Origin of the sequence: Rhodanobacter thiooxydans (assembly GCF_021545845.1) — a bacterium.
In the GTDB taxonomy this organism is placed as follows: Bacteria; Pseudomonadota; Gammaproteobacteria; order Xanthomonadales; family Rhodanobacteraceae; genus Rhodanobacter.
In genome coordinates this window covers 3,912,055-3,969,725 of sequence record NZ_CP088923.1, presented here as the reverse complement: position 1 = coordinate 3,969,725, position 57,671 = coordinate 3,912,055, and the positions used below count along the sequence as shown (strand labels likewise).

Here is a 57,671-nt window from a genome sequence, read left to right as displayed (position 1 = left end):
CTATTGACAAAAGCTGCGATGAGCGTTGCCACTGCACCTAGTATGGCCGCTGCAATTGCAGCAACGAACGCGAACTTTGAGACACGCAAGGCCGACTTGGCGATGGAATTAGCCTCTTTAGAAATGGACAGCGCCATTTCATCTCGCATCTCTTGCCGGGCACCTTCGCTCTTTGAGAGCCAGTCCTCTGCCCATTGTTTGCGCCTTGACGCCCAGACACCCTGAGAAAGTTTTGACTTTACCTCGGACTCTCCAAGCGCCTTTAGAGAGGCGATGAAATCCTCATACTCGGACATTTCAAATCCTATCTTCCGTGGAGTTTTTGCGAGGCGAGGATCTTGGCTTCATCAACATCTCGGTCACCGAGAAATATTTTGTCGAGTTGGTCGTCTTTGTATTGTGCTTGCCGTGCAAGAAAACGCTCGAACATTTCCCTAGCGTCGTTGCGCATGTCTTTCAGTTCAAAGTAGCACGCCAAGTCGTAAAGGTAGATGGGCAGTTGATAAATGCTGTAAGCCTTGCCAATTGCGGCTATAGCCTTGTTGATATTTCTTTCCCGCTCGGTATGCTGGCTGGGAAATTCTGCCCACATAATTCGATCTGCGGCGTAATTGGCCAAGCCTCTTGCCGTCAAGCCCTGTTTAAGCTTGTCCGCAACGCTAGGATGTACGGCATAACCCTTGAGCAAGTCGAAAGTCTTATTGACTTCGAGTATCTCCTCGTCTGTCAAGTCGAACGTTGTCGTGGCCGACCTGTTTTTCGATCCGAACAATCCTGAAAAAAGCCCCATAACTTCCTCCGAATGCAATGCGAAAGCGCAGCGAGCGCGGTGTGACGATGAGCCCTAACGCTGGAGTTAAGCGGCGGCGTAACCGTCCGCCTTGAACGAAATGTTAGGGCTGTAGCCCCATTACTTTAGACGCGAATCGCTGCTGCAACACCCCGATTGGCACACCGGGGACTAGAAACGAAAGAACCAATGTTACGAGAGGCCAGCCAGCGGCAAAGCCCGAAGAAACATAGTTGCCATGAATGGCTAGGTAGATGCCACAGCCTAGAGCAACGGGCCATTTGAGGTGGACGAACATCGACGATGAGTTTGCAAGCCAAAGGCTGACAAAGGACATGCGGACAAATATCCACACCCATGAAATGGCAACAATAACGATAGACACATAAACAGGGTCGCAAGCTAGCAACGCGATAGGCGCGATAGGCTGAGCAACGAAGAGCGGCAGGCGAGCCCACTCAATTGCACGCAGCAGGCACCACTTGCTCTTAACCTCGTCTGGTTCATCGCCTACCCATGCAACGTTGAATACGCTCTTGGACATTGCGCGCTATCCGCTCCTGAGCCCTAACGAGCAAGGTCAGCGGCAGTCGGACAGCGCAGCTGGCCGACTGTCCGCTGGACCGGATTGTTATGCGTCATTGGCAGCAAGCGTGACATTTGAGAACCAAAGCTCCATCCAACGGCCAACTTTCTCATTTGCAGTTAACTGCTTTGGAGAAACTGACTTCTTCTCTCCGAAACTTTCAGCGCTTACAAGTACCGCACTATTAACGGTGGCATACAGATGGCTGCTCTCTTGATAAAGAACTCCGATCAAGACCCCGCACCTTGAGCAGAATAGACATTCAGCGATTTCGCTACCTTGACGATACCTTACAAGAAACTGCGAATTCCCGACCTCAATGCGCAGAGAGCCATGCGGATCTGAAACATACGATGCGCCATGCTTGCGACAAAACTCGCAATCACACGCTCTGGGGAAATAGTCACTCGGCGCATTCGGAAGATCGACGACTATACGAATGTTTCCGCAATGACATCCACCCTCAAGCCGATGCATAGGACTCCCACTCATAACGCATAACGCTAAGTAGACCCCAAAAGTGGGGTGTTGCGTCGAGTATGCGGCGCCGCCCCTGACCGCACAAGCGGCGGATTCCTACATCGGATCATGGTCTTGCAGGGATGCCCTGCGCATGGCGGACGGGCATGCTGCCGTCGTTATCAGCGACTTTTGAGGGTGTATGAGTTACCCGGGCGAAAGTGAGGGTGTAACGGGGGTGAAAACGCCGCGGTTGTTGGATCAGGTGCGTGCGCGATTGCGCTTGAAGCATTACAGCCTGCGGACAGAACGGGCGTATGTTGGTTGGATTCGACGGTTTATCCTGGCCCATGGCAAGCGGCATCCGCGCGACATGGGGGTGGCGGAGGTCGAAGGCTTCCTGAGTACGCTGGCGGTCGAGGGTCGGGTGGCGGCAGGCACGCAGAACCAGGCGTTGTCGGCGCTGCTGTTTCTGTACAGGGAGGTGCTGTCGGTCGAGCTGCCGTGGATGGAGACGGTGGTGCGGGCGAAGCGGCCGCAGCGGGTGCCGGTGGTGCTCTCGCGTGACGAGGTGAACCGGCTGTTGGCGATGATGGATGGCCGCTTCGGTTTGATGGCCTCGCTGTTGTACGGCTCGGGCATGCGGCTGATGGAGTGCGTGCGCCTGCGCGTGAAGGACGTGGATTTCGAGCTCAACCAGATCTGCGTGCGCGATGGCAAGGGCGGCAAGGACCGGCACGTGCCGTTGCCGCGACGCCTGCGCGAGGCGCTGCAGGCGCAGCTGGAGCGGGTGCGTTTGATCCACCAGCAGGATCTGGCGACGGGCCTGGGCGCGGTGTGGCTGCCGCATGCGCTGGCGCGCAAGTATCCGTCGGCGCCGCGCGAGCCTGGATGGCAGTACGTGTTTCCGTCGGACCAGCTGTCGCGCGATCCGCGCGACGGCAAGCAGCGGCGCCATCACCTGGACGAGGCCGGACTGCAGCGCGCGGTGCGCAACGCGCGGCTCAAAGCCGGCATCGTCAAGCCGGCCACCTGTCACACCTTGCGCCACTCGTTCGCCACCCACCTGTTGGAGGCGGGTCAGGACATCCGTACGATCCAGGAGCTGCTCGGCCACAAGGACGTGGCGACCACGGCCGCTCTTGCGCATCCATGCGCCCGCGGCATTGGCACATCCGTGTGCTGCACAGATCTATACCCACGTGCTGAACCGCGGCGGTCACGGCGTGCTGAGTCCGCTGGATCGCTGATGGCGGCGCCGCGCCATGCAAGCGGCTTCATGCCTGGCGCGGCCAGTTGAGCTCCACGTCGTGCTCCGCGCCGTCGTCGGCGAGCGGGATGCGGCCGTCGGGCTGCATCTCGCCGTCCAGCCACAGCGTGCTCGGCGTGCCGGCGTCGCTCTGGTGCAGGCGGATGCGGTAGAGCGTGCCGCGGTGGCGGTAGTCCAGCTCGAAGCCTTCCCACTCGGCCGGCAGCACCGGCGCGAAGCGCAGCTGGCCGGCTTCCAGGCGCAGGCCGAGCAGCGATTCCACGATCAGCCGGTACATCCAGCCGGCGGAGCCGGTGTACCAGCTCCAGCCGCCGCGGCCGATGTGCGGGGCGACCGCATAAACGTCGGCGCTGACCACGTAGGGCTCGACCTTGTACACGTCCATTTGCGCGGCGTCGATGCCGTGGTTGACCGGGTTGATCATGTGCAGCAGTTCCCACGCGCGGGCGCTGTCGCCGAGTTCGGCGAAGGCCATCGTGGCCCAGATGGCGGCGTGCGTGTACTGGCCGCCGTTCTCGCGTACGCCGGGCAGGTAGCCCTTGATGTAGCCCGGGTCCATCGCGGATTTGTCGAACGGTGGCCGCAGCAGCTGCACCAGGCCGGCGTCGCGGCGCACCAGGTGGGCGTCCAGCGAGTCCATCGCCTGCCGCTGGCGCTCCGGCGCGCCGATGCCGGACAGCACCGACCAGCTCTGCGCGATCGAGTCGATACGGCATTCGTCGTTGCTGCTGGAGCCGAGCGGCGTACCGTCGTCGAAGTAGGCGCGGCGATACCAGGCGCCGTCCCAGCCGTGCTGCTCCAGTGCGCTGCGCAACTTGACCACTTCGCCTTCGCAGCGTTGCGCGAACGGCTCGTCGCCATGCAGCCGGGCCACCTCGGCGAAGCGCTGCAGCACGTCGCAGCAGAAGAAGCCCAGCCACACGCTCTCGCCGCGGCCCTGTTCGCCGACCCGGTTCATGCCGTCGTTCCAGTCGCCGCCGCCGATCAGCGGCAGGCCGTGCGCGCCGCGTCGGGCGAAGCTGCGCTCGATGGCGCGTACGCCATGCTGGTACAGCGTTTCGCGTAGGGCCGATGGCTGCGGCAGGTCGTAGTACGACTCCTCGCCCTCGTGCAGCAGGCGGCCCTCGATGTAGCCGACGTACTCTTCCAGCACGCCGCGGTCGGCGCTGGCCAGCACGTAGCGCGCGATGGCCAGCGGCAGCCACAGGTAGTCGTCGGAACAGGTGGTGCGCACACCGCGATCCAGCGGCGGGTGCCACCAGTGCTGCACGTCGCCTTCGGCGAACTGGTGCGCGGCGCACAGCAGCAGCTGCGCGCGCGACAGTTCCGGTGCGGCGTGCAGGGTGGCCATCGAATCCTGCAGCTGGTCGCGGAAGCCGAATGCGCCGCCGCTCTGGTAGTAGCCGCTGCGCGCCCACAGCCGGCAGCCGATGGTCTGGTACAGCAGCCAGCCGTTGGCGAGCACGTCGAGCGAGGGCTCCGGCGTGCGCACCTGCACCGCACCGAGCACGCGCGCCCAGTGCGCGCGCACCTTGTCCAGCGCGTCGGCGGCGCTGCCGCTGCCGCGGAAGCGCTGCACCAGCGCGCTGGCCTCGGCGGCGTCGCGCCCCAGACCGAGGCGGAAGATCAGCCGGCGCTGCTCGCCCTCGCCCAGGCTCACCATCGACTGCAGCGCGGCGCAAGGGTCCAGCCCGGCGCCGAGCCGGCCGGACAGGTGCGCGCGGGCCAGCCCGGCCGGTGCGCGCATGCTGCCGTTGCGGCCGAGGAATTCGCTGCGGTCGCCGCCGATGCCGCGCTCGGGGTCGTCCACGTCGAAGAACGCCACGCGGTTCGGGAACTCGCTGTTGTACGCGTTGCGCGCGAACAGCGCGCCGCTGGCCGGGTCCGATTCGGTGACCACGTGCATCGAGGTCTTGCCGCGCAGGTCGCCGAGCAGCCACTCCACGTAGCCGGTGACGCTGAGTCGGCGTGGCGCGCCGGAGTCGTTGCGCAGGTGCAATACGGAGAACTTCACCGAAGCGTCCAGTGCCACGTAGACCCACAGCTCGGAGTGGATGCCGTCCTCGTGGTGATCGAACACGCTGTAGCCGAAGCCGTGGCGAGTGGTGTAGCTGCCGCTGCCGCGACACGGCAGCGGCGTGGGCGACCAGATCTGGCCGGTGTCCTCGTCGCGCAGGTACAGCGCCTCGCCGCCGCCGTCGCCGACCGGGTCGTTGTGCCAGGGGGTGAGGCGGAACTCGTGCGCGTTCTCGCCCCAGCTGTAGGCGCTGCCACTCTCGGAGATCACCGTGCCGAACTGCGGGTTGGCCAGCACGTTCGCCCACGGCGCCGGCGTGCTGTCGCCGGCGGCCAGGATGATCACGTACTCGCGGCCGTCGTGGCTGAAACCGCCGTGCGGATTGGCCAGCTGCAGTGCCGGTGCGCCGGCGCCGCCGACGGGCGTGGCGCTGGCGATGCGCCGCGGCCGGCTCGGCTCGAAGCGCGGCGCATGGGTTTCCACCTGGCGCCGACCGATCTGCTCGGCCAGACTGCCGCGGCTGTCGTTGAGCACGATCCGCGCGCTGGCCAGCATCACCAGCCGGTCCTCGCCGGACAGCTGCTGCCCCGAGCGCACGAAGATGCCGCCGGGGCGGTCGAGCAGGCTGGCCTCGCTGCCCGAGGCGATCAGGCCCATGATCAGGTCGTGCAGTTCCTGCCGGTAGCCGGCGCGGTCCTCGTTCCAGATCATCAGGTCCACCGCCAGGCCCTTCTGGCGCCAGTACGCGTGCGCCTGCACCAGCTGGCGCACCAGCTCGATCCGCGACGGGCTGGCGATCTGCAGCAACACGATCGGCAGGTCGCCGGAGACTGACTGCCCCCACAGCCCGCTCTGCCCGCGCCGGTTGCCGCGCAGCACGGCCGGCTCGGCGCGCAGGCCGGCGTTCGGGTAGAGGATGCCGGTGGCCATGTGCTCGTACAGCTGCGCATCGGCGAGGCTGGCGTTGAGCTGGCGCAGCAGCACCTGGCTGTGCGTCCAGGCCAGGTCGAACACACGGTCGGCGAGGTGGCGGTCGCGGTACTTGCCGATCAGCTGCAGGCAGTCGTCGCGCTGCTCGGCGTAGCCGGTGACGAAGTCGATGGTGGCGGTCTGCTCCGGCTCCAGCGTGATGCGGCAGCGGATCGCCACGATCGGGTCGAGCACCGAACCGGCGCTGTCGGACAGCCGCGCCTGCTCGCGGTCGAGCGCCTGCGGTTCGGCCGTGCTGCGGCCGCGGCCGATGAAGCGGGCGCGGTCGGTCTCGTAGGAGATCGTGTCGATGTCGGCGTCGTGCACCGCCAGCAGGTGGAACATCCACGGCACCAGCTCGTCGGCGCTGCGCGGCCGGCGCGTGCACACGATCGCCTGCAGCGCCGGCACCAGCTCGGTCTGCACGAACAGCTTGCTGAAGGCCGGGTGCGCCGCGTCGGCGAGCGGCGGCGCCAGTACCACCTCGGCGTAGCTGGTCAGCTCGATCGTGCGCCGCGTGCGGCTGCGGTTGCCGATGCGCGTGCGGCGCAGCTCGATGTCGTCTTCCGGCGACACTACGATCTCGGTGTGCGCGTCGAACTCGCGCTCGCGCACGCGGAACTCGGCGCGCGCGTCGGAGAAGATCGCCTCGAACTGCTCGGTCTTCTTCAAGGTGGGCTGGTAGGCGGTGGACCAGCACTCGCCGCTAGCCACGTCACGCAGGTAGCAGAACATGCCCCAGGCGTCGCGCGTGATGTCTTCGTGCCAGCGCGTCAGCGCCAGCTCGCCGCGCCGGCTATAGCCGCCACCGGCGCTGGACAGCATCACGTGGTAGCGGCCATTCGACAGCAGCTGCACCGCCGGGCGCGCGCGGTCCGGGTCGGCGAACACGCGCAGCCGCGCCTCGGCCGGGCGCGGGCTGCCGTCCGACTCGGGGAAGCCGGAGGCGTGCAGGTATTCCGCCGCGGTCTTCGGCACGCGCTCCTGCAGCAGCAGGCTGGTGGCCTGGAACTGCGGGTCGGATTCGAAGCGCCGCTGCATCGGCCGGTCCAGCAGCGCATGGCCCAGCGCCAGCAGGCTCATGCCCTGGTGGTGCGCCATGAACTGCCGCACCAGCGCCGAATCCTGGCCCGGCGGCAGCCGCGCCGGGGTGTAGTCGATCGCCTCGTACAGGCCGTAGCGACCGCGCGCGCCGATCTCGGCCAGCCGCTGCAGGTTCCGCGTGGCCGCCGCCGGCGCCACCATCAGCGCCAGCGCGCTGGCGTACGGCGCCACTACCACGTCGTCGCCCAGCCCGCGCTTCAGGCCCAGCCCGGGCACGCCGAACGCGCGGTACTGGTAGGTGAAGTGCGCGTCGAGCGTGTTGTAGCCCGATTCGGAAACGCCCCACGGCACGCCGAGCTGATTGCCGTACTCGATCTGCCGCGTCACCGCGGCGTGGCAGGTCTGCTCGAGCAGGGTGCCTTCGTAGCTCGGCATTACCAGCAGTGGCATCAGGTACTCGAACATCGAGCCGGTCCACGACAGCAGCACCGGCTCGCCGCCCACGGTGGTGAGCAGGCGACCCAGCGCGAACCAGTTCTCCTGCGGCAACTGGCCCTGCGCGATGCCGACGAAACTGGCCAGCCGCGCCTCCGACGCCAGCAGGTCGTAGTAGCCGGCGTCGAGCCGGCGCTGGTCCACGTTGTAGCCGATCGCCAGCAGGTCGCGCGCGCTGTCGTAGAGGAAGCGATAGTCCATCAGCGCCAGTTCGCCGGCCTGCTGGGCCAGCTGCACGATCACGGCGAGGCGTTCGCGCGCGCGTTCGCGCACGCCCTCGGCGTCGGCCCCGGCGGGCCACACCAGCGGTTCGATCCGCGCCAGCTGGCGCAGCGTGGGGATGCCCTCGAAGCCGGCCGCGTCGTCGGCCGGCGGGTCCAGCTCGAACGCGGCGGCCTCGGTGCACAGTTCGTCGCACTGCGCGAGCAGCGCGTCGAGCCAGAAGCGCGCCTCGCTGCCGGGTTCGGTGTCCAGCCGCGGTACCAGTGCCTGCGCGTGACCGCGCAGTTGCAGCAGCAGCGTGCTGGCCGCGCCGGTGCGCGCCGGCGGCGTGGCCAGGCTCTCCTGCAGTTGCCGGTCGAGCGGGTCCAGCGCGCGCGCGAGGTCGGGATCCAGGGTGTCACGCAGCAGCGCCAGCGTGTCGCGCAGGCCGTGCAGCACGCGCGGCTGGAACACCGGCTGGTCGGCCAGTTCCTCCAGCCCGGGGCGCAGGGTCAGCAGGTGGCCGGCGAGGTTGCCGCTGTCCACCGCCGAGACGTACAGCGGCGCCAGTGGCTGCAGGTTCTGCGTGTCGTACCAGTTGTAGAAGTGGCCGCGGTGGCGCGGCAGTTGCTGCATGGTGGCCAGCGTGTGGCCGGTGCGTTCGAGCAGGCGGCCGCTGCCGAGGAAGCCGAAGTCGTGCGCGGCCAGGTTCGCCAGCAGCGCCAGGCCGATGTTGGTGGGCGAGGTGCGGTGGGCGATCGCCGGACCGGGTTGCTCCTGCAGGTTGTCCGGCGGCAGCCAGTGCTCGGCGGCGCCGACATGGGTGTCGAAGAAGGCCCAGGTCTGCCGCGCCAGCGTGCGCAGGAAGCGCTGCTGCGCCGTGCTCGGCGCGAAGGCGCCCGGCACGCGCGGCTGGCTGATCCACCACGCGATCGCGGGTGAGACCAGCCACAGCAGCAGCAACGGCGCGGCCAGCCACAGCACCATCGGACGCTCATGCGCCAGCACCACGCCCAGCAGCAGCGCCAGTGCCGGGCCGATCCCCATCAGCCGCCACAGCGCGGCCGGCGCGTTGCCGCTGCGCCGCTCGACCTCGCTGGAGGTCTGCCACTGCAGCAGGTGGCGCTGGCTGACCGTCACCCGCCACAGCGTGCGCACGATCGCGTCGAGGTGGTACAGCGCCTCGTGCGGCAGCCACGCCAGCCCCAGCGCCATCCGCGCCAGATGCTGCAGGCCGGCCTGGAAGCCGGCGCGCAGGTGCTGGTCGAGCTGCACCTCGCGCGGCTTCTGCACCAGTTCCAGCAGGGCCGCCAGCAGCGGCGGCAGCAGCACCATCGACAGCACCGCCAGGGTCCACGACAGCACCGTGCCGATCAGCAGCCAGCCGACTATCAGCAGCACCAGCAGCGCCACCGGCACCAGGCTGCGGCGCAGGTTGTCGAGGATCTTCCAGCGCGACAGCGCGGTCAGCGCGTTGCGGCGCCAGCCATCGTGCGCGGTCGGCGCCCACGGCAGCAGCCACGGCAGCAGCTGCCAGTCGCCGCGGATCCAGCGGTGGCGACGCTTCACGTCGGCGCCGTAGCGCGCCGGGTAGCTTTCGAACAGCTGCACGTCGCTGAGCAGGCCCGCGCGCGCGTGGCAGCCTTCGACCAGGTCGTGGCTGAGGATGCGGTTGTCCGGGAAGCGGCCGTCCAGGGCGCGCTCGAACGGGTCGATCGCGTAGATGCCCTTGCCGATGAACGAGCCTTCGCCGAACACGTCCTGGTACACGTCCGAGACCATCTGCGTGTACGGGTCGATGCCGGCGTCGCTGCCATACAGCTGGGCGTAGCGCGAGCGCGCGGTGCTGGGCAGGCTGATCCCCACGCGTGGCTGCAGGATCGCGTAGCCGCTGACCACGCGGCGCAGGACAGGGTCGTACACGGCGCGGTTGAGCGGGTGGTCGATGGTGCCGACGAAGGCCTGCGCCGCGTCGCGCGGCAGCTCGGTGTCGGTGTCCAGGGTGATCACGTATTGCACCGGGTCCAGCGACGCGATGTCGCCCACGATCAGCATGAAGCGGCCGTGCGCGTTGCCGCGCAGCAGCGCGTTCAAGTCGGCCAGCTTGCCGCGCTTGCGCTCGTGGCCCATCCAGCATTGCTCGCCCGGATTCCAGCGGCGCGGCCGGTGGAACAGGAAGAAGCGGTCGGCCCGGGCGCTGGCGTAGCGCTCGTTGAGCGCCTCGATGCGCCGCTGCGCGCGCTGCAGCAGCGCCTCGTCGCCGGGCAGGGTCTCGTGCGCGGCGTCGGCGAAGTCGGTGAGCAGGGCGAAGTGCAGGTGCTCGTCGCGGTTGCCGAGGAAGCGGACCTCCAGCGCTTCGGCCAGTTCATCGACGTCCTGCGCGCCGGCGATCAGGCTGGGGATCGCCACCAGCGTGCGCGCGCTGGCCGGAATGCCGTGCGAGTAATCCATCCGCGGCAGCTGCCGCGGCGCGATCGACAGCGTGGCGATCCAGTTGAGCAGGCTCAACCCCAGCTGGCTGGCCAGGATCGCCGCGGGCACCGCCAGCGCAGCCAGCGCCCACGTCGACCAGTGCTGGTGCGCGGCGACGGCGACCAGCGGCTGCGCGAAGGCGAAGGTGAGCAACGCCAGCAGGCCCAGGTAGATCGGCAGCGGCGCGCGGTCGAAGCCGCGGCGCAGCGTCTCGCGCAGCGGCGGGTGGATGCCCAGCTGTTGTTCCAGCCGCGGCCGGCCGCGATCGATCAGGTAGTAGCCGACGTGCTGCGGCAGCGGCACGCTGCTGTCGGTGGGCGCCGCGGCCTGGCTCAGCGCGATCGCCGCCTCGGCCACCTGCAGCTCGGTCAGCCGGTGCCGTCGCGCCATCGCCTCGACCACGTGGCGATAGCGGTCGCGGGTGGCGAAATCCATCGCCGCATAGACGCCGGCCGGGTCCTCGCGCAGGCCGTGCTCGACCAGGCTGCAGTGCTCGACGAAGTCGCGCCAGTCGATCGCCGACAGCGTGCGCAGGCTGCCGATGCTGTTGCTGATCGAGACCTGGTTGGCGGCCTGCTGCTGCGCCTCCAGCTGCACCAGGTGCTCGATGCTCTGCCCCGAGGCGGCCAGGCGCTGTTCGATCCAGCTCAGCGGCAGCGCCAGCGCCGGGCTCTGGCCCTGCAGCCGGCGCGCCAACTCGGCCACGAACGGACTGTCCATCGGCGGGACCGAGCGCGCCATGTCGGCCACCACCAGCACCACCGAGTTCGGTTCGCGTTCGGCGGTGGCGGTCATCGCGTCGGCCCAGCGCGCGGCCTGGCCGCGATGGCTCCAGTCCGCCATCACCCGCGCGGCGACGCGGCGCAGGTTTTCGATCAGCGCCAGCCGCAGCATGATCGGGATCGCCCACAGCTCGCCCAGCTTCAGCGGGCTCACTTCCTGATAGGCGTCGATGAAGTGCTGCAGGATGTGCGTGTCGACCCGGCCGTCGCCGTGCGAGATGATCTCCAGCGCGATGTCGTACACCCGCGGCAGCCCAGCCGACGGCCCGCTGGCCAGCCGCGGCAATTCGCGGCTATAGCCCTTGGGCAGGTGCCGGCGGGCGATCCGGATCTGCTCCTCGATCAGATAGAAATTGTCCAGCAGCCACTCGGCGGCCGGGGTGATCCGCCGCCGCTTGCGACTGGCGTCGGTCAGCCGTTCGCAGGTGTGGGTCAGCACCGCCTCGTTGTCGTCCAGCCGCGCCAGCAGCGTATCGGGGGTGATCCGCGCGCTGAGCCGGTGCTGGCCGGCCAGCGCGCGACCGTGCCGTTCCATCTGCTCGGCGCTGAACAGTTCCGCGCGCAGCGCCGGCTCCTGCTCCGGCCGCGTGCGCGCCGCTGCACGCCGGCGGCGGAAGGCTTGCAGCCTTCGCAGCTTGAGCAGGTCGAGCAGGTTGCCGATGTTCAAAACGTTTTCCTTGGCCTCGCGGCCGCGAGGCGTTCGTGCGGACGGGTGCGGGCGGGAGCCCGTGCGCGGGCTGCGACCGCCGGCCCGCCCTACCCTAGGCGTCGGCATGTGAAGATGGCGCGCGCTAGGATGGGCACCCGCCCGAAGGAGCCCGCCCATGCCGCTGCAGATTCGCGCCGCCACGCCTGCCGACGTTCCCGCACTGGCCGCCTGGAACGCGGCGATGGCGTGGGAGACCGAGCGCAAGCGACTCGACGGCGCGACGCTGGAACGCGGCGTGCGCGGCGTGTTCGAGCAGCCGCGGCGCGGTTTCTACCTGGTGGCCGAGCACGATGGTGCGGCGGTCGGCTGCCTACTGGTGACCTACGAATGGAGCGACTGGCGCAACGGCGATTTCTGGTGGATCCAGAGCGTCTACGTGGTGCCGGCCGCGCGCCGCGTGGGCGCGTTCCGCGCGCTGTATGCCGAGGTTGCGCGGCGCGCCGCGGCGGCCGGCGCGGTCGGCCTGCGGCTGTACGTGGAAACCGAGAACGGCCGCGCGCAGGCGACCTACGAGGGACTCGGCATGCAGCGCTGCCACTACTTCATGTACGAGGCGCCGCTGGCGGTACCGGTTTTGTAGGAGCGCACCCTGTGCGCGATGCTCTTCATTTCGTGACGAAGAGCATCGCGCACAGGGTGCGCTCCTACAGGTCAGGCGTGGGGGTGGAGGCTCCGGTAAGCAGCGCCTGGAACTCTGCCGCCGGTAATGCCGCGCCGAACAGGAAGCCCTGCAGCTGCGAACAGCCGGCCTGGCGCAGGAACGCCACCTGCGCGTGCGTCTCCACGCCCTCGGCCACCACCTCCTTGTTGAGGCTGCGCGCCATTGCGATGATCGCGCTGGTGATGGTGGCGGTGTCGCGGTCGCTGGCGAGGTCGCGCACGAACACGCGGTCGATCTTCAGCGTGTCGATCGGGAAGTGCTTCAGGTACGACAGGCTGCAGTAGCCGGTGCCGAAATCGTCCAGCGACAGCCGCACGCCACGCCGCTTGATCCGCTGCAGCAGGCCGGTGGTGGCGTCGCCGCCGGACATCACCATGCGCTCGGTCAATTCCAGCTCGAGCAGGCCGGGCGCCAGGCCGCTTTCCACCAGCACCTCGTCCAGCCAGTGGTAGAACTCGGGGTGCTGGAACTGCAGCGGCGACACGTTCACCGAGACCGCGATGGCGTGGCCGAGGTCCTGCCATGCCCGTGCCTGCCGGCAGGCACGGCGCAACGCCCAGGCGCCGATCGGCAGGATCAGCCCGCTGTCCTCGGCGACCGGCACGAACTGGTCCGGCTGGTACAGCTCGCGTCCGTTCGCCTGCCAGCGCAGCAGCGCCTCGGCGCCGACGATGCGGCCGCTGTGCACGTCCACCTTGGGCTGGTAGTACAGCTCCAGCTCGTGCCGCGGCAGCGCCTGGCGCAACGCGGTCTCGATCCGTCGCCGCGCCTGCGTGCGCTCGTTCATCGACGCGGTGAAGAAGCGGTAGCCGTGCCGGCCCTGCGCCTTCACCGCGACCAGCGCGGTCTCCGCATGCTGCAGCAGGCCGTCCGGCTCGATCGCGTCGTCCGGGTATACGCTGATGCCGATGCTGAGCCGCAGGCCAAGCTCGGCCAGGCCGTCGACGCGGGTCTGCTCGCCGTGGTTGATCAACCGCTGGCCCAGGCTGGCCGCGTCGCCGACGCTCTCCAGGTGCGGCAGCACCACCACGAACTCGTCGCCGCCGTAACGGCTCAGCAGGTCGTCGCCGGACAGGCAGCGCTGCAGCTGGGCCGCGAACGCGCGCAGTACCCGGTCGCCGGCGGCGTGGCCGTGCAGCTCGTTGACCTGCTTGAAGTTGTCGATGTCGGCGTAGAGCAGCGCGGCGCGCTGCTGGCGTCGGTTGGCGGTGGCGATCGCCTGGCCGATGTGCTCGTGCAGCTGGCTGCGGTTGGGCAGGCCGGTGAGCGTGTCGTGCTGGGTGAGGTGGATCATCTTCAGCGCCAGCGCGCGGGTCTCGCTGACGTCGTGGAACACCAGTACGCCGCCGATCACGTTGCCGGCGTTGTCGTGGATCGGCGCGGAGGAGTCCTCCACCGGCGTGTCGAAGCCGTGGCGGTGGCGCAGCAGGGTGCGGCCGGCCAGGTCGACGATGGTGTTGTGGCTGATCGCCGCGCGCAGCGGATTCGCCACGGCATGGCCGCTGCGGGCGTCGAACAGCTGGAAGATCTCCTCGATCGGCCGGCCCTGCGCCTCCAGCCCGCTCCAGCCGGTCATCGCCTCGGCGATCGGGTTGAGCGAGGTGATGCACAGCTGCGGGTCGGTGGTGATCACCGCGTCGCCGATCGAGCGCAGGGTGACCTCGGCCAGTTCGCGCTCGCGGTGCAGCGCGTCCTCGAACGCCTTGCGCTGGCTGATGTCCTGGATCTGCACGACGAAATAACGCGGACTGCCATCGTCGTCGCGCACCAGGGACACGCTGAGCTGCGCGTGTACCAGGCTGCCATTCCGGTGGAAATACCGCTTCTCCAGATGGCACGATTCCAGCTCGCCTTCCAGCATCTGTGCATGCCGCATGTCGCTGGTCGCGACGTCGTCGGGGTGGGTGATGTCGCGCGTCTTGCGTGACAGGAACTCGTCCTCGCGGTAGCCGAGCATCGCGCAAAGCGCCGCGTTGACCCGCAGCCAGCGGCTGTCCGGTGCGACCAGCGCCATGCCGATCGCGGCGTGCTGGAACGCGCCGAAGAAGCGCTGCTCGCTCTCGTGCAGCTTGAGTTCCAGGTCGTGCCGCTCGGTGATGTCGACCAGCGCGGTGAAGATGCCGCAGACGCGGCCCCCGGCGTCGAAGTCGGGCTGGAAGTTGCCGTGCGCGTAGCGCCGCCGACTGCCGTCGTGCAGCTCGCCCTCGTAGCTGGCCATCTGCCCGGCGTAGGCGCGCGCCAGCGCCGTCTTGGCCAGCGCGTGGTTGCGCCGGCCGACCACGTCGACCAGGAGCTGGCCGATCAGTTGCTGCGGATCGACGCCGAGCCAGCGGCGGTGGGTGTCGTTGACGAAGCGGAAGCGCTGTTCCAGATCGAGGTAGGCCAGCAGCACGGGCGCGCCGTGCGCGACCCGCGCCGACCAGTCGGCTTCCCCGGGTAGCGATGGCGATACCTCGGCAGGCTCGTGCGGCCGCATGGTCATTCCGTCAGCAGGGCGCCCCCTGGCGGCGCCCTTGCATCATGCGCCGAGTTTTCGCCGCTGCCCAGAGCCGGTCGCGCGGAAGTTCAGTGCAGGAGCGTCGCCGGGGCGCCGAGCCGGCCGTCGGCGTCCAGCACGATGCGGCCGGATGCATGCAGTTCGGCGACGATGCCGTAACGGTCGGTCAGTTGCGCCAGCAGCGGGCCGAGTGCCTGCGGTCGCAGCGGATAACCGTGCGCCAGCGCGCGCGCCTTTCCGCCGTCGCCGCGCTGGACCACGCTGACCGCCACCACGCCGAGGCCGGGCGCCTCGTGCGCGAACAGCGTCGGCGGGTCGTAGCCCGGTTCGACCGCGGCCAGGGTTTCCAGCAGGCAGCCGTCGACCGCCGTGTCCGCCGCCAGCTCGGGCGACAGCTGCAGCGGCACATGGTGCGCATCGAGCAGCGCGGCGTACTGGCGCAGCTCGAACACGATGCCGGCGAAGTCGTGCGCGCGCTGTCCGGCGTCACCGCCGGTCTGCGTGGCCAGCCACTGCGACGGCGACTGCGCCAGCACCCTGCCGCCGGCGTAGCGCAGGGGCAGCCCGCGCGCGCTCATGGTCGCTTCCTCGTGGTCGGGCGTGAGCAGCGCTACCTCCAGCAGCGCCCACAGCGGCGCCAGGTTGACGTGCTCGTACTGCACGCAGGTCAGCGCGAGCAGGTCGTTGCGGCTGAAGTAGCGTGCATGCTCCAGCTGGATGCCGAGCGCGCGCATCAGCCAGTCGGCGGTATGCGTGCCCATCTCGCCGCGGCCGACCAGCTGCACCTCCAACTGCTCGGACAGCTCCTCAGCCTGCTCCGCCGCCACCAGCAGGCTCATCGGCAGCAGCCGCATCGGGCCATCGGCATAGGCCGACGACGGCTCCAGCGCCGGCGCCGGCATGTGCCCCTCGTGGGTGCCGAACGCCACCACGTTCTCCAGATGGCCGCGTGGCACGCGTCGCGCCAGATCCTCCAGCGTGCTCCACACCGGGAAGCCCGGCCGCAGCAGTTCGACCTGGTCGAACAGCGCGGCGGCCAGCGCCAGCCGCGCGGCGTCCACCTGCGGCACCAGCCCGTGCAGGTCGGTGGCGACCAGCGCGGCCAGCTCGGCAGCTTCGTCGCGGGTGAAGCTCATCCGCGCCGCCGGCTCGCCCGCGGCCGGTTCCAGCGCCAGCACGATGGGCAGCGCGAGCAGCGTTTTGGTTTCCACCGGCGAGGTCCGCAAGAAGACGAAGAGACGGGATTCTACCATTCAGCGATTTGGGCTTTCGCCGCGGGGCATGGCGGGTTAGCCTTGACAAACTTGAGTGGTGGACTGTCCTGAGCATGGAAAACACGCAAAAGCGCGTCGGGGTGATCGGCGGCGTGCGCATTCCGTTCTGTCGCAACAACACCGCCTACGCCGACGTCGGCAACTTCGGCATGTCGGTGAAAGTGCTCGGCACCCTGGTCGAGCGCTTCGGCCTGCACGGCGTGGAGCTGGGCGAGGTGGTGATGGGCGCGGTGATCAAGCACTCCTCCGACTGGAACCTGGCGCGCGAGGCGCTGCTCAGTTCCGGCTTGGCGCCGACCACGCCGGGCATCACCACCGCGCGCGCCTGCGGCACTTCGCTCGACAACGCCATCATCATCGCCAACAAGATCGCCGCCGGGCAGATCGAGGCCGGCGTCGCCGGCGGCTCGGACACCACCTCCGACGTACCGATCGTCTATGGCGCCCGCCTGCGCAAGCGCCTGCTGGCGATGAACCGCGCCAGGACCCCGCTGGACAAGCTGCGCGTCGCGCTGCGCGGCTTCTCGCTCGGCGAACTGAAGCCGTCGTTCCCCGGCGTGGCCGAGCCGCGCACCGGCAAGTCGATGGGCGACCATTGCGAGCAGATGGCGAAGGAATGGCACGTCACTCGCGAGGCGCAGGACCAGCTGGCGCTGGACAGCCACCGCAAGCTGGCCGCCGCGTACGACGCCGGTTTCTTCGAGGACCTGCTGGTGCCGTTCCGCGGGCTCAAGCGCGACGGCTTCCTGCGCCCGGATTCGAGCATGGAGAAGCTGGCCGCGCTGAAGCCCGCGTTCGACAAGACCTCCGGCCACGGCACGCTCACTGCCGGCAACTCCACTGGCCTGTCCGACGGCGCCGCCGCAGTGCTGCTGGCCAGCGAGGCGTGGGCGGCGCAGCGCGGCCTGAAGATCCAGGCGTACCTGCGCGACGCCGAGGTCGCCGCGGTGGACTTCGTGCACGGTGAGGGCCTGCTGATGGCGCCGACCATCGCGGTGCCGCGCCTGCTGGCGCGTCATGGCCTGCGCCTGCAGGACTTCGACTACTACGAGATCCACGAGGCGTTCGCGGCGCAGGTGCTGTGCACGCTGCGCGCGTGGGAATCGGCCGACTACTGCAAGAATCGGCTCGGCCTGGACGCGCCGCTCGGCGCGATCGACCCGGCCAAGCTCAACGTGCACGGTTCCAGCCTCGCCGTCGGCCACCCGTTCGCCGCCACCGGCGCGCGGATCATCGCCACACTGGCCAAGCTGCTGGAACAGAGGGGCTCCGGCCGCGGCCTGATCTCGATCTGCACCGCCGGCGGCATGGGCGTCACCGCGATCCTCGAGCGGTGACCGGGCAGCAGCTTCAGCCGCGATTCGCCCTGCGGGGCGCATAAAGACCGCCATGTTCCGCCTGCGCACCACCACCACGCTCAGCCTGCTCGCGCTGGCCGCCGGCGTCGCCGGTACCGGCTGGCTCAGCGAGCAGACCAGCGTCTGGCCCGGCCCGCCGGCGCGCTATGTCGTGCAGGTCGACACGCCGACCGCGATGCGCGCCGGCCCATCACCGCATCGGTCGCGCCGCTCGCCGCGCCTGGCGCCTGCGAGGCGCATGCTGCCGCCGGTGGTGGTCGCCGACGAAGCCCAGGCCGCCATCGCCGCACCCGCGCCCGAGCTGGTGCCGCTGGCCACCCCCGCCGACACCTCGCAATCGTGGGATGAGCTGCGCGGCCATCTCGACGGTCGCGTGCTGCTGCACGTTGACATCGACGGTAACGGCCGGGTCAGCGCCGCCGGCCTCGCCGAATCCAGCGGCGACCCGGTGCTCGACCAGCACGCCCTGCGCAGCGTGCGCGACTGGCGCTTCGCGGTGCCGCCGGATCATCCCGATGGGCTCAGCGGCGAGCTGCCGATGCGCTTCACCTCGCAGGGCAACCGCGTCGCGCAGTTGCCGTAGGGTTTTGTCCCAGCGCGTTGGTGCTTTGTGTTTTGTCGTTCCAGAGCGAAGAGCTTTCGTTCACGTGCACCTGTAGGAGCGCACCTTGTGCGCGATGCTCTTGCGCTTGCTGCATTCAAAGCGAGAAGCATCAGAGGCAAGGGCTTTCGTGCGCCTCCGGCGCCCGAGTTACTTTCTCTTTGCGTGGCCACGCGTACGCAGGATGCGTGCGCGAACAGCGAAGCTGGCCCGAAGGGCGAAGGGCAGGATGTCCGGAGTAAAGAGAAAGTAACCAAAGAGATAAGGCCACCCCGCTTGGCGCTTGTTGGGCATCCTGCCCAACAAGTCCGTGAGCCGGGGCCGGGCTTTTCGACAGGGCATCCTGCCCTGGCGAAAAGGAGCCGACATCCCTGTCGACTCCCGCTGCGCGGCCTGTCGACCCCGCCTCACCGCCGCGCAAGGGACCCCGGGTAGAGCAGCGGGCCATCCTGGCCCGCACTCGGTGATGAAGCTGAAAAGCAACAGCTACAGCCACAGCCACAGCCACAGCAAAGCGACGCTTTGCTGTGGCTTCTCCTCTGTTTTTGATCCGGCTCTTCTGAAGAGTGCGCGCAGGATGCGCGCTGCTCTACCCGGGGTCCCCTCTGCAGCGGCGGGCGGGCGGAGGAAAAGCCCGAAGGGTGGTTCGCATGGATGCGAACCAGTTTGTCGTCAGGGCAGGCGACGGCATGGATGCCGGAGTGGAGGCAACGCAGGAGCGGTTGCCCGATGCCCGCAAGGCGCGGAAGCGGGGTGCCCCTCTCTTTGGTTACTTTCTCTCGGGCAAGCGAAAGAAAGTGACTCGCGCGCCGAAGGCGCACGAAAGCTCTTGGCTTTGCTTCAAACAACGCAACAGGTGGAGAAAGTGATCTCGGTGGAACAGAGCGCACGGTAATGAGCGGCCCTCACAGGATGCCCTTGGCGCCCACCCCGAACGCGGTGATCAGCCGCGTGATGATCAGCTTTGGCGACAGCGCCACGTCGGGGAAGTCGCCGACCGGTTCGTAGCAGGCGTAGAAGTTCGGGTCGGTGGCGCGCAGCGGCTGGCAGCCGGGCTTGAGGTCGTAGCTGGTGGCGTAGCGGAACGGCCACAGGTCGAACAATGGCAGGCTTTCGGAGAACGAGCCGATCGCCTGGTTGATGTCGGTCAGCATCGGCACCTTCGGCTGCCGCGGCGCGATCACCCACGCGTTCTCCGGTTGCGTGCTGCGCAGGATGCTGCGGCGGAGCTGGCCGGCGAAGTCGTGGTCGTAGACGATCACGCCCGACTCGGTGTTGTAGTGGTCCGAGCGCGGGTCGAAGTTGTGCGAGCCGACCATGGCGAAGGCGTCGTCGACCACGATCGACTTCGCATGCAGGCCGAAGCGCATGCCTCCGCTTTGCAGCGGCGCCGGCCGATTGTTGCTGCCGCGGCTGCCGAGCAGGTGTAAACGCGTCTCGCTGAAGGGGCGCACGCCGGCGACTTTCGACGGCAGGTGGGTCGCGGGCATGCCGAGGTTGGCCAGTTCGTAGTCCTCACCGGCGCTGGGTGCGTGCGGCTTCAGCTCGTGGACCTCGAAGCCGAATTTCTTCAGGTAACGCTTGCGGTGCTTGTACGACATCGCGTACGCCGCGAACGCGTCGGTCGAGGCCAGCGAACTGGTGGAGACGATCACCCGCGGCGGCTCGGCGCGCCGGTGCAGCGTGCGAAAGATGTGCTGGGCGCGCTTGCTCATCACCAGGTACGGTGTCTGCAGCAGCACCTCGTGTTTCGCTTCGCCGATCATGTGCATGATGTGGTGGGTGAATTCCAGCGCGCGTCGCTTGTCCGGCTTGTCGGTCTTCGCCGGCAGGTCGCTGAAGTACTCCACCTGGCCCACCCGCAGCGAGGCATCGACCAGCCAGGCCTGCAGCCAGGCCGGGTCCTCGGCGTCCTCCTGCACCCGGGCCACGCGCGTCGGGCGGCGGTAGTGCGGGGCCGGCCAGGATGGTGGCGCGCGTTCGGTCAGGATGCGCCGGTTGACGTCGCGCAGGTGGGTCAGCGGCAGCGAGCGCGGATGGTTCCAGAACAACTCGAAGCTGGCCGCCATCTGCAGCGCGGCCGGCCCGCCGACCATCGCGTCGCGGTCGATGTAGTTGAAGGCGTCGTCCCAGTTGAAGTAGCGGTCCTGGTAGTTGCGCCCGCCGGCGATGCCGATGGCGTCGTCGACCAGCAGCAGCTTGTTGTGCATGCGCTGGTTGAACTGCATGAAGCAGCACAGGATGCCGGCGACGAATTCCAGCGGCTGGGTGCGTGCCTTGTGGAAGGTGGGGTTGTACAGCCGCACCTGCAGATTCGGACTGACCCACGCCAGCCGGTCGAGCAGGTCCGGGTCGTTGAAGGAGGACAGCTGGTCGGCCAGGATGCGCACGCGCACGCCGCGCCGCGCCGCGCGCACCAGTTCGTCCAGCATCAGCTGGCCGGCGTCGTCCTGGTCCCAGATGTAGGTCTGTACGTCGATCGAGCGGCGTGCCGCGCGCACCAGGTTGATCCGCGCGGCCAAAGCCGGCTCGGTGTCGTCGAGCAGGGTGACCACGTGCACCGGCTGCTGCGGCGTGGAGGCGGCGAACGCCTCGGTGGCTGCCGCCAGCAGCGGCGAGGGGATCGCGCAATGGTCGGTCCGGTCGCAGCTGCTGCTGCGGTCGGCACTGGCGGCGACCATCGCGTCGGCGCGGCGGATCTGCGCACGCGACAGCGTGCAGCCTTGCAGCAACAGCAGTATCAGCAGCAGCGGGAGGGCGAATCGGCGCAGGACGGGCATGCGTGGATGATACGGGGGAGGCATGCGGCGACCGTGACTGCAGGCGATGATCAACGCGCGCCTTGGGCCCGGGCGCAGGGTGGCGTCAGGGCGACCAGAACGCGTCCAGGCGGGCGTTGCCCGGTTCCAGCGCGCCGTCCAGGTGCAGCACGGCCAGCGCGCCGGGCGGCATGCCGCGGAACTCGTCGGAGCGGCCCTCGACCAGCAGGGCGACCAGCCGCTCCATGCCGGGGTTGTGGCCGACCAGCAGCACCGTGCCGGCGTCGGCGTGCTGGTCGAGCAGGGCCAGCAGCTCGCCCGGGGTGGCGTCGTAGATTTCGGTGGCCTGTTGCGGTACCGGCGCGTCGTCGATCGCGGCCAGCGCCAGCCGGGTGGTCTCGTCGGTGCGCCGGCTCGGCGAGCACAGCACCCGGTCGGGGCGCAGGCCGTGCGCGGCCAGCCACAGCCCGGCGGCCTGCGCTTCCCGCTCGCCGCGCACGCTGAGCGGACGCTGCGGGTCGTCGCCGGCGGTTTCCATCGGCACGGCTTCGGCGTGTCGCAACAGGATCAGTTCGTGCATGGAGGACTCCGGGTGTGGTGGTGCGGGGCGCGATGAACGTGGGGAAGCGCGCGCTTCAGTGCTGGCGCTTGATCCAGCGCAGCAGGGCCTTCCAGTCCTGCTGATGGCTGCGCACCTGTTCGGACTGGTAGTCGAAGATGCCCTTGCCGAGCCCGGCGAGCAGCACGTAGGCCTGGCTGTCGCGCAGCTGCGCGGCGATCGGGAACGGCGACTGCTCGGCGAGCCGGGCGAGCGCGTCCTGGCTGGCGTGGGTCCACGGCTTGAGTCGGTTGGCGACCAGCGCCACCGGCAGCTTGCCGCTGCGGACGCGCTTGACCGCCTGCAGCTCGCCGAGGAAACGCAACGTGGCGTCGAGGTCGAACGAGGACGGCAGCACCGGCACCAGCAGCACGTCGGCTGCGTCGAGGTAAGGTTCCAGTTCGCGCTCATCGGCGCCGGCGGGGGTGTCGATCAACAGTTGCTGGGTGTCCGGCGGTACCCGTTGCAGGCTGCGCCGGCCGCTGTCGAAGGCCAGCACGCCGGGAACGTTGTCCGGCCGCAGCTCGGCCCAGTGGAAGCTGGAGTGCTGCCGGTCGGCGTCGAGGATCGCGGTGTGTTGTCCCGCCTGGGCCCAGTGCGACGCCAGCTGCGTCACCAGCGTGCTCTTGCCGCAACCACCCTTGCTGCTCGCCACCAGCGTCGTAAGCATCGGATCGCCCCTGCTACGGAAGGTGGCCCAAGCCTAGCGGGAAGGCCGGGAATAGGGAATCAAGGCAGGGAATAGGGAGTAGGGAATCGGGAATCGGAAGAGCAGCCCTTGCCGCCCGGTTCGGCGTTTCCCGCTCTGGCTATTCCCCATTCTCGATTCCCTATTTCCGGCTCTGGGGCCGCCAGCCGGCAGGCGTTTCGACCGGGATGCCGTTGTCGCGCAGGGCGGCCAGCTGCAGGCTCATCTCGGTGCCGCCGCGGCGGGCCAGCGCCAGCAGGCGTTGGGCCAGCGCCGTGTCGTCCTGCGCCCTGGCCAGCAGCTGGGCGAAGCTCTGCACCTGCCAGACCAGGTTGCGGCGGGCGTCCTGCGCTTCCTGTTGCTGCGCCGGATCGTCGGCCAGCACCTCGCGCAGGTGCAGGCCCAGCGAACGCGCCAGCGGGCTGGAGCCCCATTCCAGCGTCTTGCCCAAGGCCACGCAGTCGGCCTTGATCGAGGCGTCCTCGCCGGCGTTCTCGCACAGCTTGGCGACCAGCTGCAGGGCGGGTTGCGGCTGGGTGCCGGCCAGGCCGAACGCCAGCACGGCCTGCATGCCGACGGCGCCGCCGGCGTGGGCCGGGTCCAGCGCCTCGGGCGGCGGCGGCAACGCGCCGGCCGCATTGGCCAGCGCCTGCAGGCTGATGCCGGCGTAATCGTCGTAGCGCTTCGCGGCGGCGGCCTGGCGCAGGTCTTCGCGGGCGGCCTGCTGCTGCTTGGCCCGCGCATCGGCGCCGAGCTTGAGCAGCCACACCGCGGCGTTGTCCGGGGCCCGGGCCAGCAGGTGCTGCAGGGCTTCGCCGTTCGGGCAGGCGTCGTCGGCGGCATCGCAGTCGGCCAGGCGCATCCAGTCGACCGCCGCGTCAGCGCCTTCGGCCTGCGCGGCGCGCTCGATCAGACGATGGAAGCTGTTGCTGGGCGGCTGGTTGAACAGCGGTCGCGCCAGCAGGGCCGCGCCGAGCAGCCGCGACGAATCGCCGCTGGGGGCGAGCACGCTGACCAGGTCGCGCTGGAAGGCGAGCTGGGCCCAGTCGCGGGCCTGCGCCGCCTGGTCCGGCGTGCCGCGGCTCTTGCCGGCCGGGGGCTTGCCGGCGAATGCCGGCGCAACGGCCAGCGACCACGCGAAAATCAGGGCGAGGCAATGCCGTCCACGCATCATGAGTTCGACTCCGCAGGCGAACAAAGCGCGCAGCATACCCTGCGCGGATTAAGCGCGGCTGATCCGCCCGCCGGCGAAGGCGGACCAGTGCGGCAAGGCTTGCTAGGATGGAAATCCCCCGGCGCAGGGCCGCGCCCTCCATGCCATCGTTCGGGAGACGCGTAGTGGATCATCTGTCGACGTTCGCCGGCGGCGCACCCTGGTTTGTCGGCTGGGGCACGCTGGCCCTGATCAATGCCGCCCTGGCACAAGGCAAGAACCGCAGCGGGCTCATCTGGTTCCTGCTGTCGCTGCTGTTCGGCCCGCTCGCCACGCTGCTGCTGGTGCTGCTGCCGAAGGTGCGCTCGAAGATGTTTTGAGCGACGGGATTCGGGAGACGGGATTCGGGATCCGAAAGAGCAGCGGTATCGCGAGGATTGGCTTTGCCGAATCTCGAATCCCGTCTCCCGAATCCCGGCTTATTCGCCCAACGCCTCGCGCATGAATTCCGGCTGGGCCAGCGCGGCCTTGTGGATCTCGGCGTTGTAGTACCTGGTGGGGAAGTTCTTGGCTGTAGCGCCGCGCTCGCGGAAGCCGGACAGGTCGCCGCCCTTGCGCGCCATGGTGCAGCTCCACCAGCCGGTGGGGTAGCACGGCTGCGGGAACGGCAGCGTCTTCACCGCGCTGAAGCCCGAGGTGCGCATGGCCGAGCGCATCGACTTGATCAGCTCCAGGTGCGCCAGTGGCGATTCGCTCTGCTGCACCAGCAGGCCGCCGTGGCGCAGTGCCTTGTAGCAGCTGGCGTAGAACGCGGCATTGAACAGGCCTTCGGCCGGGCCGACCGGGTCGGTCGAGTCGACGATGATCAGATCCAGCGAATCGGGCTCGGCCTCGGCCATGTACTTGATGCCGTCGATGAACAGTAGCTCGGCGCGCGGGTCGCCGTTCGCCTCGCACAGCTCGGGGAAGTACTGCTCGGCCAGGCGGGTGACGCGCTCGTCGATCTCCACCTGCACCGCGTGCTCGACTTCCTCGTGGCGCAGCACCTCGCGCAGCGTGCCGCAGTCGCCACCGCCGATGATCACCACGCGCTTGGCGCGCGCATGGGTGAACAGCGCCGGGTGGGTCATCATCTCGTGGTAGAGGAAGTTGTCGCGGCTGGTCAGCATCACGCAGCCGTCGATCACCATCAGGTTGCCCCAGTCGGTGGTCTTGTGGATCTCGATGGTCTGGAACGGGGTCTTTTCCGCATGCAGCAGCTGCTCGGTACGGAAGCCGATGGCGGAGCCGGAGGCCTGGTGGGCCTCGGTGAACCAGGCCTCGTTGGGCCGGGCTTCGTTCGGCGTGGAGTGCTGCGACATGGCGGGTGTTCCTGGTGAACCGGGTGGAAGGACAAGGGTCGTCAATTGTAGCGGCAACGGCGGTGAACGTCCCGGCAGTGGCCGCCGCCGTCTTGCTCATATCGTCACAGCCGCCCATTACAATGGCGCTCCGGCCTGGCCGGCGCAGCGCGCCGGTCGCCGACCAGCCCGATCGACCCCGCGGCGTGCGAGGCTTCCGGTCGTTCGGGCTCGTGCTCGTGTAGAGCTGAAGCGTCAAGGCTCGCCGCTGCGACGACATCATTCGTTTGCACGAGGAGCAACGCTGATGGCGAACCATTGGACTGTCGACACCGCCCGCCACACCTATGCGGTGCCGCACTGGGGCGACGGCTACGTGGACGTGGACGAAGCCGGCTGCATCGTGATGCGCCCGCGCGGCGCGTACGGCCCGGCGCTGTCGCTGCCGGCGATCGTCGCGCGCGCCTGCGCCGAAGGCCTGCGGCTGCCGCTGCTGGTGCGCTTTCCGGACATCCTGGCCGACCGCCTGGCGCGGCTGCAGACGGCTTTCGCCAAGGCCATCGACGAGTGGCACTACGCCGGCGGCTACACCGCGATCTACCCGATCAAGGTCAACCAGCAGCGCGGCGTGGCTGGCGAGCTGGTGGCCGCCGGCGTGCATGGCTTCGGCCTGGAGGCCGGTTCCAAGCCCGAACTGATGGCGGTGCTGGCGATGGCACGGCCCGGTTCCATCGTGATCTGCAACGGTTACAAGGATCGCGAGTACATCCGCCTGGCGCTGATCGGCAGGAAGCTCGGCCTGCGCGTGCACATCGTGATCGAGAAGCTGTCCGAGCTGGACCACGTGTTCGCCGAGGCCAGGGCGCTGGGCGTGGAGCCGCTGCTCGGCGTGCGCGTGCGCCTCGCTTCCATCGGCGCCGGCAAGTGGCAGAACACCGGCGGCGACAAGGGCAAATTCGGGCTGTCGCCGGCGCAGGTGCTCAGCCTGATCGAGCGGCTGGAGCAGGCCGGGCTCAAGCACACGCTGAAGCTGCAGCACTTCCACATGGGCTCGCAGATTTCCAACGTGCGCGACATTGCCAACGGCATGCGCGAGGCCACCCGCTATTTCGTCGAGCTCAGCCGCATGGGCGTGCCGCTGGAGATCGTCGACGTCGGCGGCGGCCTCGGCGTGGACTACGAAGGTTCGCGCTCGCGCAGCCACAACTCGATCAACTACTCGATCGAGCAGTACGCCGCCACCATCGTGCAGTCGCTGGCCGAGGCGGTCGAGGCAGAAGGGCTGGTGGCGCCGCACATCCTCACCGAGGCCGGTCGCGCGATGACCGCGCATCACGCGGTGATGGTGGTCAACGTGACCGAGGTGGAGGAAGTGCCGGCCGGGGCGATCCCGCCGCCGTGCGCGGACGAGCCGGCGGTACTGCGCCGGCTGCGCGAGACCTGGGAAGAACTGGACCGGCGCCCCGCGCTGGAGCTGTTCCACGAGGCGCAGCACCACTTGAGCGAAGGCCAGGCGCTGTATGCGCTGGGCCAGCTTGCGCTGGCCGACCGCGCGCGGCTGGACGAGATGTACTACGCGATCACCAACGCCGTGCGCGAACGCCTGCTGCCGGCCGAGCGCTCGCACCGGCAGGCGCTGGACGAGCTGGACGAGAAGCTGGTCGACAAGTACTTCGTCAACTTCTCGGTGTTCGAGTCGATCCCCGACGTGTGGGCGATCGGGCAGATCTTCCCGATCGCGCCCATCGCGCGGCTGGACGAACGGCCGACGCGGCGCGGCGTCATCGTCGACCTTACCTGCGATTCGGACGGCCGCATCGACCACTACGTCGACGCCGAAGGCGTGGACGTCAGCCTGCCGCTGCACGCATTGCGGGACGGCGAAAGCTACCGCCTCGGCATCTTCATGGTCGGCGCCTACCAGGAGACGCTGGGCGACATCCACAACCTGTTCGGCGACACCGATGCGGTGAACGTGCGCGTGGACGGCGACGGTTACACTTTCGCGCATGTACGCCGCGGCGACACCACCGACCTGATGCTCGATTACGTCGGCTACGACCTGGAGACGCTGCGCGCCAGCTACCGCGAGCGCATCGCCGCCGCCGGCCTCGCCGGCGACGAGGCGGCGCGCCTGTACGACGCGCTTGACGGCGGACTCACCGCCTACACCTATCTGGCCGAGGCGCACTAGCGGTAGGCGCTTTCACTGATACGTCGCGCGTTTCGTGAGCCACTGTGTTGCGGCTGAGGCGTGGGTTTCCCGAGTTCCGGCCCGGCCACGGGTGACTGGGTGCGAATTGATCACGCTGAGGCTTACCGTGCGGTAGCGCGTGTTTACGTCATGGCTTCCGTTGGCGCATCAGGGAAAATGATCCCCGTTTGCCCATCTTCATTGAGCGCGTTTGCATCGAAGCCGTCCACCAACTTGATGGCACGGGTCTGGATGTGTCCGGCGCTGCGCAGACGTTCGCAGTACTTGTACAACGTACTTTCATCCTCAGTGAGGATAAAGGCGATAGCCTCATGGCTGGCTTGGGCAATCAACTTCACGTCATCGCGCACGACGGGTCGCGAGTCACCTGTATCGCGTGTGCCAAGCAGGTTCCAGACGAGTGCAGCCTTCTGCCCATGTGGAATGTTGAAGTTCAACGGGCGAAAGTTGCCGAGCGGCAAGTCGGTGACGGGCTGCCCGATGCCGAATTCGGAGGCGACGATGGCCGAAAAACACATCGTCACGTTGTTCTGGAACATGTGGCGGTAATACTGCACTGCCACTGTATGGTGTGGCCGCTTGGCGTTGACCAGCGTGATCAGGAAGCTGGTGTCCAGCAGCACCGATGCACTCATTCGTGATGTCCACGCAGTGCTTCGAGCCAGTTCTCGGGAACGACGGCCCAAGCCTTTGTTCCCTTTTGCACGAGTTTGTCGAATGCAGCTTCATCCCATTGCGGCTGGCTGGCGTCGAAGGCGAGCAGCGTCAGATTGCGTAGTTCACCGGTTTTCAGGCTTTCATCGGCAGATACGCGCAACAGCGCTTGGCGGTAAAGCCGGTTCGTTTCTTCACCGGCGATCAACTGCTGCGTGGCAGCGATCATGACGGTCTTGCCATCATCCAGTTTCAGGTGAATATTCGGTTTGGTTGTGCCACCCATGTCCACCACAGTCCCTTGCAAGAACTTTTCCACGGGCACCCACATCGCCTCAACCTGATTTTGAAAGTCGCTGCTGGCATCCACCCGGACGGACAGGGTGTTGCCCGTGTCAGTCAGCGTGTAACTGCGATGCGGGTTTTTGCGAGCGGACACCTGCCAGCGCTCAACCACAGCGGCCCGCTTGTGATCGAGCAGGCCCAAGGCCGATGGGTTTTGCAGGTGTCCCACGTCAGTCCATAGGCCGGTGGCCGCCAGTAAGCCGCTGGCGACGATAGCCAGCGAACCTTCTTCAACGGAAACAAAGGCCTGATCAGTATCTATCTCCTTGGTTGATCCTTTCAGGAACTCCTCGACCTCGCCTTGGAACTGTCCTAGCAGGCGCAGCGGGACACGCGAAAGCCCGATCGGCGCATCGTTGATGCGGTCGTTCAGGGCGAAGCGAAGTGTGTCGGATGCACTCATGGAGGGATAGTACCGCTGGTGTCGTCGCAGATGTCGCGATGCTTCGGAATGGCAACCGATGTCAGGCGGGAGAAATTCAGCTGTGACTGTGGCTGGACGGTGCGGGTACGCTCTCAATCTACCCCAAAGTCTTATGGAGTCGCCATGTGCGGCGCCTACAATCGAGGCCCCCTCCCCAAGGAGCAACGCATGAACAGTCTCAACGGCAAGGTGGCCCTGGTCACGGGCGCAGCGAGTGGCCTGGGCAAGGCGATCGCGGAGTTGTACGCAAGCAACGGCGCCAGCGTGGCGATCGCCGACATCAACCAGCAGGCCGCCGATGCGGTCGCCGCACAGATCAACGCCGCCGGCGGCAAGGCGCTCGGCGTGGCGATGGACGTGACCAGCGAGGACGCGGTCAACGCCGGTACCGACAAGGTGGTCGCCACGTTTGGCCATCTGGACATCCTGATCTCCAACGCCGGCGTGCAGATCATCAACCCGATCGACCAGTTCGCCTTCGCCGACTGGAAGAAGATGCTGGCGATCCACCTCGACGGCGGCTTCCTCACCACCAAGGCCGCGCTGAAGCACATGTACCCGGGCGACCGCGGCGGCATCGTGATCTACATGGGCTCGGTGCATTCGCACGAAGCGTCGAAGTTGAAGTCCGCTTACGTGGCCGCCAAGCACGGCCTGCTCGGCCTGGCCCGCACGCTGGCCAAGGAAGGCGCGCCGCACAACGTGCGCTCGCACGTGATCTGCCCTGGCTTCGTGCGCACGCCGCTGGTGGAGAAGCAGATCCCCGAGCAGGCGAAAGAGCTGGGCATCTCGGAGGACGAGGTGATCCGCAACGTGATGCTGAAGGACACCGTCGACGGCGTGTTCACCACCGTCGAGGACATCGCGCAGACCGCGCTGTACCTGGCCACCTTCCCGTCTGCCGCGTTGACCGGGCAGTCGATCGTGGTCAGCCACGGCTGGTTCATGCAATGAGCCATCCCGACCCGGCGCCGTCGCTGGCGGAGAGGGTGGCCCGCGACTACCGCACCATCGCGCTGGTGCTGCAGGGCGGCGGCGCGCTTGGCGCTTACCAGGCCGGCGTGTTCGAGGCGCTGGACGAAGCCGGTCTGCAGCCGACCCGGCTGGCCGGCATTTCGATCGGTGCGCTGAACGCGGCGATCATCGCCGGCAACCCGCCCGGGCAGCGGGTGGAACGGCTGCGCGAGTTCTGGGAGGCGATCTGCCGCCCGCCATTGTGGCCGGCTACGCCGGCACTGCCCTGGTTCGACGCGGTGGCGTGGCCGACGGCGTGGCTCAACGGGATGAGTGGCCTGGCCGCCTGGCGTGCGATGACCGAGGGCCAGGCCGGCTTCTTCCACCCGCGCCTGCCGCCGCCGTTGCTGGGCGGGCACGCCACGCCGGGCAGCGTCAGCTGGTACGACACCACGCCGCTGCGCGCCACGCTGGAGCGGCTGGTTGATTTCGACCGCCTCAACGACGCGCGCACGCTGCGCGTGGCGGTCGGCGCGGTGAACGTGCGCAGCGGCAACTTCGCCTACTTTGACAATCGCCGGCAGCGCCTGCGCCCCGAGCACTTCATGGCCTCCGGCGCGCTGCCGCCGGGCTTTCCCGCGGTGGAGGTCGACGGCGAGTTCTACTGGGACGGCGGCATGGTCTCCAACACGCCACTGTACGAAGTGCTCAGCGAGCGCCCCGGCTGCGACACGCTGGTGTTCCAGGTGGATCTGTGGAGCGCCCGCGGCGCGCTGCCGCGCGACCTCGCCGACGTGGCCGAGCGCAGCAAGGAGATCCAGTACTCCAGCCGCACCCGGCTTGTCACCGAGTTCATGCGCCGCACGCAGGAACAGCGCCGGCTGCTGCACGACGTGATGGCGCTGGTGCCGGCCGAACGCCGCGACGACCCGGCGTATCGCCATGCCGAAGCGCGCGCGGCCGAGGCGCTGACCAACGTGATCCACCTGATCTACCGGAACCGGCCGCACGAAGGCCACTTCAAGGACTACGAATTCAGCGTCGCCAGCATGCGTTGCCATTGGCAAAGCGGGCTGGACGACATGCGCCACACGCTGGCCCATCCGCAGTGGCTCGCCGCGCCCGATCCCGGCCGTCCGTTCGTGACGCACGACGTGCATCGCGGCGAGGCGGGTTGAAGCGCCGTCAGGCGTCCCGCGCCACCTGCAGCCCGGCAGCCGACTGGCTGACCGGCATGATTTCCAGGCGCGTGACGTCCAAGTGCGGCGGCAGGTTGGCGATCCACCATATCGTGTCGGCGATGTCGACCGCCGTGATCGGGTGGGCGCCGGCGTAGAGCTGGTCGGAGGCGGCCTGGTCGCCGCCGGTGCGCACCACGGTGAATTCGGTCTCGGCCATGCCCGGCTCGATGGAAGTGACGCGCACGCCGCTGCCGTGCAGGTCCACGCGCAGGTTCTGCGAGAACTGGGTGACGAAGGCCTTGGTGCCGCCGTACACGTTGCCGCCGCGGTAGGCATAGCTGCCCGCGATCGAGCTGATGTTGACGATTGCGCCGCGGCGCGCAACCAGCTGCGGCAGCAGCAGGTGGGTCAGCGTCACCAGCGCGGTGACGTTGGTGTCGATCATCTGCTTCCACTGCGCGAGGTCGGCCTGCTGCGCCGGCGCGGTGCCCAGCGCCAGGCCGGCATTGTTGACCAGCAGGTCGATGCCGGCGAACTCGGGTGGCAGATCCGCATGCGCCGCCCGCACCGCCGCCGCGTCGCGCATGTCGAACGCCGCCGCGTGCACGCGCCCGGCGCCGTGCCGCACCACCAGCTGCTGCAGCCGTTCCATGCGCCGACCGCTGGCGATCACCCGCCAGCCGCCGGCCACGAAGCGTTCCACGGCGGCGGCGCCGAACCCGGAGGTGGCGCCGGTGATCCAGGCGGTCTTGGTGGTCATGGGCGGAAGTTCAGTGGGAGAAAAGGGTGGCTCAACGGCCTTCCTTCAGCGCGATCGCGTTGATGCCGGCGCCGGCCAGGCGCTGCTTGGTCGATTCCAGCTCGGTGGCCGAGCGGAACGGCCCCAGCCGCACGCGGTTGTAGGTCTGCCCGCCGATGCTGACCGACTGCACGTTGGCCACGAAGCCCTGCAGCGCAAGTTTCGCCTTCAGCGTCTCGGCGTCGGCGGCGTTCGGGAACGCGCCGACCTGCAACAGGTAGCCGCTGCTGGAGGCCGGTTGCGGCACCGCGCTGGCTGGTGCGGCGGTAACGTCCTGGGTGACCGCCTGCGGTGCGTTCGCCGGTACTGCGGCCGGTGCCGCCTGCTGCGCCTGCAACTGGGCGGCCTGCTGCTTCTGCTGCTCGATGCGCGCCTGCGCGCTGATCTCGGCATCGGGGATGCGCACCTCCTTCTCCGACAGCACTGAGTAGAAGTCGAACTGCGGCTTCTTCGGCGCATTGTCGTTGCCCGCTTCGAGTACGCCGGGCGCACTGCCGCGCTCGGCGGTAGCCTGCGGATTTGCCTGCGGGCCGTCGGCCTTGCGCAGGCTGGTGAGCAGGCTGCCGCGCAGCATCACCGCCATCAGGATCGCGCCGGCGATCAGGCCGATCACCGCGTAACCCCAGCCCGGGAACCCGTTGCTGCCGTTGCGCACGGCCTGCCGGCCCCTGCCCTTGCGTGCTGCCATTACATCTTCTCCGGGGCGCCGAGGCCCAGCAAATCCAGCCCATTCTTCAACACCTGGCGGGTCGCCACCACCAGCGCCAGCCGTGCGTTGCGCAAGCCGGCGTCCTCGACCAGGAACTGGTGCGAGTTGTAGTAGGTGTGGAACGCGTTGGCCAGTTCGCGCAGCCACGCCGCGACCAGGTGCGGCTCCAGGTTCGCCGCCGCCGCCTCGACCAGTTCAGGGTACTTGGACAATTCGGTCAGCAGGATCTGCTCGTGCTCGTTGTCCAGCCGGTCGAGCTGGGCGAGGCCGGCGTTGAGGTCGACCGCGTAGCCTTTCTCCGGCGCCTGGCGCAGCACGCTGCACACGCGGGCGTGCGCGTACTGGATGTAGTAGACCGGGTTGTCGTTCGATTGTGAGCGGGCCAGGTCGATGTCGAACACCAGCTGCGAGTCGCTCTTGCGCGAGATCAGGAAGTAGCGCGTGGCGTCCTTGCCGACCTCGTCGATCAGGTCGCGCAGGGTGACGTAACTGCCGGCGCGCTTGGAGATCTTCACCTCCTCGCCGCCCTTCATCACCGTCACCATCTGGTGCAGCACGTACTCCGGCCAGCCCTTGGGGATGCCGCAATCGAGCGCCTGCAGGCCGGCCTTCACGCGGGCCAGCGAGCCGTGATGGTCCGAACCCAGCTCGGTGATCGCGCGTTCGTAGCCGCGCTGCCATTTGCTGAGATGGTAGGCCACGTCCGGCAGGAAGTAGGTGTAGGTGCCGTCGGACTTGCGCATCACGCGGTCCTTGTCGTCGCCGAAATCGGTGGTGCGCAGCCATAGCGCGCCGCCGTCCTCGTAGGTGTGGCCGTGCGCGACCAACTCGCGCACGGTCTCCTCCACCTTGCCGTCGGTGTACAGCGACGATTCGAGGAAATAGGTGTCGAAGCCTACGCCGAACGCCTGCAGGTCCAGATCCTGCTCGCGGCGCAGATAGGCCACGGCGAAGTGGCGGATCGCGTCGAGATCGTCCACGTCGCCGGCGCCAGTGACCGTCTCGCCGTCGGCGACCACCGACTCGCGATCGAGATAGGCGCGCGCCACCTCGGCGATGTAGTCGCCGCGGTAGCCGTTCTCCGGCCAGTTGCTGTCATCCGGCGTGATCCCGTGCGCGCGCGCCTGCACCGAGGTCGCCAGGTTGGCGATCTGCACGCCGGCGTCGTTGTAGTAGAACTCGCGCCGCACGTTCCAGCCGCTGGCGCCGAGCAGCCGGCTCAGGCAATCGCCGATCGCCGCGGCGCGGCCATGGCCCACGTGCAGCGGGCCGGTCGGGTTGGCCGAAACGAACTCCACGCCGACGGTCTTGCCGCCGCCGCTGGTGCTGCGGCCGTAGGCGTCGCCTTCGGCCAGGATCCGGCGCACTTCGGCGTGGTAGGCGCCCGGCGCGAGAAAGAAATTGATGAAGCCGGGGCCGGCGATCTCGACTTTCTCCACCAGCGTGTTGGCCGGCAGTGCGGCGACCAGTTTCTCGGCCAGTTCGCGCGGCTTGGCGCGCGCCGGCTTGGCCAGCAGCATCGCCACGTTGCTGGCGAAATCGCCGTGTTCGCGGCTGCGCGCGCGCTCGATCACGAAGCCGGGCAGGCTGAGGTCGGTAGGCAGGGTGGCGGCGTCCCGCAGGGCCTGGATCGCCTGCAGCACCAGTTCGCGCAGCGGTTCTTTCACGGTGGGGCCGGTTTCGTGATGGAACCGGCAATCCTAACAGACCCGTCTGCCGGCGAAACGCGCGCCTGAATGCCTGTGGCACCGGCCGGCGGAAGCTTCGGGGGCGCGCCGGAATTTTGACGCACCGCGGCGAACCGGGCTGTGGATAAGTCTGTGGGGAAAGCCGCAGCTCGCGACTGGCTCCAGGCGGCGAGCGGCCCCGCATCGGCATGTCGCAAGAAATTTATCTTGTGTACCAACAAGTTGCGATACTCATCTCGAGTGCATGCACGATAGACCCGGCAAGTGCCGGTATCGCCATTTTGTGTATAAGTTGGCGCGGTCCGGGCGATGCCTGCAGCTGTGACTGGTGTCACCGCATTGTCATGCGGCATTGCGATACTGAACGAGCCAGGACATGAACTCCCCTCCATGACATGGCAACCGGGGATGCCGCTCTCCCCACCTCCCCCAATCGGCCTCGCGGCGTGGCTCTTGCCACGCCGTTTTTTTGTCCGGGAGGCTGATCTCAGAGCAGGCCGCGCGCCGCCATCGACACCGGCTCGCCGCTGCCGATCACCAGGTGGTCGAGCACGCGCACGCCGACCAGCTGCAGGGCGTCGCGCAACTCGTGGGTGATGGTGCGGTCGGCGGCGCTGGGTTCGGCCACGCCGGAAGGGTGGTTGTGGGCAAAGATCACCGCGCAGGCGTTGTGCTGCAGGCACGCACGGACCACTTCGCGCGGATGCACGCTGGCGCCGTCGACGGTGCCGCGGAACAGCTCCTCGAACGCCAGCACGCGATGGCGGTTGTCCAGGTACAGGCAGCCGAACACCTCATACGGCAGGTGGCGCAGGCGTGCGCGCAGGTAGTCGCCGCTGTCGCGCGGGTTGCCCAGGCTGGGCAGTTCCTGCAACTGCTCGGCCAGGCTGCGCCGGGCCAGTTCCAGCGCGGCGGCGATCCGCGTGCGCTTGGCCGGACCCAGGCCGTCGACGTGGATCGCCTGCTCGGGCCGGGCCAGCAGCGCGCCCAGGCTGCCGGCGTGCGCCAGCAGTTCGCGGCCCAGCGCCAGTGCGTCCTTGCCGCGGCTGCCGTTGCCCAGCAGCACCGCCAGCAGCTCGGCATCGGACAGCGCGGCGCTGCCGCGCGCCAGCAGCTTTTCGCGGGGGCGTTCGCCTTCGGGCCAGTCGCGGATGCTCATGTGCCCAGCTTGCCGCACGGCGTGCGGGGCGGGCAGCGGTGCGCGCGGGTGAATCCGGTAAGCTAGGCTACTGCCGATTGTCAGGCCCGCCTTACATGAGTCTTGCCCAACGCCGCATTCTGCTCGGAGTGTCGGGCGGCATCGCCGCCTACAAGTCTTGCGAACTGGTTCGCCGCCTGCGCGATCTCGGTGCCCAGGTGCGCGTGGTGATGACCGAGGGCGCCACCCGCTTCGTCAGCCCGACCACCTTCCAGGCGCTGTCCGGCCAGCCGGTGCGGATCAGCCTGTGGGATGCGCAGGCCGAGGCGGCGATGGGCCACATCGAACTGGCACGTTGGGCCGAACGCATCCTGGTGGCGCCGGCCAGCGCCGATCTGCTGGCGCGGCTGGCACATGGTCTGGCCGACGATTTGTTGACCACGCTGTGCCTGGCCAGCGCTGCGCCGCTGTATCTGGCGCCGGCGATGAACCAGCAGATGTGGGCGCACCCGGCGGTGCAGGCCAATCTCACCATGCTGCGCCGGCACGGCGCGCAGATCCTCGGGCCGGCAGTGGGCGACCAGGCCTGCGGTGACGTCGGCAGCGGCCGCATGCTGGAGCCGCACGAACTGCGCGATGCGCTGGTCGCCTCGTTCGGCGAGCGCGAGCTGGCCGGGCTGCGCGTGCTGATCAGCGCTGGCCCGACCTATGAGGACATCGACCCAGTGCGCTTTATCGGCAACCGCAGCTCGGGGAAGATGGGCTTTGCGGTAGCCGAGGCCGCCGCGCAGGCCGGCGCCGAGGTGAGCCTGGTGGCCGGGCCGGTGAGCCTGGCCACGCCGCCGGGCGTGGCGCAGCGCATCGACGTACGCAGCGCGGCGCAGATGCATGCGGCGGTGCTGCATGCGGCGGCGCAGGCGGACATCTACATCGGTGCAGCGGCGGTCGGCGACTACCGCCCACAGGAGGTCGCCACGCGGAAGCTGAAGAAGCACGATGGCGGCGAGCTGGTGCTGCGCCTGACCGAGAATCCGGACATCCTGGCCACCCTCTCGGCGCAAACCGCGCATCCGTTCCTGGTCGGATTCGCCGCGGAGACGCATGATGTGGCGAGCTATGCGCAGGGCAAGCTGCGCCACAAGGGTCTGGACATGATTGCGGCGAACCAGGTGGGTGGCGGCCTCGGTTTCGAGGCGGCCGACAATGCGTTGACCCTGTACTGGGCCGACGGTGCGGTCGAGTTGCCGCGGGCGGAAAAATCGGAGCTGGCGCGGCAGCTGGTGGCCCGCGTGGCCGAACGCTACCGGGCGACGCGCGGATGACGATCGACGTCGAGCTGAAGATCCTCGACCCGCGCCTGGGCGACGGCATTCCGCTGCCGCAGACCGCCACGCCAGGCAGCGCCGGCATGGACCTGCGTGCCGCGCTGCAGCAGCCGCTGACCTTGCAGCCGGGCGAAAGCGCGCTGGTGCCCAGCGGCATCGCGATCCACATCGGCGATCCCGGCTGGTGCGCGCTGATCGTGCCGCGCTCCGGGCTGGGCCACAAACACGGCCTGGTGATGGGCAACCTGGTCGGAGTGATCGACGCCGACTACCAGGGGCCGTTGATGATTTCATGCTGGAATCGCGGCAGCCAGCCGTACACCATCGCGGTGGGCGATCGCATCGCCCAACTGCTGCTGGTGCCGGTGGCGCAGGCGCAACTGAAGGTGGTGGCCGATTTCGCGCCCAGCGAGCGCGGCGGCGGTGGGTTCGGCTCGACCGGTATCCAATAACCAGCGAGGTCGGCCCGGGCGCCCGGGCCGCACGCAGTGACGGCCGCGGGGGCGGTATGGTGTTGAACATCGCGAACGAACGGCTGCGCAACCTGCGCGTCGACTGGCGTGACCTGCTGCCGCTGGCCGGCGGTACCGCGCTGCTGCTGCTGGGGCTGTTCTGCGCCTGGCAAACCTGGCTGATTGCCGGCGAGGGCAATGCGGTGCGCCGCGTGCACCAGGCCCAGGACGAGGCGGTGCAGGCGTTGACGGCGGAGATCGCCAGCCAACGTGGCGCGGTCGAAAAAGTGCTGGCCGGCGTGGACCCGGCGACCTTGCTGAGCGACCCGGCGCAATCCGCCGCGGCGCTGCGCCAGCAGTTGCCGCAGGCGAAGAAGCTGGAGCTGTACAGCGGCGACCTCACCGAGGTGCTCAAGGCCAATTATCGCGAGTTCGGCTACGCCAAGGCGGCGCAGCTGATGGCCGCGCAGAGCGCGAACGGCGTGCCGCCGGTGCAAAGCGTCTCCTACGGCAACGGCGACCGCCGGCTCAGCCTGGTGATTCCGCTGGGCCCGCCGCAGCAGGCCCAGGCCTGGGCCTGGGTCGAGCTGCCGTTTGCGCCGCTGCGCCAGCGCTTCGACGCGATTTCGCCGGCCGGTGGCCGGCTCGACCTGCGCCAGGGTGACGACCGCGGTTACGTGCAACTGCTCTCGCATGGCACCAGTTCGGCCGAGGCCGAGGAAGCCGGCAAGCCGGTCGCAGGCAGCGCGTTCAGCGTCGGCGCCGGCCTGCCCGGCGCGTTCATCGTGCTGCCGCGCTGGTGGCTGCTGAGCGGACTGCTGGCGGTGTTCGGCCTCGGCGGCGGCATCTATCTGCTGCGCCTGCGCCAGCGCTGGAAAGCGCAGCCGGTGGTCGCGGAAGCCGACGTGCCGCTACCGGCGCGGCGGAGTGCACCGGCCCGGGCCAAGCCATCGGAACCGTCGGAGCCGCCGGTTACGGCGGTGGTCGGCGTGGATTTGAGCATCTTCCGCGCCTACGACGTGCGCGGCGTGGTCGGCAAGACGCTGAACGCGGACGTGGCGCATGCGCTCGGCCAGTCGATCGGCACACTGATGGCCGAGAAGGGCCTGCGCGAGATCGTGGTCGGGCGCGACGGCCGCCTGTCCGGGCCGGAGCTGGCCGCCGCGCTGGCCAACGGCCTGCGCGAAGCCGGCGTGGACGTGATCGATATCGGCGCGGTGCCGACGCCGGTGGTGTACTACGCCACCTACCGCTTCAACACCGGCTGTGGCGTGGCGGTCACTGGCAGCCACAATCCGCCGGACTACAACGGCTTCAAGATCGTGGTCGGCGGCCAGACGCTGGCCGAAGGGGCGATCCAGGACCTGTACCAGCGCATCGCCGATGGCGCGCTGGCCAGCGGCGGCGGCGGTGGTCTGCGCCAGGTCGACGTGGCCCCGGACTACATCGAGAAGATCGTTTCCGACGTGCTCGCCGAGCGCCGCCTGAAGGTGGTGGTGGATTGCGGCAACGGCATTCCCGGCGCGATCGCGCCGCAGGTGCTGGAAGGCGTCGGCTGCGAGGTGGTGCCGCTGTACTGCGACGTCGATGGCAACTTCCCGAACCATCACCCGGACCCGTCCGACCCGCACAACCTGCAGGACCTGATCCTCGCCGTGAAGAGCAGCGGCGCCGATCTCGGCCTGGCCTTCGACGGCGACGGCGACCGCCTCGGCGTGGTCACCCGCTCCGGCGAGATCGTCTACCCGGACCGCCTGCTGATGCTGTTCGCGCGCGACGTGCTGTCGCGCCAGCCCGGCGCCACGGTGATCTACGACGTGAAATGCACCAGCCACCTGAAGGGGCAGATCCTCGACGCCGGCGGCAGCCCGCTGATGTGGCGCACCGGGCACTCGCTGATCAAGGCGAAGATGCGCGAGACCGGCGCCGAGTTGGCCGGCGAGATGAGCGGGCACTTCTTCTTCAAGGAGCGCTGGTACGGCTTCGACGACGGCATCTACGCCGCTGCGCGGCTGCTGGAGATCCTCGCCGGCGACCTGCAGGGGCGCAGCGCCGAGCAGATCTTCGCCACGCTGCCGAAGAGCGTCTCCACGCCCGAGCTGAAGGTCGAGCTGGCCGAGGGCGAGCACTACCGCTTCATGGATCGGCTGCGCCAGCAGGCGAACTTCGAGGACGCCAGCCTGATCACCATCGACGGTGTGCGCGCGGACTGGCCGGACGGCTGGGGCCTGGTGCGCGCGTCGAACACCACCCCGGTGCTGGTGTTGCGCTTCGAGGCGGACGACGCGGCGGCGCTGAAGCGGATCCAGCAGGTGTTCCGCCAGCAGCTGCTGGCCGTCGACCCGGGTTTGAATCTGCCGTTCTAGCGGCCGGCGGCGCGTCGGCTGCCACGTCAGGCGCTTGCAACCGCACTCCGGGCGAGGGTCGACGCCATCGGCGCCGGGCTACTCCGCCGACTGTTTCTGCGCGGCCGTCCTGACTTCGCGGTAGTGCGCCAGCTGCCCGACCTGCTGCTGCTCGGTATTGCTGCGCAGGGTCTGCTGGCGGCGCAGCGTGTCGCGCAGCGTGGCCACCACGTTGCGCTGTTGCGCGATGCTGTCGGCCAGGGGCTTGGGTACCGGGCTCTTGGCGTTCTCGAGGTCGGCGGCGCGGCCGAGCAGGTCGGTCAACGCCTTCTCCTGGCTGCGCAGGTTGATCTGCGAGGTGTGGATCTGCTGGTCGATGGTATCCAGCACCTGCTGCAGCGAAATCCGGTAGGAGTCTTCGTCCGGGTAGGCCAGCAGCATCTGCGCATCGGCGTTCGCGCGTTCCTGCGCGGCGCGCTGCTGGGCCGCCTGTTCGGTGGCGAGCTCGGCGGCGGCGGTGCGTTCGGCGGCGGTCAACTGGCGTGGCACGCGTTGCACCACCAGGCCGCGGTCGTTGACCAATTCGTAGCCGTACTTCATGGCTTCGGCGGTCAGGCTGTCGCTGAAGTGCATCAGACCCTCCCCGTCGTGCCACTTGTAGCGAACGTTGCCGGTGTTCTGGGCCTGCGTCGACAGGCTCGCAGCCAGCACGGCAACGGCGATGACGAGCAATGATTTGCGCATGGATACCCCTCTTCGTTGCCCAGTATAGCCAGCGCGGTCACGCTGCCTAGCTCCGTGGGCGCGGCAGCCGCTGCGAGTGTGACCGGGTTCGCTTGAGGACACGCTGGACTCAGCGGCGGACTCCGTAGCGCTCGCGATAGGCCAGCAGGCGGGCGTGCTCGGCGGCCAGCCGCGGCTGCTCGCCGGCATAGGCCAGCACGTCGTCGAGGCTGGTGATCGCGATCACCGGAATGCCATGGTCGGCGGCCACCTCCTGCGCGGCCGAGCGCTCGCCCTGTCCGCGCTCCTGCCGGTCCAGCGCGATCAGCACGCCGGCCGGCGTGGCGCCCTGGGCGCGGATCAATGCCAGCGACTCGCGCACCGCGGTGCCGGCGGTCATCACGTCGTCGACGATCAGCACCCGGCCCTCGAGCGGCGCGCCGACCAGCACGCCGCCCTCGCCGTGGTCCTTCGCCTCCTTGCGGTTGTACGCCCACGGCAGGTCGCGGCCATGGCCGTCGGCCAGCGCGATGGCGGTGGCGGCGGCCAGTGCGATGCCCTTGTAGGCAGGCCCGAACAACATGTCCACGGCGACACCGGAGTTCACCAGGGCGGCGGCGTAGGCGCGGCCGAGCTGGGCCAGCGCGGCGCCCGAGTCGATCCGCCCCATGTTGAAGAAGTACGGGCTGTGGCGGCCGGATTTCAGAGTGAACTCGCCGAAGCGCAACACGTCGCGGCGCAGGGTGAGTTCGATGAAGTCGCGCTGGTAGGCGTGCACGGAGGGTCTCGCAAACGGTGGAAGTCGGGGCCGCGGCGGCGCTGTGCTACGGCAAGGCCGCCATGGTACAGCCCTGCCCGGGCCGACCGGCGCGCACGGACCGCAGGGCGGGCCGGCATGGTTGCTATGATGGCCCGCCGCCCGAGGAGTCCGCATGCGCATCATCACCCTCAACGCCAACGGCATCCGCTCGGCCGCCACCAAGGGCGTGTTCGACTGGCTGCGCCGACAGCAGGCGGACGTGGTCTGCCTGCAGGAAACCAAGGCGCAGGAAGGCCAGCTGGTCGACGCGATGTTCCGCCCCGACGGCCACCACTGCCTGTACCGCGACGCCAGCAGCAAGAAGGGCTACAGCGGCGTGGCGATCTACACCCGGCGTGAACCCGACCAGGTGCTCACCGAACTGGGCTGGGATGCGTTCGACAACGAGGGGCGCTACATCGAGGCGCGCTTCGGCAAGCTCAGCGTGGTCTCGCTGTACTTCCCGTCCGGCTCCTCCGGCGACGAGCGCCAGCAGTTCAAGTTCAAGGCGATGGAGTGGATCACGCCGATCTTCGATGCATGGTTGAACAGCGGCCGCGACTATGTGATCTGCGGTGACTGGAACATCGTGCACACCAGGAACGACATCAAGAACTGGTCGTCCAACCAGAAGAACTCCGGCTGCCTGCCGCAGGAGCGTGCGTGGCTGGACCTGCTGTTCAATCAGCGCGGCTGGGTCGACAGCTTCCGCGCGATCAAGCCCGATGCGGTCGAGTACACCTGGTGGTCGAACCGCGGCCGCGCGCGCGAGAACAACGTGGGGTGGCGGATCGACTACCAGGTCGTCTCACCGAGCTTACGCGAGCGCCTGAAGGCGTGCTCGATCTACCGCGACGAACGCTTCTCCGACCACGCGCCGTACACCGTCGACTATGCCGATTGAGCCCGCGGCGGCGCGACCGGCAAAGCCGTCGGTATGGCGGGCGTTCGCCCAGCCGGCGGCATGGACGATGGCGCTGTTCGGCTTCTCCTCCGGCCTGCCGTTCCTGCTGGTGGCCGGCACGCTGGCGTACTGGCTGAAGGAAAACGGCATCAAGCTGGCGGACATCACCATGATTGCCAGCGCCGGCATGACCTATGCGTTCAAGTTCGTGTGGGCGCCGCTGCTCGACCACGGGCGCCTCCCCGGCTTCGCCCGCCTCGGCCAGCGCCGCGGCTGGCTGTTGTTCGCGCAGCTGGGCGTGGTGTTCGGGCTGCTGGCGATGGCCGCGTTGACCCCGCGGCAGCTGACCCCGTTCGTGGCGGCCACCCTGCTGGTGGCGTTCTTCGGTGCCACCCAGGACATCGCGGTGGACGCCTACCGCATCGAGATCGCGCCGATCGAGGCGCAGGGCGCGCTGGTTGCCACCTACTCGCTCGGTTACCGCATCGGCCTGCTGCTGGCCGGTGCGGTGGCGTTGATCCTGGCCGACCACCTGTCGTGGCGGCTGGTCTACGTGCTGATGGCGCTGGCGATGGCGGTGCCGGTGGCGACCACGCTGATCGCGCGCGAACCGGACGTGTTGCGGGTACGCGCCACGCGCTGGCGCGACGCGATGCGCGAGAGCGTGATCGATCCGTTCGCCGATTTCTTCCGTCGTTACGGTTGGCCGCTGGCCGGGGTGACCTTGCTGTTCCTGCTGCTGTTCAAGATGCCCGAGCAGGCCACCATCGGCGGCATCATGAGCCCGTTCTACCGCGACATGGGTTTCTCCAAGACCCAGATCGGCACCATCACCAAGATCTACGGCATCTGGATCGGCATTGTCGGCGTGTTCATCGGCGGCGCCATGGTGGCGCGCTGGGGCGCATGGCGGCCGCTCGGCATCACCATCGTGCTGTGTGGCTGCAGCAACCTGCTGTACCTGCTGCTGATCGCCCACCCCGGCGACCTGCTGGTGCTGACCCTGGTGATCTCCGGCGAAAACCTCACCCTGGGCATGCTGGGGCCGCCGACCGTGGCGTTCCTGTCCTCGCTGGTCAATCGCCAGCACACCGCGACGCAGTACGCGTTGCTGAGCTCGCTGGTCAACCTGCCTGGCAAGCTGCTCGGTTTTTTTGCCGGCGGCATCGCCACCGCCACCGGCTACGGCGGCTACTTCGTCATCACGGTGCTGGCGGTGCTGCCGTCGATGTTGCTGTTCGCCGGCCTGTGGCGCTACTTCCGCGGCGAGGAGCGTGCGCGGGCGGCGGCAGGCGCCGCCTAGACTGTCGCGCGGCGGTGTGGTTGCGTTCACAACGTGATTGCCAAGTCGGCCACGGAATCGCCATCGCGACGCGTGGCGTGGCGGCGGTTGTGCAAGCATCGCTGGCACAGGGGCATGTGCAACATGGAGTGACGCTTATGCCGGACATGATCCTGCAGCACGTCGACAGCCTGCTCGTCGAACGCATCCGGTCGCTGGCCCGGGATCGCCAGTGCACGGTCAACGACGTCATGTTGCATGCGCTGCGCAGCGGCCTGGGCATGTCGGCTGCGCAGCGCTGCAGCGAGAACCTGCGTGACCCCGCTGCGCTGACCGTCCTCGATGGCGATTGGGGCGCGGCCGAACAGGGTGTGTTCCAGGAGGCGCTGCATGCGCTGGCGCAGACCCGGCCGACCCAGCTGGCCCCGGAAAACATCGGCTATGCCGGTGGTGCGACCGGCGCGGAATAGACTGCGCCCAGTATCCGCGGACCGCGTGCGCCGGTGACCGCCGGCAGGTTGCCGGGCAGGCCGAGCAGGCGTTGCCGCGCCAGCCAGGCGAAGGCGGTGGCTTCGAGGAAGTCCGGATCGACGCCGTAGCGCGAGGTGTCCAGCAGCACGCGAGGCGCCAGCAGTTCACCCAGCCGCCGCATCAGCGCACCGTTGTGTACGCCGCCGCCGCAGGCCAGCACTTCTTCCGCTTGCGGCGCGTGCTGCGCGATCGCCGCGGCCACGCTGCGCGCAGTGAGTTCCAGCAGGGTCGCCTGCACGTCGGCGGGGTCCAGCGCGGCGAGCGGTGCATGCGCGGCCAGCCAGTCGAGGTGGAAGTACTCGCGGCCGGTGCTCTTCGGCGGTGGCAGCGTGAAGTAGGGATCGGCCAGCAGGGTATCGAGCAGGCCGGTGTCGACGCGGCCACGGGCGGCGTACGCGCCGTCACGATCGAACGGCTCGCCGTGCTGGCGCAGGTGCCAGGCATCGAGCAGGCCGTTGGCCGGGCCGGTGTCGAAGCCGAACACGCGGCCGTCGGCACCGAGCACGGTGATGTTGGCGATGCCGCCGAGGTTCAGCACCACCCGCACATGTCCCGGTCGTGCCAGCAGCATTGCGTGCAGCGCAGGCAGCAACGGTGCGCCCTGCCCGCCAGCGGCGACGTCGGCGCGGCGAAAATCCGCCACCACGTCGATGCCGCAGCGCTCGGCGATCACGCTCGGGTCGCCGAGCTGCAGGGTAAACGGGTAGGCACCGCTGGGGCGATGGCGCAGCGTCTGGCCGTGCGAGCCGATGGCGCGGACGGCCGAGGTGGGCGTGCCGCTGCGCTCGAGCAGCTGCAGCGCGGCGTCGGCGAAGCAGCGGCCGATCTGGACGTCCAGCCGTCCAAAAGCATCGAGGTCGAGTGCGCTCTCTCCCTGGGCCAGCGCAAGCATTCGCCTGCGCAGATCCGCCGGCCACGGATGCGAGTGGCTGGCCTGCAGCTGCGGCAGGCCACGGTTGAAGCTGGTCAGCACGGCGTCGATGCCGTCGGCGCTGGTGCCGGAGATCAGTCCGATGTACAGCGCCGAGGCGTCGTCCACGCGCGACGGGCGTTCAGTTGTCGTGGTTGGCGCGGACGTTGGCGCGCGCCAGCGTGATGCGAGCGTCCAGTTCGGTCAGCCGCGCCAACTGGGGCTTCACCACGTCGGCCTTGAAGCGCGCCATCTGCACGGCCGGCAGCGGCTCGGGCTTCGGCAGCGTCACCGTCTGCGGGTTGCGCTGTACGCCGTTGACGCGGAACTCGTAGTGCAGGTGCGGGCCGGTGGCTAGGCCGGTCATGCCGACGTAGCCGATCACTTCACCCTGGCGCACCCGCTCACCCACCCGCTGACCCTTCACGAAACGCGACATGTGGCCGTAGGCGGTGCTGATGCTGTTGTTGTGCTGGATCACCACGAAGTTGCCGTAACCGCGCTCCCAGCCGTGATACTTGATCACGCCGTCGCCCGCCGCGTGGATCGGGGTGCCGCTGGGGGCGGCATAGTCCACGCCCTTGTGTGCGCGCATGCGACCGAGGATCGGGTGCATGCGCGTCGCGGTGAACTGCGAGGAGATGCGGGTGAAATCGACCGGGATGCGCAGGAACGACTTCTGGATCGGCCGGCCATCCTCGCTGTACCAGCCGTAGCTGCCGTCGGCCTTCTTGAAGCGGTAGGCGGTGTAGCGCTTGTCCTGGTTGACGAACTCGGCGGCAATGATGTTGCCCTGGCCGTAGCGCACGCCATCGCGGTAGATGTCGTCGTAGATCACGGTGAAGCTGTCGCCGACGCGCAGGTCTTGCACGAAGTCGATGTCGTACTTGAACAGGTCGGCGAGTTTGCCCACCATCGCCGCGTCCATGCCGGCCTGGTCGCCGGCGGCGTACAGGCTGCTGCGGATCACGCCGTGCGCCACCTGTTCGCGCAGGTCCATGTCGCGTTGCTGGATGGCGACGCTGGGCCGCGTGCCGTCGAGGCGGATGGTGGCGCGGCTGGCCTGGTCCTGGTCGAAGCGGAAGCCCTTGAGGCTGCCGTCACTGCCGAGCAGGAAGTCGAACTCCTGGCCCGGACGGATGTTGTGCAGAGCGTTTTTTGCGCTGCCGGCAGTATCCATCACCTTCTGCAGGTCGGCCATGCCGAGGCCGCGTGCGGTGAAGATGTCCGACAGCGTTTGTCCCGGTTGCACCCGTACCACCTGCCAGTCGTCCACGGTCGCGGCGGTAAGGTTGGCCGGCGTGATCTTCGGCAGTGCCAGCGGCAACAGCGAATGCACTTCGGGCGTGGGCGCGGGGCGCATCGCGCTGGCCCAGGCGGGCATGATGAAACCGGACAGCAGGGTAATCAGCAGCGCCGTGCCGGCGAGCACCAGGCGTTCGCGACGCCAGCGGATCGGCTCGATTTCGCCCGAGCGATTGAACGACCAGTGGGCGCAGCGCGCATAGAAATGGGAGTGCCGGCGTTGCGCCTTGCGACAGATGGCCTGCTTGCGGGCTTGCCGCGCCCCCTGCTTTTCTTCTGCCATGCTGTTACGCCCACGCTACAGGGAAACAAAACTGCGGGTACCATAACGGCCATGTGCAAAGGGCGTCAACGCCTTTCGCATCAAGGATTTGCAACGCTTTCGTCGTTAACACACAATTAACGTTGACGGCACGGTCACATTGCGGGCCATTGCCTGTTTCATCCAACCATCGAGAAACCTTGCATGAGCGAGCTTGAGCAGGCGCTGGCCACGATTGCGCGTGGCGCCGACGAAATCATCAAGCGGGAAGACCTGGCCGAGCGCCTGAAGCAGGGTCGCCCGCTGCGGATCAAGGCCGGCTTTGACCCGACCGCGCCGGATCTGCATCTGGGCCACACCGTGCTGCTGAACAAGATGCGCCAGTTCCAGGACCTGGGCCATCAGGTGGTCTTCCTGATCGGCGACTTCACCGGCATGATCGGCGACCCTACCGGCAAGAACGTCACGCGCAGGCCGCTCAGCCGCGAAGACGTGCTGGTCAACGCCGAGACCTACGCCGAGCAGGTCTACAAGGTGCTCGACCGCGAGCGGACCGAGCTGCGCTTCAACTCCGAATGGTTCGGCAAGATGAGCGCGGCGGACATGATCAGGCTCGCTGCCCAGCACACCGTGGCGCGGATGCTCGAGCGCGACGACTTCACCAAGCGCTATGCGGCACAACAGCCGATCGCGATCCACGAGTTCCTGTATCCGCTGGTGCAGGGCTACGACTCGGTGGCACTGAAGGCGGACGTGGAGCTGGGCGGCACCGACCAGAAGTTCAACCTGCTGATGGGCCGCGTGCTGCAGGAACACCACGGCCAGCCGCCGCAGATCGTGCTGACCATGCCGTTGCTGGAAGGGCTGGATGGCGTCAACAAGATGTCCAAGTCGCTGGGCAACTACATCGGCATCAACGAGCCGGCGATCGACATCGTCACCAAGACCATGAAGATCGGCGACGAGCTGATGTGGCGCTGGTTCGAGCTGCTCAGCTTCGACGTGTCGCTGGACGAGTTGGCACGCATGAAGCAGGACGTCGCCAGCGGCGCCCTCAACCCGCGCGACGCCAAGCTGCGTCTTGCGCGCGAACTGACCACGCGCTTCCATGGCGCGGCCGCTGCTGAACAGGCGATCGCCGGCTGGCATGCGGTGGTGCGCGGCGAGGGTGATACCTCGCTGCTGCCGCAGGCCGACGTCGTGGTGCCGGCCGAGGGCCTGCGCCTGGCGGCCCTGCTCACCGCGGCCGGGCTCACCGCCAGCAACTCCGAGGCGAACCGCAAGTTGAAGGAGCGTGCCGTGCGCATCGACGCCGAAGTAGCGGAAGACGCGCTGCGCGTCTTCCATGCCGGCTTCGAGGGTGTGCTGCAGGTAGGTAGGCGCAACTTCGCCCGCGTGAGACTGGTGCGCGCCTGATCTGCTGCGTTCCGGTCAGCGCGAAGGCACGTAGCGGACGTGCCCGAAAAGAAAAATTTCCGGCTGCGGCAGTTGCTTGCGCAGGTTCCCTGAAATTTTTCTCAAGAAACGCTTGCCAAATGGAGCAGAGACCGTATTATTCGCGGCCCGCAGTCGCCCAACGTCGCAAGGCGGACTGCAGGGCCTCGAGAAACTTCCTCGATGGTGTTGACGGTCGCAAAAAGCGATGTAGAATGGGCGGCTCACCCGGAACGAAAGGTTCCGGGGCGATCACCGAAGTGGTGGTTGGCGAGAAGATCTTTGACAGTGTGCGCAGGTGAATTGTGTGGACGTCTTGTGCTGATGGGTTGCGACCTGTCCAAGCAATGCAAGCGTCCCACCAAAGAAAGTCAGTAATGAGTTTTTTCGGTTGGGAAGAACGCTTCAGAAAGATAGATGGCATTAAGCCATCGATAACTTAAGTGAAGAGTTTGATCCTGGCTCAGATTGAACGCTGGCGGCATGCCTAACACATGCAAGTCGAACGGCAGCACAGGTAGCAATACCGGGTGGCGAGTGGCGGACGGGTGAGTAAAGCATCGGGATCTACCCTGACGTGGGGGATAACCTCGGGAAACCGGGACTAATACCGCATACGTCCTACGGGAGAAAGCGGGGGACCTTCGGGCCTCGCGCGGCAGGACGAACCGATGTGCGATTAGCTAGTTGGCGGGGTAACGGCCCACCAAGGCGACGATCGCTAGCTGGTCTGAGAGGATGATCAGCCACACTGGGACTGAGACACGGCCCAGACTCCTACGGGAGGCAGCAGTGGGGAATATTGGACAATGGGCGCAAGCCTGATCCAGCAATGCCGCGTGTGTGAAGAAGGCCTTCGGGTTGTAAAGCACTTTTATCAGGAGCGAAATACCACGGGTTAATACCCTATGGGGCTGACGGTACCTGAGGAATAAGCACCGGCTAACTTCGTGCCAGCAGCCGCGGTAATACGAAGGGTGCAAGCGTTAATCGGAATTACTGGGCGTAAAGGGTGCGTAGGCGGTTGTTTAAGTCTGTCGTGAAATCCCCGGGCTCAACCTGGGAATGGCGATGGATACTGGGCAGCTAGAGTGTGTCAGAGGATGGTGGAATTCCCGGTGTAGCGGTGAAATGCGTAGAGATCGGGAGGAACATCAGTGGCGAAGGCGGCCATCTGGGACAACACTGACGCTGAAGCACGAAAGCGTGGGGAGCAAACAGGATTAGATACCCTGGTAGTCCACGCCCTAAACGATGCGAACTGGATGTTGGTCTCAACTCGGAGATCAGTGTCGAAGCTAACGCGTTAAGTTCGCCGCCTGGGGAGTACGGTCGCAAGACTGAAACTCAAAGGAATTGACGGGGGCCCGCACAAGCGGTGGAGTATGTGGTTTAATTCGATGCAACGCGAAGAACCTTACCTGGCCTTGACATGTCCGGAATCCTGCAGAGATGCGGGAGTGCCTTCGGGAATCGGAACACAGGTGCTGCATGGCTGTCGTCAGCTCGTGTCGTGAGATGTTGGGTTAAGTCCCGCAACGAGCGCAACCCTTGTCCTTAGTTGCCAGCACGTAAAGGTGGGAACTCTAAGGAGACTGCCGGTGACAAACCGGAGGAAGGTGGGGATGACGTCAAGTCCTCATGGCCCTTACGGCCAGGGCTACACACGTACTACAATGGTCGGTACAGAGGGTTGCGATACCGCGAGGTGGAGCCAATCCCAGAAAGCCGATCCCAGTCCGGATTGGAGTCTGCAACTCGACTCCATGAAGTCGGAATCGCTAGTAATCGCGGATCAGCTATGCCGCGGTGAATACGTTCCCGGGCCTTGTACACACCGCCCGTCACACCATGGGAGTGGGTTGCTCCAGAAGGCGTTAGTCTAACCGCAAGGGGGACGACGCCCACGGAGTGGTCCATGACTGGGGTGAAGTCGTAACAAGGTAGCCGTATCGGAAGGTGCGGCTGGATCACCTCCTTTCAAGAAACGACGGCGTGATTCTTCACGCAAGACGTCCACACAAGACACCTGTACTTTACGCAAAGTCCCTTTTGCGAAGAGCGAACATCAAGACCGGCCATGCATGGCCGGACTCTTCAACAAAGCCGCTCCGAACCCAAGTTCGAAACAGGCTGGTGCAGGCTCTGGGGCTCAATCTCTGGGTCTGTAGCTCAGGTGGTTAGAGCGCACCCCTGATAAGGGTGAGGCCGGTGGTTCGAGTCCACCCAGACCCACCATTACCTCACGCGGAGTCATCCGCGAAGGGCAGATCAAGGCCGCCCTTCCGTGGGCGGACTCCTCAAGGGGCCATAGCTCAGCTGGGAGAGCACCTGCTTTGCAAGCAGGGGGTCGTCGGTTCGATCCCGACTGGCTCCACCATCAAGCGCTGCGTGAAGTATCAGCACACCAAAGATTTTGAAATCATCCGGCATCGAGGCCGGCGTGATGTTCTTTGAAAACAAGTAAACGAGTGACAAGCGTCTTGGTTCGAACCGAACCGAGGCAAGTGTTAAGGCACGAAAACGAAGTAACTTGGCTGCACCTGAGGAGGGTGCATGCCCCGAGGCGACTTGGGGTTATATGGTCAAGCGACTAAGCGTATACGGTGGATGCCTTGGCAGTCAGAGGCGATGAAGGACGTGGCAGCCTGCGAAAAGTGTCGGGGAGCTGGCAACAAGCTTTGATCCGGCAATGTCCGAATGGGGAAACCCACCGCGCAAGCGGTACCGTGCACTGAATTCATAGGTGTACGGGGCGAACCCGGGGAACTGAAATATCTAAGTACCCGGAGGAAAAGAAATCAACCGAGATTCCCTCAGTAGCGACGAGCGAACGGGGACTAGCCCAAAAGCGCACGGTGTTTTAGTTGAACAGCCTGGAAAGGCTGGCCATAGACGGTGATAGCCCGGTAAGCGAAAGGGCACCGTGCGTGAAATTGAGTAAGGCGGGGCACGTGAAACCTTGTCTGAACATGGGGGGACCATCCTCCAAGGCTAAATACTCCTGACTGACCGATAGCGAACTAGTACCGTGAGGGAAAGGCGAAAAGAACCCCGGAGAGGGGAGTGAAATAGACCCTGAAACCGTATACGTACAAGCAGTGGAAGCCCGCAAGGGTAACTGCGTACCTTTTGTATAATGGGTCAGCGACTTACTGTCAGTGGCAAGCTTAACCGTATAGGGGAGGCGAAGAGAAATCGAGTCTGAATAGGGCGCATAGTCTCTGGCAGTAGACCCGAAACCGAGTGATCTATCCTTGGCCAGGTTGAAGGTGCGGTAACACGCACTGGAGGACCGAACCCACATCTGTTGCAATAGATGGGGATGAGCTGAGGATAGGAGTGAAAGGCTAAACAAACTCGGAGATAGCTGGTTCTCCTCGAAAGCTATTTAGGTAGCGCCTCGGACGAATCTTCCTGGGGGTAGAGCACTGTTATGGCTAGGGGGTCATCGCGACTTACCAAACCATGGCAAACTCCGAATACCAGGACAGACTATCCGGGAGACACACGGCGGGTGCTAACGTCCGTCGTGAAAAGGGAAACAACCCAGACCCGCAGCTAAGGTCCCAAAGTCATAGCTAAGTGGAAAACGATGTGGAAAGGCATAGACAGCCAGGAAGTTGGCTTAGAAGCAGCCATCCTTTAAAGAAAGCGTAATAGCTCACTGGTCGAGTCGGTCTGCGCGGAAGATTTAACGGGGCTAAGCTATGCACCGAAGCTCGGGGTGTGCACGCAAGTGCACGCGGTAGAGGAGCGTTCCGTAAGCCTGTGAAGGTGGATTGTAAAGTCTGCTGGAGGTATCGGAAGTGCGAATGCTGACATGAGTAACGATAATGGGGGTGAAAAGCCCCCACGCCGAAAGCCCAAGGTTTCCTCGCGCAACGTTCATCGGCGCAGGGTGAGTCGGCCCCTAAGGCGAGGCAGAAATGCGTAGTCGATGGGAAGCTGGTTAATATTCCAGCACTTTTCTACAGTGCGATGTGGGGACGGAGAAAGTTAGGTCTACCGGGCGTTGGTTGTCCCGGGGAAAGGCGGTAGGCATGGATCTTTGGCAAATCCGGGATCCTTTATGCCGAGCACCGAGACGAGTCCTATTGGACGAAGTGACCGATACTACGCTTCCAGGAAAAGCCACTAAGCTTCAGCTGTAGAAAAACCGTACCGTAAACCGACACTGGTAGGCAGGGTGAGAATCCCAAGGCGCTTGAGAGAACTCGGGTGAAGGAACTAGGCAAAATGGCACCGTAACTTCGGGAGAAGGTGCGCCCTTCGACGTGGTCACGTGCGTGACTGAGCGTTGAAGGGTCGCAGTAACCTGGCCGCTGCGACTGTTTATCAAAAACACAGCACTCTGCAAACACGAAAGTGGACGTATAGGGTGTGACGCCTGCCCGGTGCTGGAAGGTTAATTGATGGGGTCAGCCGCAAGGCGAAGCTCTTGATCGAAGCCCCAGTAAACGGCGGCCGTAACTATAACGGTCCTAAGGTAGCGAAATTCCTTGTCGGGTAAGTTCCGACCTGCACGAATGGCGTAACGACAGCGGCGCTGTCTCCACCCGAGACTCAGTGAAATTGAATTCGCTGTGAAGATGCAGCGTTCCCGCGGCAAGACGGAAAGACCCCGTGAACCTTTACTATAGCTTTACACTGAACGTTGAGTTCTTCTGTGTAGGATAGGTGGGAGGCTTTGAAGTGCAGACGCCAGTTTGCATGGAGCCATCCTTGAAATACCACCCTGAAGTGCTTGACGTTCTAACCTCGGCCCGTAATCCGGGTCAGGGACCGTGTATGGTGGGTAGTTTGACTGGGGCGGTCTCCTCCCAAAGAGTAACGGAGGAGCACGAAGGTACGCTCAGCGCGGTCGGACATCGCGTACTGTGTGCAAAGGCATAAGCGTGCTTGACTGCGAGATCGACGGATCAAGCAGGTACGAAAGTAGGTCTTAGTGATCCGGTGGTTCTGTATGGAAGGGCCATCGCTCAACGGATAAAAGGTACTCCGGGGATAACAGGCTGATACCGCCCAAGAGTTCATATCGACGGCGGTGTTTGGCACCTCGATGTCGGCTCATCACATCCTGGGGCTGTAGCCGGTCCCAAGGGTATGGCTGTTCGCCATTTAAAGTGGTACGCGAGCTGGGTTCAGAACGTCGTGAGACAGTTCGGTCCCTATCTGTCGTGGGCGTTGGAGATTTGAGGGGGGCTGCTCCTAGTACGAGAGGACCGGAGTGGACGTTCCGCTGGTGTTCGGGTTGTCTCGCCAGAGGCATTGCCCGGTAGCTATGAACGGAAGTGATAACCGCTGAAAGCATCTAAGCGGGAAGCACGCCCCAAGATGAGATCTCCCGAGAGCTTGACTCTCCTCAAGGCACCATCAAGACCAGGTGGTTGATAGGTCAGATGTGGAAGCGCAGCAATGCGTTCAGCTAACTGATACTAATGAGCCGTGCGGCTTGACCATATAACCCCAAGTAGCTTCGTGGGTCTTGGCAAAGCCTGATTCGCATTCACCTCGACGCTTGTCACTCGTTTACGATTTATCTCACGTGAGATCCCTCTCACGAAAGAAGAGTCAACACCCCGCCATCCATGGCGGACTCTTCAAGAATGCGGAGCCGGCGCGTCAGCGCTGCTCCCACCCCTTCCCTGGCGGCCATAGCGGCGTGGTCCCACCTGATCCCATCCCGAACTCAGAAGTGAAACGCGCATGCGCCGATGGTAGTGTGGCTTGGCCATGCAAGAGTAGGTCACCGCCAGGGGCTTTATCCTGAAACACCCTCACCGGCAACGGTGGGGGTTTTTCTTTGGTGCAGTGACACCGCCGCTCGCCACCTGCAACAGCTCGCTGCCTGGGGCTTTTTCCTGGAAGGCCTCCCCCTCCGGGGTGGCCTTCGCTTTTTGGGGCGGGCGTCGTCCGCTGCGGCGAGACCTGGAAGGCCTCTCGATTCCAGTTTTCGGGTACGGGGCCAGCCGCGTCCATCAGGCTGGCAGCCGACGCCGAGCCCCAGTTCGGTCCCGGCAGCGGGAGATGCGCCGGCGGTGATACCCCAGTGCCACTCCTGTCCAGGACCATGATGCGCATCGCGCACGTCCAGTTGCTACGCTCTGTCGATGGCTCGTGTGGAAGGAATGGCGGTGGCGCAACGTTACATACTGGCGATAGATCAGGGCACCACCAGCTCGCGCGCCATCCTGTTCGACCGGGCCGGTGGCGTGGTCGGCTCGGCGCAGCGCGAATTCAGGCAGATCTTCCCGCAGCCGGGCTGGGTGGAGCACGATCCGCAGGAGATTCTCGCCAGCGTGCTGGCCACCGTGGCCGAGGTACTGGCCTCGGTACGGGCCGAGGCCAGCGAACTGGCTGGCATCGGCATTACCAACCAACGCGAGACCACGGTGGTATGGGATCGGCAGAGCGGTAGACCGGTCCACAACGCGGTCGTGTGGCAGTCGCGGCAAAGCCTGGCAATCTGCGAACGGCTGGAAGCCGATGGTCACGCGCCGCTGGTGCGCGAGAAGACCGGCTTGCTGATCGACGCCTACTTCTCCGGCAGCAAGGTCCGCTGGATCCTCGATCACGTCGATGGCGCGCGTACCCGGGCGGAGCGCGGCGACCTGCTGTTTGGCACGATCGACAGCTGGCTGATCTGGAATCTCACGGGTGGCAGGCTGCACGTCACCGATGTCAGCAACGCCGCGCGCACGCTGCTGTTCGACATCCACGCGCGCCAGTGGGACGACGAGTTGCTGCGCATGCTGGGCATCCCGCGCAGCATGTTGCCGCAGGTGCGTTCGTGCAGCGAGGTCTACGGTCACACCGCGGCGCTGCCCGGTTTGCCGGCCGGTGTGCCGATCAGCGGCGTGGCCGGCGATCAGCAGGCCGCGCTGTTCGGTCAGGCCTGCTTCGAGCCCGGCATGGCCAAGAACACCTATGGCACCGGCTGCTTCATGCTGATGCATACCGGAACCCAGGCCGTGCCCTCGCGACATGGGTTGTTGACCACGATCGCGTGGGAGCTGGATGGTGTCGTCGAATACGCGCTGGAGGGCAGCATCTTCGTCGCCGGATCGGTGGTGCAGTGGCTGCGCGATGGCCTGCACATGCTGGTGCACGCCAGCGATTCGCAGGCGTGCGCCGAAAGCGTGGAGTCGAGCGAAGGCGTGTACCTGGTGCCGGCTTTCGTCGGGCTGGGCGCGCCGTACTGGCGCAGCGACGTGCGCGGCGCGATGTTCGGGCTGTCGCGCGGCACCCGCAAGGAACACGTGGTGCGCGCCGCGCTGGAGTCGATGGCCTACCAGTCGCGCGATGTGCTGGCCGCGATGGAGGCCGATGCGGGCATCCCGCTGAGGGAGCTGCGCGCGGACGGCGGCGCCATCGCCAACGACTTCATGGCGCAGTTCCAGAGCGACATGCTCGGCGTGCCGGTGCTGCGGCCGAAGATCGCCGAGACCACCGCACTGGGCGCGGCCTACCTCGCCGGGCTGGCCGTGGGTTTCTGGGAAAGCCGTGCGCAGCTCGCGAAGCTGTGGCAGGTCGAGCGCCGCTTCCAGCCGGCGATGGCTGAGCCCGCCCGCGAGCGCCTGTACCAGGGCTGGCGCAATGCCGTCGCTGCCACCATCGGCTTTCGCGTGGGCTGAAACGAACGAGGCTCCCGGCATGGCGCGGGAGCCTCGTTTCATTGTGACCGGTGGCGACCTGGCTCAATCCAGCGCGTAGCCGAACTGGTCAAGGAACTCGGCGGCGAACTCGACATAGTCGAAGCGCTGGTTCTGCGTACCGGGATGTTCCACCTTCAGCGCGCCCATCAGCGAGGCCATGCGGCCGGCGGTCGGCCAGTCCTTGCCGTGCATGATGCCGAAGATCAGGCCGGCGCGATACGCGTCGCCGCAACCGGTGGGGTCCACGATCTGGCGTTCGCGCGCCGGCGGGATGTGATGGGTATCGCTGCCGGCGTGGATGACCGAGCCGCGCGGGCCCTGCGTCACGATATACGCCGTCACCCGCTCGGCGATTTCGGAGGTGCTCCAGCCGGTGCGCGCCTGCAGCAGCTGCGACTCGTAGTCGTTGACGATCACGTAGGTCGACTTGCCGATCATCGAGCGGAACTCGTCGCCGCTGAACAGCGGCATCGCCTGGCCCGGATCGAAGATGAACGGCACGCCGCGTGCGGCGAACTCGTTCACGTGTTGCAGCATCGCCTCGCGGCCGTCGGGGGCGACGATCGCGAAGTCGATCTGCGGGATGTCGCGCACGTGGTTTTCCTGCGCGCTGGACATCGCACCGGGGTGGAAGGCGGTGATCTGGTTGTTGTCCAGATCGGTGGTGATGAAGCACTGCGGGGTGAACTGGTCGTCAAACTCACGCACGCCGTCGAGCCGGATGCCGCATTGCTCCATGTGCTTGCGGTACGGCCCGAAGTCCTGGCCCACGGCCGCCACCGGCAGCGGGTCGCCACCGAGCAGCTTGAGGTTGTAGGCGATATTGCCGGCACAGCCGCCGAACTCACGGCGCATGCGCGGCACCAGGAACGACACATTCAGGATGTGCATCTGATCGGGCAGGATGTGGTTCTTGAACTGGTCCTGGAACACCATGATGGTGTCGTAGGCCAGCGATCCGCAGATGACGGCAGGCATGACGTGCGGGAACCCCCGGCAGCGATGTGGAAAAGAGCACGCGCGCCCAGCCTGGAGCCGGACCGGGTGGCTTCGGTCAAAGGGTTGAATGGTAGCGCCATCTGCTCGACTTGGCGACTTCGTGCGCCGGTGACCAGCTCACTTCGCGGCGCAGAAAGTGTGCTTATGATCGTGTTGTAGAAGGGTTTCTTAACGTTATTGTCCTTGCGCCTGGCAGTCGCGCTGACTAGACTGGCGAGCTTGATTTTTAGCCAGGCCGAATGCGGCGGACCCATGTTCAAGAAGTTTCGCGGAATCTTCTCCAACGACATCTCCATCGACCTCGGCACCGCCAACACACTGATTTACGTGCGTGGCCAGGGCATCGTGCTGAACGAGCCATCGGTGGTGGCGATCCGTCAGGATCGCGGCCCCGGCGGTCCGCGCACGATCGCTGCGGTCGGCAGCGACGCCAAGCGCATGCTCGGCCGCACGCCGGGCAACATCGCCACGGTGCGGCCGATGAAGGACGGCGTGATCGCCGACTTCACCATGACCGAAGCGATGCTGCAGCACTTCATCAAGCAGGTGCACAAGTCGCGCTTCCTGCGCCCGAGCCCGCGCGTGCTGGTCTGCGTGCCGTGCGGCTCGACCCAGGTCGAGCGCCGCGCCATCAAGGAATCGGCCGAAGGCGCCGGCGCCCGCGACGTGTTCCTGATCGAGGAGCCGATGGCCGCCGCGATCGGCGCCGGCATCCCGGTGCACGAGGCGCGCGGCGCAATGGTGCTGGACATCGGCGGCGGCACCTCGGAAGTGGCGGTGATCTCGCTCAATGGTATCGTCTACTCGCAGTCGGTGCGCGTGGGTGGCGACCGCTTCGACGAGGCCATCATCAACTACGTGCGCCGCAATCATGGCACCCTGATCGGCGAATCCACCGCCGAGCGGATCAAGCTGCAGATCGGCTGCGCGTTCCCGCAGGGCGAGGTCAAGGAGGTCGAGATCTCCGGCCGCAACCTGGCCGAAGGCGTGCCGCGCATGTTCACGATCAACTCCAACGAAATTCTGGAAGCGCTGCACGAGCCGCTGGCCGGCATCGTGGCGGCGGTGAAGTCGGCGCTGGAGCAGACTCCGCCGGAACTGTGCTCCGACGTCGCCGAGCGCGGCATCGTGCTGACCGGCGGCGGCGCGCTGCTGCGCGATCTGGACCGGCTGATCTCCGAAGAAACCGGTCTGCACGTGCAGGTGGCGGACGACCCGCTGACCTGCGTGGCGCGCGGCGGCGGCAAGGCGCTGGAGCTGATCGATCAGCACGGCAGCGATTTCTTCGCGCCCGAATAAGCCGAGAGCCTGCTCGTGGCCTTCGAGTGCCCCGCGTTGCCATTGAGTGGCTGTCAGGTGGCAGGGCGTGGCGCGGGCCTGCCTGGCTGGCAGGCCAAGCCGCGCGCTGCCGCATGGCGGCCACTCAATGGCAACCCGAAGGGCCGGGTCTGTTTGCCCGCATGCCGGCGTCATCACTCGGTCGTGGACGGACGTCCACTCCTTCGTTCTTCCTTGGCCTGCGCGCAAACAGCTCCCGGCGCGGGGTACTCGAAGACCATGAGCAGGCTCTAGCGATGGCGCGTGCACGTGACGAGTCCTCGCCGCTGTTCGCCGGCAACGCCGCGGGCACGCTGCGGCTGATCGTCTACCTCGCGCTGGCCGTGGTGCTGATGGTGCTCGACCACCGCAACGGCTGGCTGTGGCGCCTGCGCTACGCGGCATCGGCGGTGGTCGAGCCGGTGTACCGGCTGGCGGGGTTGCCGGCGGTCGGGATTCGTACCATGAGCGTGGCGTTCGCCGATCGCCAGCGGCTGACCGAGCAGAACCAGCGCCTGCGCGAGGACCTGCTGCTGGCCAACGCCAAGTTGAACCGGATGGCCGCCGTCGCCGAACAGAACCAGCGCCTGAAGGA

41 protein-coding genes, 2 tRNA genes, 3 rRNA genes and 1 pseudogene (2 of these 47 only partly in view) are annotated in these 57,671 nt (G+C 67.0%); 24 read left to right on the top strand and 23 right to left on the bottom strand.

All coding sequences use genetic code 11. The features are described from left to right. The 4 genes from LRK53_RS18040 to LRK53_RS19490 form a co-directional block, all read right to left on the bottom strand. Window positions 1-296 carry the 5' portion of a hypothetical protein gene (locus LRK53_RS18040; RefSeq protein ID WP_185754564.1) on the bottom strand. The gene continues 16 nt to the left of window position 1, outside the view, so the window shows 296 of its 312 coding nt (coding positions 1-296); it begins with the start codon at window positions 294-296; its stop codon lies beyond the left edge, outside the window. Window positions 297-304: 8 nt separating this feature from the next. After that, window positions 305-790 carry a hypothetical protein gene (locus tag LRK53_RS18035; protein WP_027491600.1) on the bottom strand — a complete coding sequence of 162 codons (486 nt, stop codon included), beginning with the start codon at window positions 788-790 and terminating at the stop codon, window positions 305-307. Window positions 791-893: 103 nt separating this feature from the next. After that, complete coding sequence (locus tag LRK53_RS18030) at window positions 894-1,334, bottom strand: hypothetical protein (RefSeq protein ID WP_185754563.1); 441 nt, start codon at window positions 1,332-1,334, stop codon at window positions 894-896. A gap of 87 nt (window positions 1,335-1,421) precedes the next feature. Continuing rightward, complete coding sequence (locus LRK53_RS19490; RefSeq protein WP_081666536.1) at window positions 1,422-1,853, bottom strand: GFA family protein; 432 nt, start codon at window positions 1,851-1,853, stop codon at window positions 1,422-1,424. A gap of 184 nt (window positions 1,854-2,037) precedes the next feature. On the opposite strand from LRK53_RS19490, the pseudogene LRK53_RS18020 reads away from it, so the two are divergent. After that, window positions 2,038-3,085: pseudogene (locus tag LRK53_RS18020) on the top strand (integron integrase). 27 nt (window positions 3,086-3,112) lie between these two features. Here the strand turns inward: LRK53_RS18020 and LRK53_RS18015 are convergent. Continuing rightward, window positions 3,113-11,752, bottom strand: a complete 8,640-nt coding sequence (locus tag LRK53_RS18015; protein ID WP_027491599.1) for a glycoside hydrolase family 94 protein — start codon at window positions 11,750-11,752, stop codon at window positions 3,113-3,115. A gap of 157 nt (window positions 11,753-11,909) precedes the next feature. On the opposite strand from LRK53_RS18015, the gene LRK53_RS18010 reads away from it, so the two are divergent. Beyond that, window positions 11,910-12,374: a GNAT family N-acetyltransferase gene (locus tag LRK53_RS18010; RefSeq protein WP_027491598.1), complete on the top strand. Its 465-nt coding sequence runs from the start codon at window positions 11,910-11,912 to the stop codon at window positions 12,372-12,374. A 64-nt stretch (window positions 12,375-12,438) separates the two neighbouring features. Here the strand turns inward: LRK53_RS18010 and LRK53_RS18005 are convergent, their stop codons facing one another. Together LRK53_RS18005 and LRK53_RS18000 are read right to left on the bottom strand one after the other, a co-directional pair. After that, on the bottom strand, window positions 12,439-14,931 hold the full coding sequence (locus tag LRK53_RS18005) for a sensor domain-containing protein (protein ID WP_027491597.1): 2,493 nt from the start codon (window positions 14,929-14,931) through the stop codon (window positions 12,439-12,441). Window positions 14,932-15,020: 89 nt separating this feature from the next. Continuing rightward, the gene (locus tag LRK53_RS18000; RefSeq protein ID WP_027491596.1) at window positions 15,021-16,163 is read right to left on the bottom strand and encodes a hypothetical protein; all 1,143 of its coding nucleotides are present in this window, start codon (window positions 16,161-16,163) and stop codon (window positions 15,021-15,023) included. Between the two features lie 116 nt (window positions 16,164-16,279). Here LRK53_RS18000 and LRK53_RS17995 point away from each other — a divergent pair, with 116 nt between their 5' ends. From LRK53_RS17995 to LRK53_RS17985, 3 genes are all read left to right on the top strand, one after another. Beyond that, entirely contained in the window at window positions 16,280-17,563 is a 1,284-nt protein-coding gene (locus tag LRK53_RS17995) for an acetyl-CoA C-acetyltransferase (RefSeq protein WP_027491595.1), read from the top strand. Between the two features lie 52 nt (window positions 17,564-17,615). Continuing rightward, on the top strand, window positions 17,616-18,167 hold the full coding sequence (locus LRK53_RS17990) for an energy transducer TonB family protein (protein WP_027491594.1): 552 nt from the start codon (window positions 17,616-17,618) through the stop codon (window positions 18,165-18,167). A gap of 668 nt (window positions 18,168-18,835) precedes the next feature. Continuing rightward, the gene (locus LRK53_RS17985) at window positions 18,836-19,054 is read left to right on the top strand and encodes a hypothetical protein (RefSeq protein ID WP_185754541.1); all 219 of its coding nucleotides are present in this window, start codon (window positions 18,836-18,838) and stop codon (window positions 19,052-19,054) included. Between the two features lie 36 nt (window positions 19,055-19,090). Here LRK53_RS17985 and LRK53_RS17980 read toward each other — a convergent pair whose 3' ends face one another. The 4 genes from LRK53_RS17980 to LRK53_RS17965 form a co-directional block, all read right to left on the bottom strand. Beyond that, window positions 19,091-20,965, bottom strand: coding sequence for a phospholipase D-like domain-containing protein (locus LRK53_RS17980; RefSeq protein ID WP_235642423.1), 1,875 nt, complete (start codon window positions 20,963-20,965; stop codon window positions 19,091-19,093). Window positions 20,966-21,050: 85 nt separating this feature from the next. Next, window positions 21,051-21,524: a SixA phosphatase family protein gene (locus LRK53_RS17975; RefSeq protein ID WP_008438834.1), complete on the bottom strand. Its 474-nt coding sequence runs from the start codon at window positions 21,522-21,524 to the stop codon at window positions 21,051-21,053. Between the two features lie 55 nt (window positions 21,525-21,579). Continuing rightward, a complete protein-coding gene (locus tag LRK53_RS17970) occupies window positions 21,580-22,212 on the bottom strand; it encodes a ParA family protein (protein ID WP_008438833.1) in 633 nt (210 codons plus the stop codon). A 160-nt stretch (window positions 22,213-22,372) separates the two neighbouring features. Next, window positions 22,373-23,404, bottom strand: coding sequence for a hypothetical protein (locus LRK53_RS17965; RefSeq protein ID WP_027491168.1), 1,032 nt, complete (start codon window positions 23,402-23,404; stop codon window positions 22,373-22,375). 164 nt (window positions 23,405-23,568) lie between these two features. Here LRK53_RS17965 and LRK53_RS17960 point away from each other — a divergent pair, with 164 nt between their 5' ends. Beyond that, window positions 23,569-23,763 (top strand): hypothetical protein, encoded by a 195-nt coding sequence (locus LRK53_RS17960; protein WP_027491169.1) that lies wholly within the window; start codon window positions 23,569-23,571, stop codon window positions 23,761-23,763. Between the two features lie 99 nt (window positions 23,764-23,862). On the opposite strand, the gene speE is transcribed toward LRK53_RS17960, so the two are convergent. Next, on the bottom strand, window positions 23,863-24,744 hold the full coding sequence (speE, locus tag LRK53_RS17955) for a polyamine aminopropyltransferase (protein WP_027491170.1): 882 nt from the start codon (window positions 24,742-24,744) through the stop codon (window positions 23,863-23,865). A gap of 286 nt (window positions 24,745-25,030) precedes the next feature. On the opposite strand from speE, the gene speA reads away from it, so the two are divergent. Then, window positions 25,031-26,917 (top strand): arginine decarboxylase, encoded by a 1,887-nt coding sequence (speA, locus tag LRK53_RS17950; RefSeq protein WP_027491171.1) that lies wholly within the window; start codon window positions 25,031-25,033, stop codon window positions 26,915-26,917. A gap of 143 nt (window positions 26,918-27,060) precedes the next feature. Here speA and LRK53_RS17945 read toward each other — a convergent pair whose 3' ends face one another. Both LRK53_RS17945 and LRK53_RS17940 read right to left on the bottom strand, forming a co-directional pair. Beyond that, entirely contained in the window at window positions 27,061-27,573 is a 513-nt protein-coding gene (locus LRK53_RS17945) for a hypothetical protein (RefSeq protein ID WP_051257461.1), read from the bottom strand. Then, window positions 27,570-28,340, bottom strand: a complete 771-nt coding sequence (locus LRK53_RS17940; protein ID WP_037088738.1) for a hypothetical protein — start codon at window positions 28,338-28,340, stop codon at window positions 27,570-27,572. The genes LRK53_RS17945 and LRK53_RS17940 overlap by 4 nt, the downstream gene beginning before the upstream one ends. 189 nt (window positions 28,341-28,529) lie before the next feature. Here LRK53_RS17940 and LRK53_RS17935 point away from each other — a divergent pair, with 189 nt between their 5' ends. Continuing rightward, window positions 28,530-29,315, top strand: a complete 786-nt coding sequence (locus tag LRK53_RS17935) for a 3-hydroxybutyrate dehydrogenase (RefSeq protein WP_027491173.1) — start codon at window positions 28,530-28,532, stop codon at window positions 29,313-29,315. Then, on the top strand, window positions 29,312-30,493 hold the full coding sequence (locus tag LRK53_RS17930; RefSeq protein WP_027491174.1) for a DUF3734 domain-containing protein: 1,182 nt from the start codon (window positions 29,312-29,314) through the stop codon (window positions 30,491-30,493). The genes LRK53_RS17935 and LRK53_RS17930 overlap by 4 nt, the downstream gene beginning before the upstream one ends. 7 nt (window positions 30,494-30,500) lie before the next feature. Here LRK53_RS17930 and LRK53_RS17925 read toward each other — a convergent pair whose 3' ends face one another. From LRK53_RS17925 to radC, 4 genes are all read right to left on the bottom strand, one after another. Continuing rightward, a complete protein-coding gene (locus LRK53_RS17925) occupies window positions 30,501-31,256 on the bottom strand; it encodes an SDR family NAD(P)-dependent oxidoreductase (protein ID WP_235642422.1) in 756 nt (251 codons plus the stop codon). A 31-nt stretch (window positions 31,257-31,287) separates the two neighbouring features. Continuing rightward, window positions 31,288-31,983 carry an SPOR domain-containing protein gene (locus tag LRK53_RS17920; protein ID WP_027491176.1) on the bottom strand — a complete coding sequence of 232 codons (696 nt, stop codon included), beginning with the start codon at window positions 31,981-31,983 and terminating at the stop codon, window positions 31,288-31,290. Continuing rightward, window positions 31,983-33,671, bottom strand: a complete 1,689-nt coding sequence (argS, locus tag LRK53_RS17915) for an arginine--tRNA ligase (protein WP_027491177.1) — start codon at window positions 33,669-33,671, stop codon at window positions 31,983-31,985. Before argS ends, LRK53_RS17920 begins: the two co-directional genes overlap by 1 nt. A 508-nt stretch (window positions 33,672-34,179) precedes the next feature. Beyond that, entirely contained in the window at window positions 34,180-34,851 is a 672-nt protein-coding gene (gene radC / locus LRK53_RS17910) for a RadC family protein (protein WP_027491178.1), read from the bottom strand. A gap of 95 nt (window positions 34,852-34,946) precedes the next feature. Here radC and coaBC point away from each other — a divergent pair, with 95 nt between their 5' ends. Genes coaBC through LRK53_RS17895 form a run of 3 tightly spaced genes read left to right on the top strand, consistent with a single transcriptional unit; the run spans window position 34,947 to window position 38,973 of the window. Continuing rightward, window positions 34,947-36,152 (top strand): bifunctional phosphopantothenoylcysteine decarboxylase/phosphopantothenate--cysteine ligase CoaBC, encoded by a 1,206-nt coding sequence (coaBC, locus tag LRK53_RS17905; RefSeq protein WP_027491179.1) that lies wholly within the window; start codon window positions 34,947-34,949, stop codon window positions 36,150-36,152. Continuing rightward, the gene (gene dut, locus LRK53_RS17900) at window positions 36,149-36,607 is read left to right on the top strand and encodes a dUTP diphosphatase (protein ID WP_027491180.1); all 459 of its coding nucleotides are present in this window, start codon (window positions 36,149-36,151) and stop codon (window positions 36,605-36,607) included. Before coaBC ends, dut begins: the two co-directional genes overlap by 4 nt. Before the next feature lie 56 nt (window positions 36,608-36,663). Then, window positions 36,664-38,973, top strand: a complete 2,310-nt coding sequence (locus LRK53_RS17895; RefSeq protein ID WP_027491181.1) for a phosphomannomutase/phosphoglucomutase — start codon at window positions 36,664-36,666, stop codon at window positions 38,971-38,973. A 78-nt stretch (window positions 38,974-39,051) separates the two neighbouring features. Here the strand turns inward: LRK53_RS17895 and LRK53_RS17890 are convergent, their stop codons facing one another. Both LRK53_RS17890 and pyrE read right to left on the bottom strand, forming a co-directional pair. Continuing rightward, entirely contained in the window at window positions 39,052-39,696 is a 645-nt protein-coding gene (locus tag LRK53_RS17890; protein ID WP_027491182.1) for a hypothetical protein, read from the bottom strand. A gap of 109 nt (window positions 39,697-39,805) precedes the next feature. Continuing rightward, complete coding sequence (gene pyrE / locus LRK53_RS17885) at window positions 39,806-40,453, bottom strand: orotate phosphoribosyltransferase (protein ID WP_027491183.1); 648 nt, start codon at window positions 40,451-40,453, stop codon at window positions 39,806-39,808. Between the two features lie 154 nt (window positions 40,454-40,607). Between pyrE and LRK53_RS17880 the strand changes: the two genes are divergently transcribed. From LRK53_RS17880 to LRK53_RS17870, 3 genes are all read left to right on the top strand, one after another. Beyond that, the gene (locus LRK53_RS17880) at window positions 40,608-41,378 is read left to right on the top strand and encodes an exodeoxyribonuclease III (protein WP_027491184.1); all 771 of its coding nucleotides are present in this window, start codon (window positions 40,608-40,610) and stop codon (window positions 41,376-41,378) included. Beyond that, window positions 41,368-42,681 (top strand): AmpG family muropeptide MFS transporter, encoded by a 1,314-nt coding sequence (locus LRK53_RS17875; protein WP_425504526.1) that lies wholly within the window; start codon window positions 41,368-41,370, stop codon window positions 42,679-42,681. Before LRK53_RS17880 ends, LRK53_RS17875 begins: the two co-directional genes overlap by 11 nt. 137 nt (window positions 42,682-42,818) lie before the next feature. Next, window positions 42,819-43,130 carry a hypothetical protein gene (locus tag LRK53_RS17870; RefSeq protein WP_027491186.1) on the top strand — a complete coding sequence of 104 codons (312 nt, stop codon included), beginning with the start codon at window positions 42,819-42,821 and terminating at the stop codon, window positions 43,128-43,130. Here the strand turns inward: LRK53_RS17870 and LRK53_RS17865 are convergent. Both LRK53_RS17865 and LRK53_RS17860 read right to left on the bottom strand, forming a co-directional pair. Further along, window positions 43,100-44,230, bottom strand: coding sequence for an anhydro-N-acetylmuramic acid kinase (locus LRK53_RS17865; RefSeq protein ID WP_027491187.1), 1,131 nt, complete (start codon window positions 44,228-44,230; stop codon window positions 43,100-43,102). The genes LRK53_RS17870 and LRK53_RS17865 overlap by 31 nt on opposite strands. 13 nt (window positions 44,231-44,243) lie before the next feature. After that, on the bottom strand, window positions 44,244-45,689 hold the full coding sequence (locus LRK53_RS17860; protein WP_027491188.1) for an OapA family protein: 1,446 nt from the start codon (window positions 45,687-45,689) through the stop codon (window positions 44,244-44,246). Window positions 45,690-45,872: 183 nt separating this feature from the next. On the opposite strand from LRK53_RS17860, the gene tyrS reads away from it, so the two are divergent. The 7 genes from tyrS to glpK all read left to right on the top strand — a co-directional run bounded on the left by tyrS (window position 45,873) and on the right by glpK (window position 54,739). Then, a complete protein-coding gene (gene tyrS, locus LRK53_RS17855) occupies window positions 45,873-47,084 on the top strand; it encodes a tyrosine--tRNA ligase (protein WP_027491189.1) in 1,212 nt (403 codons plus the stop codon). Window positions 47,085-47,542: 458 nt separating this feature from the next. Further along, window positions 47,543-49,083, top strand: a 16S ribosomal RNA gene (locus LRK53_RS17850). A gap of 180 nt (window positions 49,084-49,263) precedes the next feature. Continuing rightward, window positions 49,264-49,340, top strand: a tRNA-Ile gene (locus tag LRK53_RS17845). Window positions 49,341-49,406: 66 nt separating this feature from the next. Further along, window positions 49,407-49,482 (top strand) — tRNA-Ala (locus tag LRK53_RS17840). Between the two features lie 203 nt (window positions 49,483-49,685). Beyond that, a 23S ribosomal RNA gene (locus LRK53_RS17835) occupies window positions 49,686-52,565 on the top strand. 184 nt (window positions 52,566-52,749) lie between these two features. Beyond that, window positions 52,750-52,863, top strand: a 5S ribosomal RNA gene (rrf, locus tag LRK53_RS17830). Together the 16S, 23S and 5S rRNA genes with 2 tRNA genes alongside form the textbook arrangement of a ribosomal RNA operon. A 376-nt stretch (window positions 52,864-53,239) precedes the next feature. Further along, window positions 53,240-54,739 (top strand): glycerol kinase GlpK, encoded by a 1,500-nt coding sequence (gene glpK / locus LRK53_RS17825; protein ID WP_027493862.1) that lies wholly within the window; start codon window positions 53,240-53,242, stop codon window positions 54,737-54,739. 63 nt (window positions 54,740-54,802) lie between these two features. Here the strand turns inward: glpK and LRK53_RS17820 are convergent, their stop codons facing one another. Then, window positions 54,803-55,738 carry a carbohydrate kinase family protein gene (locus LRK53_RS17820; protein WP_027493861.1) on the bottom strand — a complete coding sequence of 312 codons (936 nt, stop codon included), beginning with the start codon at window positions 55,736-55,738 and terminating at the stop codon, window positions 54,803-54,805. A gap of 273 nt (window positions 55,739-56,011) precedes the next feature. Here LRK53_RS17820 and LRK53_RS17815 point away from each other — a divergent pair, with 273 nt between their 5' ends. Both LRK53_RS17815 and mreC read left to right on the top strand, forming a co-directional pair. Then, on the top strand, window positions 56,012-57,058 hold the full coding sequence (locus LRK53_RS17815; protein WP_027493860.1) for a rod shape-determining protein: 1,047 nt from the start codon (window positions 56,012-56,014) through the stop codon (window positions 57,056-57,058). Window positions 57,059-57,333: 275 nt separating this feature from the next. Further along, a protein-coding gene (mreC, locus tag LRK53_RS17810) for a rod shape-determining protein MreC (RefSeq protein ID WP_027493859.1) crosses the window boundary here: on the top strand, window positions 57,334-57,671 show its beginning. The gene runs 616 nt beyond the window's last position; the window shows 338 of its 954 coding nt (coding positions 1-338); its start codon is at window positions 57,334-57,336; its stop codon lies off the right edge, out of view.

Coding starts and splice junctions, on each gene's coding strand:
- speA (WP_027491171.1), top strand. CDS start 25,031: ATGGCGAACCATTGGACTGTCGACACCGCCCGCCACACCTATGCGGTG.
- LRK53_RS18005 (WP_027491597.1), bottom strand. CDS start 14,931: ATGCGGCCGCACGAGCCTGCCGAGGTATCGCCATCGCTACCCGGGGAA.
- LRK53_RS17980 (WP_235642423.1), bottom strand. CDS start 20,965: ATGCCCGTCCTGCGCCGATTCGCCCTCCCGCTGCTGCTGATACTGCTG.
- LRK53_RS17870 (WP_027491186.1), top strand. CDS start 42,819: ATGCCGGACATGATCCTGCAGCACGTCGACAGCCTGCTCGTCGAACGC.
- LRK53_RS17875 (WP_425504526.1), top strand. CDS start 41,368: ATGCCGATTGAGCCCGCGGCGGCGCGACCGGCAAAGCCGTCGGTATGG.
- LRK53_RS18030 (WP_185754563.1), bottom strand. CDS start 1,334: ATGTCCAAGAGCGTATTCAACGTTGCATGGGTAGGCGATGAACCAGAC.
- LRK53_RS17940 (WP_037088738.1), bottom strand. CDS start 28,340: ATGAGTGCATCCGACACACTTCGCTTCGCCCTGAACGACCGCATCAAC.
- LRK53_RS17965 (WP_027491168.1), bottom strand. CDS start 23,404: ATGATGCGTGGACGGCATTGCCTCGCCCTGATTTTCGCGTGGTCGCTG.
- LRK53_RS17990 (WP_027491594.1), top strand. CDS start 17,616: ATGTTCCGCCTGCGCACCACCACCACGCTCAGCCTGCTCGCGCTGGCC.
- LRK53_RS17895 (WP_027491181.1), top strand. CDS start 36,664: ATGGTGTTGAACATCGCGAACGAACGGCTGCGCAACCTGCGCGTCGAC.
- LRK53_RS18010 (WP_027491598.1), top strand. CDS start 11,910: ATGCCGCTGCAGATTCGCGCCGCCACGCCTGCCGACGTTCCCGCACTG.
- LRK53_RS17935 (WP_027491173.1), top strand. CDS start 28,530: ATGAACAGTCTCAACGGCAAGGTGGCCCTGGTCACGGGCGCAGCGAGT.
- LRK53_RS17815 (WP_027493860.1), top strand. CDS start 56,012: ATGTTCAAGAAGTTTCGCGGAATCTTCTCCAACGACATCTCCATCGAC.
- LRK53_RS17880 (WP_027491184.1), top strand. CDS start 40,608: ATGCGCATCATCACCCTCAACGCCAACGGCATCCGCTCGGCCGCCACC.
- radC (WP_027491178.1), bottom strand. CDS start 34,851: ATGAGCATCCGCGACTGGCCCGAAGGCGAACGCCCCCGCGAAAAGCTG.
- LRK53_RS17945 (WP_051257461.1), bottom strand. CDS start 27,573: ATGAGTGCATCGGTGCTGCTGGACACCAGCTTCCTGATCACGCTGGTC.
- LRK53_RS17860 (WP_027491188.1), bottom strand. CDS start 45,689: ATGGCAGAAGAAAAGCAGGGGGCGCGGCAAGCCCGCAAGCAGGCCATC.
- LRK53_RS17930 (WP_027491174.1), top strand. CDS start 29,312: ATGAGCCATCCCGACCCGGCGCCGTCGCTGGCGGAGAGGGTGGCCCGC.
- LRK53_RS19490 (WP_081666536.1), bottom strand. CDS start 1,853: ATGCATCGGCTTGAGGGTGGATGTCATTGCGGAAACATTCGTATAGTC.
- dut (WP_027491180.1), top strand. CDS start 36,149: ATGACGATCGACGTCGAGCTGAAGATCCTCGACCCGCGCCTGGGCGAC.
- LRK53_RS17995 (WP_027491595.1), top strand. CDS start 16,280: ATGGAAAACACGCAAAAGCGCGTCGGGGTGATCGGCGGCGTGCGCATT.
- LRK53_RS17970 (WP_008438833.1), bottom strand. CDS start 22,212: ATGCTTACGACGCTGGTGGCGAGCAGCAAGGGTGGTTGCGGCAAGAGC.
- coaBC (WP_027491179.1), top strand. CDS start 34,947: ATGAGTCTTGCCCAACGCCGCATTCTGCTCGGAGTGTCGGGCGGCATC.
- LRK53_RS17985 (WP_185754541.1), top strand. CDS start 18,836: ATGGATGCGAACCAGTTTGTCGTCAGGGCAGGCGACGGCATGGATGCC.
- LRK53_RS17820 (WP_027493861.1), bottom strand. CDS start 55,738: ATGCCTGCCGTCATCTGCGGATCGCTGGCCTACGACACCATCATGGTG.
- LRK53_RS17975 (WP_008438834.1), bottom strand. CDS start 21,524: ATGCACGAACTGATCCTGTTGCGACACGCCGAAGCCGTGCCGATGGAA.
- speE (WP_027491170.1), bottom strand. CDS start 24,744: ATGTCGCAGCACTCCACGCCGAACGAAGCCCGGCCCAACGAGGCCTGG.
- LRK53_RS18035 (WP_027491600.1), bottom strand. CDS start 790: ATGGGGCTTTTTTCAGGATTGTTCGGATCGAAAAACAGGTCGGCCACG.
- LRK53_RS17890 (WP_027491182.1), bottom strand. CDS start 39,696: ATGCGCAAATCATTGCTCGTCATCGCCGTTGCCGTGCTGGCTGCGAGC.
- LRK53_RS17925 (WP_235642422.1), bottom strand. CDS start 31,256: ATGACCACCAAGACCGCCTGGATCACCGGCGCCACCTCCGGGTTCGGC.
- tyrS (WP_027491189.1), top strand. CDS start 45,873: ATGAGCGAGCTTGAGCAGGCGCTGGCCACGATTGCGCGTGGCGCCGAC.
- LRK53_RS17920 (WP_027491176.1), bottom strand. CDS start 31,983: ATGGCAGCACGCAAGGGCAGGGGCCGGCAGGCCGTGCGCAACGGCAGC.